Here is a 57,671-nt window from a genome sequence, read left to right as displayed (position 1 = left end):
CACGTTAGTGGAGCAAACATTAGAAAATCTTTTTATAGAAGAAAATCCAAAACGAATGATCGGTGACAAAGCATACGATAGCGACGGTTTAGACGAACACATTTTGCAACAGTATGAAACGAAAATCATTGCACCGCATAGAAAGAAAAGAAAACAACCGACACAAGATGGTCGAGGATTGAGGCGTTACAAACGACGATGGAAAATCGAGTGTCTTTTTGCCTGGCTTCAAAACTTTAGAAGACTCGTAGTCCGTTATGAATATTACGATTTTAATTTCGATGGGTTTATTGCTCTCGGATGTGCTATGATCCTTCTTAGGCATTTTTGAGATGGGTTCTAATAAAAACTTTAATTTTTGAATATCGGACGTTGGGCCATTCAATTTTTTTAAATGATTATAATCAGATACGGCTACAGAAATAATTGTTAATCGATTCATTTATTTTTGCAAAAGATTAATTTGTTCACCATCTTTATAGTAAACGATACGTGTTCGTGGTCTTTTCTTAAGAAAAATACTTATAGGAAATTTTTTTCTTAATATGGGATATTGTTCAGTTCGATTTAATTTATTAAGAACGATTTTGACTACTTGTCGTCCACAAGGGGCAACCATATAATTTTCAAATGAAACCGGTTTGATACTTAATCTGTTTTTTCGAAAAAGAATTAATACCGATCTTACTTTTAAAGGTAACGTCCGAAATAACCTAACCGAAATCAGAATAGGGTAAATACAAACAAAACAAGTAAGTAATCTGTAAAATAGATTATCCGTAAAAATGAATATAGTATAAAAAAATATTGCATTCAAAAGTAAAATGATTAGCGGAAAAATAGAAAGTCTTATTTTATCTATAGTAGTGATCATTATCTTTATTTATCAGTGAACGCATCTTGTTAGAATAATTCACTGATCTTGTTTCTACTCAATAACGTTATAAAACTTTGCCAATAGATCTAACATTTGTTCGTCAGATCCATTTTGAACGGCGATGGTAGTTGATTGCGTATGTGCCTCATAATATAAATAATAAGTTGGACAAAAAACTAAACAAACTTTATCCATTTCATACCCAATTTCTTTAATGCTATTTTTCGTTAAAAGTTTAACTTCTCTTTTTGTAGGAATGCAATACCATTGAATAGTCTCTTTGACCTCTAAAGCTCTTAAATTCGTAATAATAAGTTTTCCGTGTATTCTTGTTCCAAAAAACTTTGCGATAATTCTAAAAGTATTTCCAAGAGCCCTTTGTATTAGGTTATTCCCTCTATTCCAAAAATCAGCTTCGAGTTCAAAGACCTTTTTTTCATCTGTTAGTAACGTGATTTCTTTCATAATTTTTTCCTGATAAATGTGAATTCGATTCTAAAATGATTGAAGCAAAAAGCACAGGCGATTTGCTCCAATTTCTTTGATAATCGTTTTTCAAAATTAATTAAGTCGAGGCTGGTTCGGGATCTGGGAGATCCTTTTCAAGTTGAGACTCATTATTTGTTGATGCAACGTTTTCTTTTTTCGGTACTGGAGAAGAACTTCTAAGATAGGTGTTGGCGGCCTTCTGTATTTTTTTCTTAGCGTCCAAAGCCTTATCCCCTTCCAATACATCTCTTTTGATGATATCGGATCTTAAAACTTCTTCGATTTCTTCATTCTCAATCTTAACGCCCGGAGTGAGTCGTTTTAACTCTCTCTTTATAACGTCCAAGATCGTTTCAGTCAATATCATCTGACCTACATAATATTTACTTAAGGCTTGCTTTTGAGAATGATACTCGTCAAGAAGGGATTTTCCAAGCGCCTCTTTACAAAGATAATAAATAGGTTCGATATGATTTTCGTTCTTCGGGTTGATATTAGAAAAATTAATCTCATATACAAGTTCCTTATCTATTGGCTTGGAAAACGTTATTCTATAGATTTGCCAATTCATTCCATTGGTTAGGATAACCCACTCTATGCCAGCGTTTGCACCGTAATCAACAGCCTGCTTAATGTGATCGTCTTTTAAATCCAAGCCAATGGCCTTAATCTCCATCAAGAGTTTAATCTTGCCATCGATCTTGATAGCCAAATCACAGAATGTTTTTTTGATCACATGTTCTGTTGTTATTTCTGAGTACTTGTCATAACCAAAAACTTCCGAGAGCATATCTGTAATCACGACTACAGTATCCGATTCATTTACATCCCTTGTTTTCGCCGAATTTAAGATTGGTTGAAATTTCTTTAAACCAGCAGAGATCCTTTCAAAAACTTTTATAGGTATTGCCATACGTTTTTTACTGCTCTGAATCCGCCAAGGCAACTATGGATTGAGCCCATTTAACATATTTTAAATTTGCTAAATCTCGAACTGTTTTTATGTTAAACGCTTTTTGGAGATATTCCGCATCGCCTTCGCTCAATCCCTGTAATGCCGATACTGGAGAATCTGCGATCTCCAAAAGCTTCTTTGTTTCGAATGGCTTATCTAAGGCTTTATTGATATTCATTTCACACCCTCGTCATATTATTTTGATTTTGGCAAAATAAAACGAATGTGTCATAGGAGTCAAATTATTTTAAAACAATTGTGTCATTATATTAAAGAGACATAATATAAATTACAATTGACGGGGTTGAATTGCTACAAATGTATTTCTCTGATTCTCACTTTCGAAATTGTTAAAACCGCAAATTTTCCGATAAGATCAGAACCGTGTTGATTGATAAGTTTTAAAAGTGTTTTAGTAATTTCTAAAAAATCTTTTGGATGATAACGCAATAGTATAATACCAAGTGGATTTGCATTATGAGCAAATACCCATTCACCAAAATCTTTGTCTAAGGTTAAGACTATTGAATTAAATTCTTTAGCAACATTAAGAACTTCTGAATCACTATAACCACGATAGTCTTCGATTACAGATTTAACATGATACCCTGAATTTCTCAGTTCTTGAATTATTCGAAAATCAACGTTTTCATCCGCAAGAATGTTAACTTGCAAGCAAACTTTCTCGTGATATAACTTCGCTAGAGTAAGATAGACATGCCAAAATATCATCTCTAACGATTCCAGGAGTTGCGGTTAGAATTTCTTCAATTGACAATCCCTCTCCTAATCTTTCGAGGATAAGTTCTACAGTAATCCGGGTTCCTTTTATAACCGGCTTCCCTAACATAACATTTGGATTGGCACTTAATCTATTTTTATAATCCATATATCGAAAATAGATTAAATTTGGTTTTTGTCAAGGATTCACTGAAGGCTATTTAAACTTTGAAATGAAATTTTCTTCAACTAATTAAACGCCTTGAAGGGAAAGGCTGTGTATCTTAGGTCGGGCTTCAGCCCACTCTTGTTGCCCCTCTAATCCATTTTTCAAAGCGTTGTTGGATTTAGTTAATTCCTTGATTTTCTTTTCTCTCTCTTCTAAAATACTCAGAATCTTTTTGATTAACTCATCTTTACGTTTTAACTCTTTGTCTTTTTCACTCGAAATTTTATCATGCTCATCTTTCGAAATATACTCCCCAACCGAAAGAGGATCCTGGATTTTTTTTCCAAGTTCAACCAGTTCCTCCCGGCTTGCGTTCTCAAAAGACTTTTGGACAAAGTTCAGACTCTCGGAATATTTTTCAGCGAGGAAACGCCTTACCTTTCCCCAGAGTTCTTCATTTACAGGCTCTTCAACGCAATCAAAAAGAGATTCGTAGCCTAATTTCTTGATCGAAGTGAAAAAATATTCGAACATAAGATTGATGATTCCTGCGACCGCTTCTTGGGGCGCATCGCTTTCGTAACCCTGGGAATATTCCAAACACGTTGCGTAGTATTTTATTGCACTTTCCTCGTAATAAACTTCCTCGACCACAATGTGAATCAAAGGGAAATATACTTTTTGGGAAGTTGGGTTATGTCTTGCAGATAGGCCGATTCTTAAATAATCTTGTATTCGACTTTTCATGCATTCCTCGTTCAATTTCTCTCTGTCTTGTATTTAAGACTGTATCTTTTTTTATTTATCTGTGAAGGTTCAAAAATACTCGTATCGCCTCAGTATTTTGCGTTCTTATAATTTTCCGTAAGTTTTAAAAAACGCATCTTCAAAAGCTCTATCCTGTACGATCAGATTAAAGCGTTCGAGCGCTTTCTTTTCCGAAAAATCCAGAGAGGAATCATTTGATGCTGTCCTTTTTTTTAAAGTCCCATTTTGGATGCGCTCAATAAATTTTGCACTTGCCCGCCTTGTTTCCTCGCTAATCAGTGTATCAAATTCATTTCGATTGTCGTTCATGCTGTCCGTTTCCTTTTGTTTACGTACGCCAAGCTCTTTAGCTATCCTATAACAACTATACCCACGTTCAAGGAGTCGAATGCCTTTCAATCTACGCTTTTCTAATTGTTTTAAATCTTTTTTATTTGTTATCTTCATGGGTTACAATTTTAGGCCACCTCTTTATTTGGGTACTATTTTTTACAGGGTGAGTAATACCTTTATACACGAACCTCTATTAGCTTATCATATATTAATCATTTACTCTATTATCTGGATGTGTGAAAGTATATTCAAACTCGTAAAATACTAAGAACCGGTCTCAAAACTCCTTGTACTTTGAGAGTGTAATACTATAATTGTGAAATGGACAAATATTATTCAGAGATTCCCGAGGGACTTTGGAAACAAATAGTCCCTTTGATCCCAAAAGAGAAGTCAAAGCCGAAAGGTGGTCGCAATCGCGTTCCAACAAGAGTCGTAATGGCAGGTATCATCTATCGAATGAAAACAGGCTGTCAGTGGCGTGCAATTCCGAATGACTTTGGATCGGGTCAAACTTGTCACAGAAGATTTCAAGAATGGGAACGAGCGGGAGTATTCAAAAAGATTTATAAATCTATTTTAAAATATTATGATGTGAAGAATAAGATAGCTTGGGATTGGGCTTCGATGGATTCCACAATGGTCAAGGCTCCCAAAGGGGGAGTTTAACCGGGAAAAATCCTACAGACCGTGCCAAATTGGGAGTTAAACGGCATATTCTTACGGATGGAAACGGAATTCCATTGGCAATTACGTTGAGTGGAGCGAACGTTCATGATAAACGCAATGTAAAAGATACATTGAATTCCATCTTGGTTTTTTCCGGAAGAAAAAGAAAAAAACAAAACACCTTTGTTTAGATAAAGGTTATGACTTCAAAGATATAGAAGCATTGATCAAAAGAAGAAACATTCGACCTCATATTCGGAAAAAAGGTGAAAAACCTCTCATTGGTAAATACAAAGGAAAACCTAAACGTTGGGTCATTGAAAGAACAAATAGTTGGCATAATCGATTCAGAGCTATTTTGATTCTCTGGGAAAGAAAAGCAGAAAACTATCTGGCTTCTCTTTATCTTGCAAGCTCAATCATTGTTTTTAACTTTTTTAATAGGTAGTTTTGAGACCGGTTCTAAGTCTATATCTCCGGAACGATAGGCACCTCGTGAATAGATCGAGACGACGGCACCTCCTACTAAAACGGACTGAATACCTTTGTTAGCCAAATGCCATCCCACAAATTTCCAAAGCCCTTCTTCGTCTGCGTTAACCCAGTCAGGTTCATCCATAAACCGGTTTCCCCTTTTGTCTTGGCCTTCTTCTAGTAGAAAAGATTAATTCTTTCTCTTCAATGGATAATGAATTGTAAAAAATAGCCAGAATGCCTTTGATCGGTTTCACAAAGGGAGACTTTGGATTAAATGCAAAAACTCTTGATCGACCAATGTTTCTTGCGACAATAATTCCCGTTTTCTCAAAGCGCTCAAGCTGAAGTCTAATCGGGGTGACTGCCGTTCCATAATCAGCCGCGATTGCCGATGAGTGAATCTCGTTATAATGATACAGGTGTAATAAAACTCTTGAGGCTGTTCTATTTCCAAAGATTCCGTCGAGGATCATTTTTGAAGCGTAATGTATTCCCTTTTTATTATCAACTATAATATAGTCTATATAGACTAATTTTTAGTCAATGAAAAGTAGGGCTACTGCCCTCAATAATAGCCGATTTCAAATTGTGCAAGGGGAGGATTCAATTGAACAGTATACAAATTAAATATACTTTACAAATATTTGCTTAACTTCCCATAATGTGAATTTGGTCGCATTATGAACATTTGTTCATTTCTTCCAAATGAGGATTGTATATTTTAGCTACGTCAATTTTACTCCTAGTGATAATCTACAATTTCAACCTCTTCGATATAACAAATGCGAAAACGATTGTGGATTGATATGGGTAGTATCTCTGTGGCAGGAGAGGGTTACAGTGAGTAAACAAGAATCGGACTACTATATTTTTAGAAGTGCTCTTACAGAGAATTGTGCTCGTCTTACTACAAGACCTTGGTCGGAACTTCCACGCAGATATCGGACCTGGATGTCGGGTGAACGCATTCCCATCGAAATTCCTCAGCCATTGAAGCACGAGATCGAGCCCGAAGACGAAGGGGAGATGATTCCTTATTTCTCCGCAGGTATTCCCCTCATGTCTCATGTCCTTATCGAAACACTCCGCGGAACTGGCGTGGACAATCTGGATCTTTACCGAGCTGTGATCAGCGAAACGCAAACCGGACGGAAATATGAGAATTATTCGGCTGTAAACATTATAGGGTTGGTCTCCTCCGTATCCGTCAGCAAGCCGCTCCTTGGAGATATACCGATAAACGTTAGCTGGTTCGACAACGGATTAGTGATCGCGCCCGAACAAACCCATGGGTTATTGTTATTTCGACTTACCGAAAGTGTGGATCTCGTCATAATTCATCGTAGCGTTAAGGAGGCATTGGAGAAAACAGGACTCCCACGACTTAGTTTTGTAAACGCAACTGACCATCGCGGTTGAGAATTCAATGCCGTCAACTTAAGAAACACAACTGTAGCCAAGATCAATTTGCTGAGTTTTTAAAGTGTGTCGGAACTCATTTTAGTGGATGGTTGACCTTGTATGTTGTAACCCTTTTCTTGTCTGGAAATTTGGTTCAATATGTGATCTGGCGCTTTTTTGTAGAAGGGCTTTCTCTTTTTTTCCTCCTTACGCCGAACTCACGTTAAATAATACGCATAACTCCCTTTAGTACTATTAATAATATTCGAATTTTTGTATGCTTTCTCGGTAAGTTTTTCGAGTTCTTCCTCACTCTTTGTAGGGTATCCTATATTTGATAAATTGCTCATATTATTCCTGCAATCAAATTTGCCAAAATTGCACCTAACGCAATAGGTTCTCCGACGTTCGCCGGAGGCGAATGTATCCGAGTAGCGGCGCCGTGCTTGCGCTATTTCGTAGTGAAGAACTTTGGAAAGTTAGCCTCACTCGGGAGTTTCCAAGTGTTGCGAGCCTTAAGATAGAAAGGGAACGTGGCCTTCCAGTTCGTCCATTGCTCGTTCATTTCGCATCCGGTTCCCTTTGATACATCCTTACGCAGGCGGGCTTTGCTGGTAAGCAAGTTGATATCGATGTCCGTTGCATGGCATTCATCGACCGCAGAGAAGCCGCCGACTGTATAACCGATAAGTTCGTAGCGTCCCCGGCGAAACTGAATAGTGAAGGTTTCATACCAGCGATCGGCAGCGCCGCCGTAGTTGGAAACCGTTAGGACTCCACTCTTGATCTGCGGTGGATTGTAAGGATCACCTAACATCCCTCCGCATTGCGCGCAAAAGGCAATCTCCTCGACACTCAACGCCAAGCGATAATAATGGTCGTAAGTTTGTTCGAGAACGAGCAAGGTGCGGCGCTCACCATCTGGAGAATCTACGACGAGGACTAAGTCTGAAAAGGTATCCAAATTCATGTCGCCCGCAATCGCTTCCTTAAGCTTCCAATTGGGCGCGACAAAATCCTCAGCGCGCTGGCCAACAGCGGTCTTTGGTTGGGCCAGAAGCGCTAAAAGTTAGTATTGCGATGAAAACTTTAGCAAACATGCCGCATAAATACCTAATAACAACTAAATATACGAATGTCATAAAGACACATTATTCAATCAACCCAAACTTAACAAGAAAAACCCATCAGAATAAGAAACTCCCCATAATGTAGTTTTGGTTATGTTACTCATCTCTATATAACAGAGTGTCTAAAATTCTGACTCTAAACGTGGGATTTGTGCTCAAACTAAAGGCACTTTATTTTGGATCAGTAGTAAACATTTGTTCACTTTAAAAAAGGAAATAATTTATTTTTACTTTTTCATTTTGTGCAACTTAGAATTTTTTTTGTTTTTCTCAACAGAATGGGAAGAATTCGATTTTAGAGAAATCCATTTTCCTTGAGGGTCTTTTCGGTAAGTCCTGTAATTTCTAAAACGGTCTTTAAATCAATCCCTTTCTTTAGCATCTTACCGGCATCTTCCAGTTTCCCTTTTTCAATACCCTTCTCGATACCTTTTTCAATACCCTTCTCGATACCTTGGCGCATCCCTTCCGAAATGAGTCTTTCCGCGGTTGTCATCGTCAATTCCTCATATTGTTCCAATTTAGATCGTTGAAGGACTCCCTTCAATTCCGATGGCTTCAAATCTCGAACCCAGTAAATATACAATAACAGTTTCCGTAAGATTGCAACCCTTTTCGATTCTTCCTCGATTCCAAGTAATAGGGAAAATAACCCCGGTAAGTGAGAAATAAATTCCAAATCTCCTTCCCGGATTCTTTGAACCACTCCCAGAGTCACTTGAAAAGTGATACTTTCCAATTTCTCCTTCAATTCTATCCCTTTCAAATCGAACAAGTCGATCCTAAAATCCGGGATAAAGTCCTTGAGAATTTCCGTTTCTTGTTTCGTTAAAACGAATTGTTCCAAAAATCGATCTCCCAATTTCCACTCTTTTTCTCCGTGATAGAATACGAACGGGATTACGACCGATAACTTCTCTTCATTCCTTTGTTGGTTTCGATAGATTTCTGTGAGATATCCGAGTAGTTGGATGTAGATGCTGTTTTCTAAATAACTTTTGTGTTCGAAGAGTAAATACACATTGGTCCGATTTCCGGACTTGAGCGGGATTTGGAACAGTAGGTCGGTTTGTTCTTGTTTTAATTCTTCGCTTACAAAACTCGATTCGGACAATTCTAAGTTTTCCAAGTCGAGTAGTTCTACCACTTCCCGCGGGAGTGTGTTTTTGAAGAAAGTGGCTGCCTCTTTTTTGTCCTGAAATGTTTCTCGGATCAATCGATCGTGCGGATTGTTCACTTCGGTCATCCGATATCTTTGGGATATCGTTTGGGCAGGTCAATTGCATTTAGGAATGTGCTTCACGCTCAAGACTTAAGCTTTCCAGTATTATATATTTCGATTATATTCCCGCCTTCGATTCCTTTATATCATTTCGATTCCCCTATTCTTCCGTAAAAAGCGGATTTCGAAATTTTTTAAAAATCTATTTTAAAATTAGCCGAATCCAAAATGACACATTATTGAACGAAAAAAGATTAAATGATTGTAATTTTATTATAATGTGACATAATTATGATTATGTCACAAATAACTACAAAAACATACCCTCGTGCAAAAGAAAAAATTGAAGTTAAGACGATTGTAGGATTAGAGTCACCGGAAGAGCTAAAAAAAGTAAAAGAATTTGTATCCAAAGTATATGCTGAATCTGGATATTCACATTCTTCTTGGAAAAACATTAATTATGACCCTTGGTCAACTTGGTTTTATGCAGAGGACGAGAATACTGACAAAATCCTAGCCGCTATGCGGATAATTGAAAAAAGGCCGGATAATGTTATCCCTTTGGAAGTTGCTGTCGTTTGGGGACAACCGCTTCTCAAACAATATAAAGTTATAGAAGATAACGTAGCAGATTGGAATTCAGTCTCATTTCTACCAACGAGCAAAAGCGGAAGAGCTTGCGCCATTCTTTTCAAATCAGTCGCGAAACATTGCTTGGAGAAGAATTATTCCATAGTCTATGGAATGTACAACCCGGAATCAAAAGGAATTGAAAGAATCTATTTTAGAGCAGGAGTTACACACTCCCAAAAATATCCTGATTTAATGTATTTTCCTGGCTTTTATCTCAAAGGAGAATTTTGTCAATTTAGAATTATTGAAATCAAAAAAGAATCTTTACAAGAAATTGCTTCAAATTTAAGTTAAATATGAGCAATTTTTATGAATTCTATAATTTTTTATAATATAATAATTGGCTTTTTTCTTTTATTTCTTGGATGGTATGTAAATCGAATTCCCAGTCAAAAAATTGTACAAAAATACTTTTTTAGGTTATGTGTCTCTCTTGCTATTTGGAGACTTTGTTTTGGATTTCGTTACCTTATCCCTTTTGAATTCCGAGAAATTGTGTTGAATTGGATGTTGATTCCTATTTTATTCGTCCCTTATTTATTTTATTCACTTGTAAGATCCTTATTCGGAAACAATACCGTTTCTGGTCGTTGGACTTTTTTCATCAATTCAATGATACTTTGTTATCTAATTTTTACGGCTGCCACGGGTTTAGTTGCCAAAATCCAAGACCACTCAACATTTACTTATCAACCTACTTATAATTATCATCTAATCATCGCCTACTGTGTAATTTACATTTCCTTTTCTTTTACTATATTAGTAAAAACTGCTTTTCAAAGCCGTGGGGATCTCAGAGTCAGAGCCTTTCTTCTATCTTTAGGAACTTTTATAGCATTTACTGTTACTATTTTTTGTGTTTATATTCTTCCCTTTTATGGACATTTCTATTCATCAGAAGCAGTGCTGGGACTTTTCCCATCATCTATTTTCTGGGCAGTTGCAATCTTACACTACGATGCTTTTGAAATTAGAGAAAATATTTTAAAAGGCGAGCGTTTACCGTTACTCAATCGAATTTTTTCCTTTCCGGTTCTTGGATTATATAATCTTCTCGATTCGCCAGAATATGGATTTAAGCTTTTAAACAGTAAATCTATGCTGACCCTTGATATTTTAATAGAAGACCATAAGCTCCGAAAATCTACGAATTTAGATATAGTGGATATATCTGGAATCCTTGCAAATCGATATAAAAAACGAATTCGTTAGATTTTACGAATTTACTTAAACTTTATAAAGTCGGTTGAAAAGAAACGATAGTTTTGACGAACATGAATTAAAATTTATTCTTCTTTTTTCTTCAATCTTTTTACCATATCCTCAATGACAGCTCTATCTTCGGAGCTTAAAGTTAAAAAGTCCTCAATCAGCTTTTTAACTCCAGGTATTCGTTCTATTTTTCGTTGTAATTGTATATCGGAATTTAATGCCGTAATTTCCTGAGAATTTCTTTTTTGGTCCTTTTTAGATCCATTTCCAGTTAAAATCCATTCTTTTCGAAATCCAAATTTATATTCGATTACCATTGCAACAGGTTCTGAAACCTCCCTTTCTCCAGCAATAATATTGGAAACTTGCTGCTTGGAAATACCCGCCTCTTCTCCAAACCGACTCTGAGTCATTCCCGTTTCAGAAATGATATAAGCAAGTCTTCCGGATTGTGTCTTTAAATTAAAAGTATTCATTGGGTATTTTTATTATTGACAAAGTATTCATTGAGTACAATGTATTTTCCATCAAAACGTGGCTAAAATCCTAAATTGAAAGGAAATGTAAAATGATCGATCCAAAATTTCGAGAATTGATTGCCCAACTCTCCGTTGTATTATCGCCACATTTCTATAATAAAGACAGATCTTTTGAAGCCTTTTGGATATTTAACTGGTTGAAAAAGAATTTTTGGAAAAGACTCAAACTATTATATCGAATTTGCATCCCTATTCACAAAAGAAATGAACAAAATAATTATGAAAGTACCATTATTCCAATCCGATTTTTTCTATTATGGATTTCTACTATTCTTTGGGATATTCCGTTATACGAATTAGATATAAGTATTAGAGTAAGATTCATTTTCATAACCTACAGCATTCTTCTTATACCACTTCTACTAAAGTCAGCCCTTTTCACGACGCCAAGGATAGAAGAAATATTAAATTCAATTATAGCTAATGACTATTATAAAGTATTCCATTGGCGAATACAAAACCTTGTAGCCTACCATGGAGTTCCTTTTCACCAAGTATCCTATCATTTGAATCAACATAAAAGAATTATGGCCTTTATTTCTCAATTAAACATACAAATTATCGGAATCCAAAATAAAACGCAAACTAGGACTAAACCATGGTTTTCAATTATTTCCAAATAAATCCCTTAGAAATCTCCAATTCCGATTTAGACAAGTATGAGAAATACTTAGGCAAATCATTAAACGACGAAGACAGAGAAGCAATCTTGAAATTCACAAGTTTTCGTAGGATTTTAACGATCAGAAAAAAACTAAAATTAAACCTGTAGGATATTTTCTCTTCCATACCCTTATATGAATACTGTCGGAATTTTCAATTATACGAATTTTATAGAATTAGGTATCACCTACTTCCATTCCTTCAGTGTGGTTATCGGTATAATTTTAGGATTTGCGAAACTTTTTTCAAAGGATCATTTTAAAAAATCTTATGGAACGGTTCTTTGTTCGTTTGCGTTCTTTCTGATTTTAAACAATGGAATTCTGTTCGGCCAAGGAAACTTGCGAACTGAAAACAAAATTACATTCGGATCTTATTACGGCTTAGTTCTCTATTCCATTTCGGCCGTTTTCGTTTGTTTTAGCTATGTATTAGAGACTTTAGATCATCCGTGGAATTACTGCAAACGACTCTTAGGTATGATTCCCGTTGCCATTCTATTTTCGTATTTGATTCCGGAACTTTATTTTGTTTCCTTCATAGACATTCTAGGGTTCGGGATTTCCGTATTTACGACTGCCTGGTCTTTTAGAAATATTTTAATTTCTAAAAAACCTATCGTTTACTTCAACCTACCTTTGATTTCACTTCTGATTTCTATCTGTTTCGGATTGGATTTATTTGGTACGATACTGGATAGAAAAGTCTTCTTTTTTATTGCGGAATTGCTAGCCGGATCGGTGCTGTGCTACATCTTTATTTTAGAACGGGCCTGTCCCCTTTTGTTTGATAGATCTACGACTACAAACACAGTTTCAGAACCAAAAGAACCTCCTATTTCTGAAGAAATCCAAGAAGAAATAAAATTTCAAGGTCGCAACTTGTTAGAAGGTGTCGATTTAAAGACCGTTGAAATCAAACTGAATCATTTTTTAGAAGCGAAAAGATTTAAAGACGAAGAACTTAGACTTCCCGACTTTGCTGCGGACTTAGGCCTTTCCACTCATCAAGCTTCTTACTACTTAAACAATTATCTGAGTAAGAGATACACGGACTTTCTGAATTTTCACAGAATAAACGAAGTTATGATTATGATGAAAGAAAGATCTAATTTCAATCTTTTAAATATCGCTCTTGAATGCGGTTTTAATTCTCCATCTTCTTTTCACAGGGCTTGTATTAGGTTTACCGGGAAATCTCCTCGTGATCTTAAAAAGGAACTTCAGTTAAATTCTAACAAAGACGTAGATTCTTAATAATCAAAATACAAATTCTCATTCGAATTTCTCAATTTTTACACGTTATCCTTCTTATTTGAAAACTTACGAATTTATACAATATCAAAGCAGGTAAAATCAATGAAACGATCCATCTTTATTTTAATTTTTTTGTTCGCTACTGAAATTTATTCAGACAATGCTGATAATTTAAATTACGAAACCGAATCGAAAAATAATTCAAATAAGCACTCATTTGAATTGTTCCTTAGGTTGAATCGAGCTTCTTGGGTTCCCGAATCGATCCGAAGAACCTCAGATGCGAATTCCTCCCTGGGGAATTCTGCAAATAACGGCATTTTCACTAGTTATGATCCTCCGAGTAGAGACAAAAAGTTTGAAAACCCTGATTTTAAAAGTTTTGGTTTCGTGTATAAGAATTTTGTTCATAAGTTTTCGTTTGATTATAACCATCTGTCTCTTTCTCAACACTTTAAGGTCAATTTCAAATATGCAGGAGTTTATAGTTCGACAGGCGAAGAATATTCTTATATTGGTTCCGGATTTTTATATAACATCCACCCTTTTCGAACGGAAAATAAATTCGCACTTACTAAAGAAATTTTTAACAAGGATCGTTTTTTACTGAGTCTTGGCGGCGGCGTTAGATTCTTATCCATTACAAGTAAACGGAATTATCCGGATTTTATTCCGGAATACCTTCAACTTGCTTCGTTTGTTTCCAGTTATTCCGATATCACTAAAACGTACGGGCCTCAAGTTAGTCTGAGATCCGAATTACAATTGTTTAGAGGTCTTTCCTTGAGAACAAATCTGGATGTTTTCTTTTTGCAGGGTATTTCTAAATCTAATTTTGTAAGTTTGAATACGTATGATTTTTTTACTTCAAACGCTTCCAATAGGATTCAATTTCATGGTTTTGATCTTACTTCAGAATTGTCCTTTTACCTTTTTAGAAATCTCAGATTATTTTTCGGTTATGAATTGATCTTATCTAGGGCGAAATATTTACAATACAACGAATTGAATAATTCTTTCAATTTTCGGTCTATCATTTCTTCCGATTTAATCAAATACGAATATACTCAAGAAAAGCTAGATTCTTTGAGTCTATTTTACATTGGTGCGGGTTTTATCTTTTAAGATTGTTAGATTTTAATGAAGTTTCGATTTTGCTTCTCTCATCCTTATAATCCCCTTCTATCTTTTTTAGTTCGAAAGGTGTTTTTTGTTTTTAAGTTTTTTCTTCCGTGCGTAATTTAGGACATTCCTTTTCAGATTTCAGGGAGAAGGCGCATGGGAAGGTCTTTCTCCACCTCCCCTTCCATCTTTTTCCCCATCTCTGCTTTAATCTGATTTTGTTCTTTTTATTTCTCTAATTTCTTAAACAAAAAACCCGGCTATTATTACACCGGGCAAATTCTTTGATTTTTGGGTTGTACTCATAATCTCTAATACACTCTTAAGGACCAAATTTCAAAGGGCTTACATTGAGTCTAAGACTTTGCTTTGAAATTCGGATCATCCGCCTTTTCCAAGTCCTCATACAGAACTTCCACCTTTATTAATTCGTCCATCAATGTGTGTAATATACACATTTGATTTCAGGGCACCAAGTTGCGTCTACATACATTTTTTGGCCGCCATTGCTCTTAACGCTTCGCTTACTCATTTCTACATAATAGTGTGTCTAAAATTCTGCGTCCAAACGCGGGATTTATGCTCAAATGAACGGTATTCTATTTTATAAGGATCAGTAAGAGCAAGAAATAAAACGCGATAAGGCTTCGTAAGAAAAAGAAAGAATTCTTACGAAGAAAAAAGACCCGAAAGATCCTTTTAAACAATAGTCACATTAAGAACACTCTCACCGCTTTCGTGCAATTGAAAGCGGTGAGAACGAGAATTACGGATTACAATTTGCCGGTGCGAGGCTCATTCCTGTAGTGAAAATGGTTGAATTCATTTGATCCCAAATATCTCCAAACCCATCAGTTACAACGGAAGGCGGAATATGATCCCATTGATTGCTTTTCGCATACAAGTTAATCATATTTAACCCCGGCATGCTTATATCATATCGTGTATTACACGAAAGTATATTGTGTCCCTTGCTTCCAGTGCTACCTCCGCCTAAGTCCATGTTGTTATTGAAATTTGAATTTGCAGTGATGAAAACCCCGAAATTATTCCGAGTAATTGAGTTGTATTCTACTTTGCTTATCGTATTTGTAGTTCCATTATACAGCCCGATATAATTCAGAAAGATTGAATTCCCTGAAATTATATTCCCGCTTCCCGATTGATTCGAAGGCACGATAAAAATTCCTGTTCCGCCTGGGGTGCCGGTTAAAGTGTTATTCCGAACCGTGATCCCCGTAGTAAGGCCAGTGTTCGCTCCTTGAATGTAAACGGCTGTAGTTGTAGTAGTAAAATCCAAAGGTCTTGGGTTAGTAATCGTAAATCCGGCAACAGTGCTGTTGTTTGCCAAAACAAGAGTATCGAAATTGCTGACTCCCGGTGAAATTGGTCCCACTCCATAAATCAAAGTCGGTCCTTTGTTCGGGGTTACTCCCGCGCCTGTATATCCGGAATTTCCATCTTTACTATCCGTACCTTTCCCTAATTCATTTCCGATTAAAGATACTCCCGCGGGGATCTTTATCGGGAAAATTTCGCCCAAGGCTTCGTTATAAGTTCCGGGAGCTACGTAAATCGTTGTTCCTGGTTGCGATACTGCATACGTAATCGTTCTGTAAGGTGCCAAGGAGGTTCCTGGATTGGAATTATTTCCAGCAAGTGCGTCTACGTAATGGGGGCCTGTGGCTACCGATTGTGAGAAAGTTTTTTGAGGATTCGTCACAATTTCTAAAAGAGAACTGCTCGTGATCCCAGAAAGAATTTGGGATGATTTTTCGTTTCCGTCTTGTCCCCCTGCGCATCCTGCAAATAGCAGGATTGTCATATACCATATAGAAAAAATTTGTTTCATCATATTGTCCTTATGATTCTTATTCGTATCGAATATGAATCATTGAACCTTTGCAACAGGTGAATGAATTTTAATTTGAACGGAAAAAATTTATACAATACTATTTTGATATCAAATTAAATGGTTCGTTTGATTTGAGGGACTAAATAAAATATTATTTAATAAATTAATAGGACATGATTCAAAAAGTATGTGAATTTATTTCGATGAAAATTTTGAGGGTGTCATTCTTGTGTCAATGTCAGCAATCCCATGTAAATGACTTGAACTTTCCTCGAAAGAAGGGCACTCGGCTTTAGGCTATCTTACACCTGTCGAGTTTCGAGAAAGAATCACTACATAGCCATGTCCGTTTTTCGGGGGAAGTGCAGTATATGATTTGGCGCTTTTCTGTACAAAATCTTTCTCTTTTTTCCTCCTTACGCAGAACTCACATTATTTATGATCCACCGAGTAGAGACAAAAAGTTTGAAAAACCGGATTTTAAAAGTTTTGGTTTGGTTTTGTGTATAAGAACTCCATTTTCCTTTGTAAGGACTAATCATGATAATTAACTATTTTAAAATAGAACCGTCGAACATCAACAAATCGAAGTTATACGAATATGAAAAATACATAGGTTTACCTTTATACAATGAAGCAATTCTGAAATACAACGGTTTTCAAAAAGCTTTAGCCATCAGAAAAAAATTAAAACCCAATTCATTAGAAAACATTTCTTCAAACGATTGATTGAACAACGAATAAAATCTAATAAGAGAATACTTTTAAAATCAATATCATGGCCAAGTTCTTTTCAATACTTGATATAAATACAATCGGAATTTTAGATTATGAAAATTTTCTAAAATTGGGTATTATCTATTTTCATGCTTTTGGTGTAGTCATTGGATTTTTATTAGGATTTTCGAAACTTTTTTCAAGTGATGGTTTTAACAAATCATACGGAACGGTTCTTTATTCATCCGTGTTTTTCTTGATTTTGAATAATGGTTTACTTTTCGATCAAGGGGCATTAAAAAGCGAAAATAAAATCACACTTGGATTTTATTACGGTCTGGTTCTTTATTCTAGCCTGGCTGTTTTAATCTGTTTCAAGTATGTATTAGAATCTTTAGATAATCCTTGGATTTATTGCAAAAGACTTTTAGGGACAATTCCTATTACGATTTTACTTTCTTATTTTATTCCCGATCTTTACTTTATATCATTTGTAGATATTTTAGGATTTGTTATTTCAATTTTTACTTTTATTTGGTCTTTGAGTAGGGTTTTAAATACTAACAAATCTATTTTACATTATAATTTTCCCTTTCTATCTTTCCTGATCTCTATTTGTTTTGTTTTTGATTTCTTTGGTTCTGTTTTTTTTAAGAAAGAATGTTTATTCTTTGCGGAATTTATTCCGGGATCAGTCATTTGTTACGCATTTATTTTAGAACGTTTTTTTCCTTCTTTATTTGGCAAGGTTAAAGTCTCAGGCGCGAACATAGACAAAGAAATTGAATCCGAAACCATTCCAACTCCAGAAGTCAAAGAAACAAAAAAATATAAATACCCGCCTAGAGATTTGTTAGAGGGTACTGATTTAGAAAAAGTTAAAATTAAACTGAGTCAATTTATAACTTCCAAAGGTTTTATAGACGAGGAACTTAGACTTCCTGATTTTGCCAGTGACTTAGGTCTTTCCACTCATCAAGCTTCTTACTACTTAAACAAATATCTGAGTCAGAGTTATAACGACTTTCTGAATTTTCATAGAATCAATGAAGTTATGATTATGATGAAGAATAAATCTAATTTCAATCTTTTAACTATCGCTTTTGAATGCGGCTTCAATTCCGCTTCTTCGTTTCACAGGGCTTGTATTAAATTTACCGGGAAATCCCCGCGTGACCTTAGAAATGAACTTCTTTCAAACATTGAAACCCAGAGAAAAGTTGAATGAACAGAAAACAGAATCTATTGTTACTCATCTCTACATAATAAAGTGTCCAAAATTCTGCGTCTAAACCGGGATTTGTGTTAAAATTGGCGCTACTCCTTTATGTAAAGAATCAGTAACTGTAGGACACTAATATAAACTATAAATATTCTTCCAACCTAAGATTCTCAATACCCAATTCTTGTAACGATATCCCAAAAGAATCAGCCTGGGACTTTATTAGATCTAACGTTTCGTAAATTCCCATTCTAACACCTTTTTCGAATTGATCATTTCCTATTTGATTCGTTTTTGAGTGTTTTAATTTTTCTTTTAATAAAACAACCAAATCTTGAAGGAACAATTTATATGTATCCATTATCGCGACCTTATTATTCCCGTTAGAATATCTATTTGTTCATGTGCTCTTTGTATATCCCCCGGCCATTTAACATTTAAGAGATGTTGTTGCTGTCGTGGATCCAAAGTATTCCAGTCACCTTTCCCGTATTGCTGCATATATTTAACTGGATCATTGATTAAATTTTGATGCTCAACTATATTAGTGTTCATAGAAGCAATGCCCTTTTGCAATTCAGAAGTCGGGACCGTTGACATATTCTTTAAAAATCCTGAATGTTTCCCTCCATCCATCGTCTCCTTATATGCCATTCCTAAATCAACCTCACTGCCCCCTCTGACCCAATTCTTCGCACCGGTCGCCATTACTTGAATAGCTTCTTTAAATCTACCACTTCGAATCAGTTCCGAAGCTACCTTTAAACCGCTAACTCCCAACTTTATAGGAGCCATCGCAATATCCGGAGGACAACCGTTCTTACAAGCAGCCTCAAGATAAGCTGCTACATCAAAGACTGCATCCAATGTCCCATCAACAGGACGATTCCCGATCTCTATTAATTTTCTCGCTGCCTCTATCTCCGATTCGGAAGCTCCTGGCATATACTTCAAAAGCGCGTTAAACGCTTCTAAAGACATACTAGGACCGGTAATCACACAATCGTTGTGAACTAAAATACCAACTTTAGTTATATAATACGAATGAGAATCCTCCACTTCAAAGTTGTAAACCGTAGTTGCCCTTTCGGAGATTGAAATCGATGTAATTCCTAATGTCTTCTCGTTCGAAAGAACAGAAAGCTCTCCCGTTCTTAAATCCTTAGCAGCTACCCAGCCCTTGTTTTCAATGTAAAAAGGATGTTCTGACGTCGTCTCTACTTGCGTGCCATTGGAATAAACAATCGTATAAACTACGTTAACTTCTCTTTGAAACGTTTTGACTACTCGGTGATATTCTTGTTCCCCACTCTCCTCATCCCAAGACAACACCTGGTCACCAACTTGAATCTCCTCAATCTTCTTCGTGCCGGTAGCCGTGTGGACTAACGTCCCGGCGATAAAACAAGTCCTTGGAACAAACTCTCCTTGCGAGTTTAGATAACCTTCTCCGCTTGAGTTGAATAAACCCAACGAACCGCCAAACATATCTCCAAAAGAACCAAATACTTCAGAAGGCAAATCCAAACGACTTCCACCAACATCCGGATGATCCAATTTGTATTTGTCAAATATTGCCTGGTCGCTTAAGTCCTCGTAACCAGGTTTGGTTCGTTGTTCATCTAACCATTCCTGTCTCTTCTCGGCTAACTTCTCTGCGGAAGCTGCCGCATTGGCCGCTGCGTTTTCTTGAGTTACAGAATTGTTGTAATCATAAGCAAATCGATTCCAGGCTTGAGAATTGTATTCATCCGGAATTAAAGTATCCGCACTGGTAAATCTCGCAATTCCCGGGTCATAGAATCTTGCATTGTAAAAATAAAACCCAGACTCTCTGTCTAACTCCTGCGAGTTGTATTTGGGAGCAAAGTTTAAATCCCCACGTTGAACAAACGTCTCACCATACGGAAGATACTGCATCTTGGAAAGGGTCTGCCCTTCGTCGTCTAACACAAGAGAGACGGAATCCACTTGATCCGTCAAAAAGTAAGCAAGCGCACCGACTTCGTTTAACGCAGCAATCCGAACCCCGTTCAAATAAACGTTGTTCACACTTGAAAGAACATTTTCGGACTCGATAAACTCCAAACCAAAGAACTTGTTCGGATACAAGATTTCAACATTTGCAAAAAGATTGTTCTTGGGTTCGAGAGAAGACTTTCTAATTCTAAACCCGCCTTCGTCATACCAGTAATTTCCAAGAATCGCATTGTTTCCGTCTTGAATCTGAGTAATTCGATCTTGGGAATCGACTTGAATCCGTTTTGTTAAGTCTTTCGCGTTGTCTCTTTGTCTCGTGAGATTTCCACTCGCGTCGTACGTTTCAAGTGAATAGGAGTTAGGGATTAGTAGATAGGGCGGCTCCGCTTCGCGAACCGGGCTCTCAGCTCCAGTCAATAAATTGAAAGAAAAAAACATTATACAAAGTATTGCCTTCAGTCTCAATTTATTGACTACGCCTCCATCCCTTCCGCTTTGTGAAAGAAATGTTTTGCTGTTGTTTTGTCAGATCTCATTTTAGTCAGTGCGAGACTCAGGATTTTCCATAAGGCTACCAATTATAATAAATTTAGAATAACTTTTCAATCCTGATTCATTCAGATCTTTGTATTCTTTAGTTAGAAGTAGCCCTACATTTATCGTCCAATCCAATTCTTTAATATCTTTAACAAAATGATCATCCTTTTTGTATCGTGATGATAAAACTAAAACATCTCCTTCAACATCTTTAATTCTTAATTTATGATTTGTTTTAAAAAGAATACAATCATCATCAATAATCTTTAAAATTTTTCCCTTGATTATATTTTTTCCATCGGGCCCCACGAAATCCCAGGGTTCAGCGACTAAAATATAGTATTCTTTTTCCTTCATGATTTTACTTTAAAGGTTGAACATTTATTAATTTAACTCTCACAGGATCGGTTGTCATAAATTCAGATCCTTTGCCGGGTTGTCCATAATCAGGATCTACTTTTGTACTGTATTTCTTATACTTCGGATCATTTAGAATTTCAAATTCAACTCTGTGAGTAGGTTTATTTTCCAATGAAAGTCTTTCCTGGGCCTTTGCTCCCGATTTGTATAAATCTTTTGTGAAAAATGTTTTACCTGGATTTCCACCTCTTAGCATCCCAGTATCTTTGATAGCTTGCACTTCACCTTTCGTAACATAACGATAGCCTGATGTAGTGGAAGTGTTTTTCGCTTCAAAAGGAGAAACATTTGTTTGATTTTTTATCCCCGCATTTCCGCCATGAGTCGCTCCACTTTTATTGCCTTTGTCAATAAAATTCTTAACATCAGCTTTGTTCAAAGGATCAAGACCCGCTTTGCTCATGTCCTTGGCTTCGTTTGGAGTTGCTGATGTGCTTCGAGGTTTGTCAGGAAGGTTTGGTTTGTCTTCTTTTGAGCCTAATAAATTAGCGAGCAGACCACTAGCGGCAGCTCCTAATCCTCCCGAGTATCCGCCGCTTGAATTTGAAGAGTTCGACCTTGCAACGGAACCACCACCGCCGCCCATTAACGCTTCCGTTTTACACGGAGTTCTTGAGGTAGTGCAGGCATCATGCCCCGTCGGATCTTTCGCCCCAATCGGATTTCCCTTCACATACGAAAACCGATTCCAGCCTTGGGTATCAAACTCCCCGTCAATAATCGTATCCGCACTGGTAAACCTTGCAATCCCCGGGTCGTAATACCTCGCGTTGTAAAAGTAAAACCCAGACTCTCTATCTAACTCTTGTGAGTTGTATTTCGGGGCAAAGTTTGAATCCCCACGCTGGACAAACGTCTCACCATACGGAAGATACTGCATCTTGGAAAGGGTCTGCCCTTCGTCGTCTAACACAAGAGAGACGGAATCCACTTGATCGGTGAGAAAATACGCAAGCGCACCGACTTCGTTTAACGCGGCAATCCGAACCCCGTTCAAATAAACGTTGTTCACGCTTGAAATAACGTTCTCAGCTTCGATGAACTCCAACCCGTAAAACTTGCTTGGATACAAAATCTCTACGTTGGCAAATTGATTGTTCTTGGGTTCTAAGGAACTCTTTCGGATTCTAAATCCACCTTCGTCATACCAGTAACTTCCGAGAATCGCATTGTTGCCGTCTTGGATCTGAGTAATTCGATCTTGAGAATCGACTTGAATTCGTTTGGTTAAATCCTTTGCATTGTCTCTTTGTCTCGTGAGATTCCCATTGGCGTCGTACGTTTCAAGTGAATAGGAGTTAGGGATTAGTGGATAGGGCGGCTCCGCTTCGCGGACCGGGCTCTCTGCTCCAGTCAATAAATTGAATGCAAAAAACGTTATACAAAGTATTGTCTTCAGTCCCAATTTATTGACTACGCCTCCATCCCTTCCGCGGGGAATCTATGTTCCACTGTTGTTTTTGTCAGATCCCAATTTTAGTCTTTGCGAGGCTCGATCTCACTTATCACTAAATCTAATGCTACCTATAATCACATATTTTGAATTCTTTTCCAATTCTTTTCGATTCATATTTTCGTAATCTTTTGTTAATAATAAACCCCCGCCAAATGTCCAAAATCCATTAATTTCTAATGAATCAAAGTGATGCCCAGTGTGTCTTGATAATAACACTAAAATATCCCCTTGCATATTGTCAAAATGTAGAATGTGATTAGTCTTGAAAAGAACACAGTCATTATCAACGACCTTTAATATATTTCCTTTAATTATGTTCTCTCCATCTGGTCCTGTGAAATCCCAAGGCTCTCCGACTGATATATAGAATATTTTTTCTTTCATAACTTTACTTTAAAGGTTGAACATTTATTAATTTAACTTTTACAGGATCAATCGTCATAAATTCAGATCCTTTGCCGGGCTGTCCATATAAGGGATCGACTTTATTTCCATGCTTTTCGTAATTAGGACTACCCTTGACTTCAAACTCAACTCTGTGAGTAGGTGTATCTTTTAATGAAAGTCTTTCTTGTGCTTTGGAACCAGACTTGTATAAATCTTTAGTAAAATAAGTTTCACCGTCTCTACCCCCTCTTAGCATTCCAGTATCTTTGATAGCTTGCACTTCACCTTTCGTAACATAACGATAACCTGATGTAGTGGAAGTATTTTTCGCTTCAAAAGGAGAAGCATTTGTTTGATTTTTTGTCCCCGAATTACCGCCATGTGTTGCTCCACTTTTATTGCCTTTGTCAAGAAAATTCTTAACATCAGCTTTGTTCAAAGGATCAAGACCCGCTTTGCTCATGTCCTTGGCTTCGTTTGGAGTCGCTGATGTACTTCGAGGTTTGTCAGGAAGGTTTGGTTTGTCTTCTTTTGAGCCTAATAAATTAGCGAGCAGACCGGTGGCAGCAGCACCGAGTCCGCCGGAAGTACTGCCATTTGATGGTCTTGCAACGGACCCACCACCTCCGCCCATTAGCGGCTCTGTTTTGCACTGGGTTTTCCCCATAGTACAAGCATCATGCCCCGTCGGATCTTTTGCCCCGATCGGATTCCCCTTCACATACGAGAAACGGTTCCAACCTTGAGTATCAAACTCACCGTCAATAATCGTATCCGCACTGGTAAACCTTGCAATCCCCGGGTCATAAAATCTCGCGTTGTAAAAGTAAAACCCAGACTCCCGATCAAGTTCTTGAGAGTTGTATTTCGGAGCAAAATTTAAATCTCCGCGTTGAACGAACGTCTCCCCATACGGAAGATACTGCATCTTACTCAGGGTCTTTCCATCATCGTCTAACACAAGAGAGACGGAATCCACTTGATCGGTAAGAAAATACGCAAGCGCCCCCACTTCGTTTAACGCAGCAATCCGAACCCCGTTCAGATAAACGTTGTTCACAGAAGTGATAACGTTCTCAGATTCAATAAACTCAAAACCAAAGAACTTGCTCGGATACAAAATCTCAACATTTGCAAAAAGATTGTTCTTGGATTCGAGAGAAGACTTTCTAATTCTAAAACCACTTTCGTCATACCAGTAACTTCCGAGTGTGGCTCCGTTCCCGTCTTGGATCTGAGTAATTCGATCTTGAGAATCGACTTGAATTCGTTTGGTTAAATCCTTTGCATTGTCTCTTTGTCTCGTGAGATTCCCATTGGCGTCGTATTGCATGACGAACGCATCATTCCCGGATTTACTGGAATCAATGTTCGTCACCTGGTGATTTGTATATTGGTAACTCCATTCATCCGTGATATTTCCACTCACAGGATCATGAACTCGTTTGGAAGTTAAGTTTCCATTCTTTGCATAGCTAAAACTTTGCTGAAATTCTCTCGAAAGGTTTCCTTCTGCAATTCCTAGATAACTACCGGTCGCATTTGTTAAACGACCCAGCCCGTCATAGCCATAGTCGTATTGCGCGCTCCAGTCCGTAGAATTGTTTGCAATTCCCGTAATGTTGTTGTTTGGATTAAACGAATAGACTGCGTCTTGTAAAACTTTTGTGCTTCCATCCACATCCCCGGAAGAATTCAGTCGGACCATTCTCCCTTTCACATATTCTAGTGGATAGGGTTTAGGAATCAGTGGATAGGGCGGCTTTCGGAGAAAGGATCTTTTGTATTTTAATGTTCTATTGTATTCAACATGATTGATTCTTTTTTGTTTCTCCGAAACCGGGCTCTTCGCTTCAATCTGCAAAGCAACATGAAGTAGTATCGTTAATAGAAGTATTCTATTCATCACATGTTGCATTGCAGTATTTCCGCTTCGATCCCATGCCGCTTCGTGGGTCTATGCTTCACTGTTGTTCAAGTGAGATTCCAGAGTGCGACCCATGGAATCTTTCTGTTGAATTCAGAGCCGGGCACTGAATTACTTTCGTTTGTAGAGAAAAATGGTTCCTTTATTCCAGTGAACACGCGCCACACTAAATTGTCCCACTTCGTAAGTCTATGTTATTTCTTTTCTTCTTTTAGATCTCTCTTACTCAAAGAAAATCGTTTTCAAAGAACATGCTTTTGATCTCTTCGCACCGTCGGTGCAGTCGAACTTAGTTTTGTAAAAAACTCCGAGATTTCAGCACTCTTAAGTAAAATATAATATAATTACTATATATCGCAAACATTTTTAATCCTTTTCGATTCAATAAAAATTCCAACACCTTTAACCGATTTCAGCTAATTCCTGATTTAAATACATTCCTTCCCTAAAAATATCTACAGGATCCTGGATTTTCTTTTTTGAATACAAAACCTCTCCAACGTATCTTCCATAGACATCTTTGGAGCGGCTTCTGACGATCACCTTAGTCTTTAAAGGCAATCTCTTCTTTAAAGACTCAAAATTATCTTCCCCTTCGGGCGAACCCAATTCTGCAGCCCAAACATTATGCAAACGGATTCTTTGTCTGGTTATCACGTTAAAACCTAATTCAAACTTGATTAAGAGCGTATCCCCGTCAATAATCCGTTCTATTTCACCAAAGTAAAAGTAAAGCTCCGAGGTTTTGTCCGATTTTGATTTTGACAATGTCCAACTTCTATTTTGTTTCTCGATTTGTACAATGTCGCCAATCTTGTACTTATCGCTAAGACGCGAACTTGGCAATTCGTAATAGCAGTAAAAACCCAAATCGACTAACAACGTACCTTTGTCTTTCGATGTATCCTTAATTTTATAATTCCAAAGAACTCCCTCCGGACGTCTCCATCTCAAAGTGGGAGCTTTTCTTAAGTCTCCGATGTCCCGAACTCGAAACGCCAGATCATCACGATTCCAATTTCTTTCGATCGCCTCTTTCATTAGCTTCCCTCGAATATTTACATCCGCAATAGAAGACAAAATACGATAATGACTCCAGCTTAACCTAACATCGATTTTACTATTTCCGTAAATTTCATAAAACTTACGCGCATAAAAAAGATTGCGTTCCGAAAAACCTCTCTTGAGATGTTTTTGTAACTCCTTTGAAATTGATTTCATCCAACTACCTGTTGACCTTTCTTGTTCTGTGGCTTTTCGTTCCACAGTTTGCAAAATCCTTCCAATCTCTCGATTGGCTTCTAATACTTCCGAATTGCCGTTCAATGAGCTTTGAAGACGCATCTCTTCGTATGCTTTCAATATCTTAGATATGACTTTATTTAATTCGGTGCGCTTCAAGGGTTTACTCTGTATTCAGTAATACTAAATTAGAATTCTACTTCTTTTTTCGTCTTGTTTGTTTTAGATAAATAACGTTATTGTTTTTTGTCAGTAGTTATCTCTAACACAAATTCCGAATATTCTTCCGAAGGGATAAAAAATCGGCTTTGAATCGGTCTATTCTAATACTCTGTTTTTAAATCCTTGTTTGGGACGTACGTCGTTAGAATTTCCTATTTATTGCAAACGAACTTTTTTCAAATGTCCCAACCACATTTCAAATTTAAATGATTGATCTTTTTATTATAATATGACATAATTTTAAATATGTCACATTTAACTCTAAACCCACCTTCACTCAATGAAAATAGGATTCAAGGGCTGGAAAACCCTATAGAACTCATACGTGTAAAGAATTTTATCCAAAGTATATTTTCTAAGAACGGGTACAATAAATCACCCTATGCCTCTGTCGATCTTGATCCTTGGTCGACTTGGTTCTACGTTACCGACTCGGAAAAGAAAATTCTATCTGCAATGAGAATTGTAGAAAAAAAACCTAATAACTTTCTCCCAATTGAAATGGGAGTCATTTATGGTTCCAATCCACAAAAAAGATATGTTGTGCTGGAAGAGAACGTTGCTGATTGGAACAAACAACGTTGCATTTTTACGCACTTTAATGGGCGGAAAAGCTGCAACAATCAACTTTAAGATGGTTGTCAAACATTGCTTGCAAAAGAATTATTCGAAAGTTTACGGTATGTATCATCAAAAATTAGCATCTATCGAAAGAATTTATCTGTCGGCAGGGGCAGAATTATCAAAACGTTTTTCCAAACCGGTTTTTTTTCCGGAAGATTATATCGATCAAGAATTGGTTCTCCTAAACATCATCGAAATCGATAAAACAAGTTTACAAAAAATTCATGTTAATTTAATGTAATTCTTGAGGAAATTTCGATGAATGTCCCGATAGCTATTAATTTACTTTGCCCCTTCACTGTTTTACTTTTAGGAATTTATGTGATTCGGTTAGAACATCGAAAAAACCCAAAAGCACCAAAGTATTTCTTTGCACTTTCCTTATCTATCAGCCTTTGGTCGCTTCTTTCTGGAATCCGTTATTTAATTCCGGCAGAAACATACACGATTGCGCCAAGTATAACTTTGCTTCCCGCAATTTTCCTGCCATTTCTTCTAAATCATCAGTTCATCATGAATCTAATTCAACCTGATTTTAGACAAAGAAAAGTTATAGTTTTGTTCAATTCGATAGCCCTGATTTATTTCTTTTTTTCCTGTGTTTCCTTGAATATGATTGAGATAATAGACTACCAGACATCCTCCTATAAACCCCTATTAGCATATCATATTTTAATTCTCTATTCGTTTGGATCTGTGGGATTTTCCATTTTTTTAATTTTAAAAAAAACGATTACTTCTTCCGGTTCCGAGAGAGTACAATTTACCTTGCTTGGACTTGGAGTCTTAATCAGTTTATTTACTACGATTCTACTTGTATATATTTTACCCATATTCGCCGGAATTTTCAAAGGGTATTTGACCCCTATCGGATTGATTCCCTCTTGCTTTTTATGGGCCGTTGCAATTCTTCAATATAACGCATTTGAAATCAAATATGCTATTCTTGATGGCGATAAAGTACCGGCGTTAACTCGAATATCTTTAAACTTCTTTATGTTACTTTTTAAAATTTTAGACCCTGTAGGGTTTAGAAATAGCAACTTACAATACAAAAAATCTTTTTCCTCAGATTTCCTGGTTACCGACTTAAAGCTTAGATTAAAAACGGAATTGAACCATTATCAAAGGTCAGAAGCGCTGGCTCGACGATTTGATCAATATATTAAATAATTTTAAATTCATAGAACGCTATTCGCCTAAAAGACAATTGATAATCAAATCAACGGCCTCTCGATTTTTATCCGACAGTTTAAAATACGAATCAAAACTCTTTTTAGATTTTGGATAATATTCCATTTTTCTAAAAAATCGGTCCAAAACCTCGAATTTGTTTACAAGATCTTCTTTCATTTCGTCTTCAAGTGGATGTTTAGGTCCTTTGCCTTTCAAAATCCAATCCATTTTATATCCGTGAACAACCTCAATCACAAATGCGGTTTGTTCCGATACTTCAGTTTCATCGTTTTCCAATTTGCTCAATTGGGATTGAGATAAAAAAATCGAAGTTGAAAATTCCTCCTGATTCAATTTCCGGCCAAGCCCTTCCGTACGAATAAATTTAATTCTTTGTCCTGGTGTTTGTGCTTTCATTTTTTATTATAATAGAATATTTTTTTATTGATTTTTAGTCATATTTCATATTTATCATCTTACAAAATATACCGCAGTTTATTACGATCAGTTTATAGATTATCAAAGGAGGAATTACGCAACTGAAAAGTAAAAAAGAAATCGGGCAGAAGGATTCTATTTTCAACAATCAAAAGGCTCCCTTTTCTCTCTCAACTAAACATACAAATTATCGGACCTAAAATAAGAAACTAAACTAGGAACAAACCATGATTTTCAATTATTTCCAAATAAATCCCTTAGAAATCTCTAATTCCGATTTAGACAAGTATGAGAAATACTTAGGTAAATCATAATAAACGACGAGGACAGAGAGGCAATCTTGAAATTCACAAGCTTTCGTAGGGTTTTCGCTACCAGAACAAGACACACCTTGAAAGGATCCCGGCTAACCGACAAAGCGTAAAAGATAATTAGATAAAACTTTATGAACACAGCCGAAATTTTCAATTATAAAAGTTTTCTACAATTGGGTATCCTTTATTTCCATGCCTTTGGTGTTGGTATCGGTTTAATTTTAGGATTTTCGAAACTTTTTTCGGATGATAATTTTAACAAATCTTACGGTACGGTTTTATATTCAACGGTAATCTTTCTGATTTTAAATAACGGTATCCTTATCGATCAAGGAACTTTACGAAACGAAAGTAGAATTTTATTCGGTTTTTATTACAGTCTAGTTTTATATTCCAGTTTGGCCGCATTCGTCTGTTTCAAGTATGTATTAGAATCTTTAGATAATCCTTGGATTTATTGCAAAAGACTTTTAGGGACAATTCCTATTACGATTTTACTTTCTTATTTTATTCCCGATCTTTACTTTATATCATTTGTAGATATTTTAGGATTTGCGATTTCAATTTTTACTTTTATTTGGTCTTTGAGTAGGGTTTTAAATACTAACAAATCTATTTTATTTTTCAATCTTCCCTTTCTATCTTTCTTAATCTCTATTTGTTTTGTTTTTGATTTCTTTGGTTCTGTTTTTTTTAAGAAAGAATGTTTATTCTTTGCGGAATTTATTCCGGGATCAGTCATTTGTTACGCATTTATTTTAGAACGTTTTTTTCCTTCTTTATTTGGCAAGGTTAAAGTCTCAGGCGCGAACATAGACAAAGAAATTGAATCCGAAACCATTCCAACTCCAGAAGTCAAAGAAACAAAAAAATATAAATACCCGCCTAGAGATTTGTTAGAGGGTACTGATTTAGAAAAAGTTAAAATTAAACTGAGTCAATTTATAACTTCCAAAGGTTTTATAGACGAGGAACTTAGACTTCCTGATTTTGCCAGTGACTTAGGTCTTTCCACTCATCAAGCTTCTTACTACTTAAACAAATATCTGAGTCAGAGTTATAACGACTTTCTGAATTTTCATAGAATCAATGAAGTTATGATTATGATGAAGAATAAATCTAATTTCAATCTTTTAAATATCGCTCTCGAATGCGGTTTCAATTCCGCTTCTTCGTTTCACAGGGCTTGTATTAAGTTTACCGGGAAATCCCCTCGGGATCTTAGAAATGAACTTCTTTCAAACATTGAAACCAGTAATAAAGCAGAAAAACAATCGGATTTATAATTATTATTTTGGTTATAATTGCAGTAAAAATTGAGACGTTTTCTTTTCTTCGCACCGGCGTGGCGTTCTGAAACTCAATCATTTCTTACAAAAACGCTATATTAATGATTTCGTAAGTTATTTCATTTCTTCTTTCAGATTTTTCTTACTCAAAGAAAGTTTTTCTTAATCTCCCTGTTTTCTTGTGTAATTCCTATGCTGTTTTAGTTTGTACAAAACTCAGACACTCTCAAAAAAATTATTCAATTATTGAAAAGTTAATTTGAGAGCCTTCTGGTAAGTCTTTTATTTGGTTGAATATTTCTCCACGCCAGTTCATAGCCTTCACCAATTCGATTGCATGTAGATTATCAAGAGAATATTCTCCACCTAAGCAAAAAGGAATTTTTGGTATTAATCTATATCCGAATGGGATAGCACCATTTTCTTGTTGCCAATTATGAATTAGAGAATACCCAGTAAAAAATTCATAATCGGAAAGTATTTGCTCCGCCCAGTTTTCAATTGAATCTGCTATAAATTCAAATTCTCCGGTTTCAGCATCTAAGGAGTAGATTACGTCATCTTCAAAGCAAAATTGATTACCGAAAGCATCTTCTGCAAAGCAAAAACAACTATTAATCTTATCATTTTGATATGCGCTTTTCCAAACTTCTGGATTATTCCACCATATAATGTTATAATCTTGTTTTTGTTCTTCGCTAAAATGAAAGAAATGAAGTGCTGATTCAAATGCCATAAAACCGTTTCGATAATTTAAAATTTCTATAATTTCCTTTAAAGCTTTTTGAGACTTGCTAAGTGAAATAAAACTTTCTTGAATTTTATTTTTATCGAAAGCTATTCCAATATCTTTACTTGAGATTTGAATCAGATTGGATAATTCACTCATATTTAATCTCCAATGGTGATTTTGACTTTTGACCCATTCGGTAAGCCTTTGCAGGCATTACCAAGACACGCTCCCGAACCACGATTATCACTTGATGGAATATTACGCACGCTTGAGCCTTTTCCACCTTCTTTGAATAGAGCAGGCGGATATTCATCACGATCTTTTCCAGGTTGTCTTTCGACACCCTTAAGGGATTCTCTTCTTCTATCTTTCGCACCTCCTCGGTCAATTGTTAAAGTGCTTGGTTTCCCTGATTTTTGAGCATCTTCAACATGTTTTGCAGATTCTGGATATTTACTTTTACTAATTTTAATTTCTTTAACATTTTCAGTTTTGCTTGCTGATATGTTATTCTTTCGAGCTTGACTTGAATTAGTAATTGAAGTTGATCCTTTTGAACTTCCTTGTCCACCTCTGCCTGATAGACTTGAATTTCCCATCCCACTTCTAATAGGTCCACCACCACCGCCCGTCATGAGTTCGGTCTGAACTTGATGCTTTAATAAAGCATCAGATATATGCCCTGTCGGATCTTTCGCCCCAATCGGATTCCCCTTCACATACGAGAATCGGTTCCAACCTTGTGTATCCCACTCGCCGTCAATGATCGCATCCGCACTTGTGAAACGGGCAATCCCCGGATCGTAAAATCTTGCGTTGTAAAAATAAAACCCAGACTCTCGATCGAGTTCCTGCGAGTTGTATTTGGGAGCAAAGTTTGTATCCCCACGTTGAACGAACGTCTCCCCGTAAGGCAAGTATTGCATCTTAGAAAGAGTCTTCCCTTCGTCATCTAACACAAGAGAAACGGAATCCACTTGATCGGTGAGAAAATACGCAAGCGCACCCACTTCGTTTAACGCGGCAATCCGAACCCCATTCAAATAAACGTTGTTCACAGAAGTGATAACGTTCTCAGCTTCGATGAACTCCAACCCGTAAAACTTGCTTGGATACAAAATCTCTACGTTTGCAAATTGATTGTTCTTTGGTTCTAAAGAAGACTTTCGGATCCGAAACCCGCCTTCGTCATACCAGTAACTACCAAGAATCGCATTGTTTCCGTCTTGGATCTGCGTAATGCGATCTTGAGAATCAACTTGAATCCGTTTGGTCAAGTCTTTAGCGTTGTCTCTTTGACGAATCAAGTTTCCACTCGCGTCGTATTGCATGACAAAAGCATCATTCCCGGATTTAGAAGAATCAATATTTGTCACTTGGTGGTTTGTGTATTGGTAACTCCACTCGTCAGAAATTGCACCACTCGCAGGATCGTGAATTCTCTTCGCAGTTAGATTTCCATTCTTTGCATACGAATAGCTCTGCTGAAATTCTCTCGAAAGATTTCCTTCTGCAATTCCTAGATAACTACCGGTCGCGTTTGTTAAACGACCCAGCCCGTCATAGCCATAATCATACTGCGCGCTCCAGTCTGTGGAATTGTTTGCAATTCCCGTAATGTTGTTGTTTGGATTGAACGAATAAACCGCGTCTTGTAAGACTTTGTTGCTTCCGTCCACATCCCCGGAAGAATTCAGTCTCACCATTCTCCCTTTGACGTCATAGCCGTAGGTAGTTTGAATCCCGTTTCCAAGAGTCAGGCTCGCAGTCTGGCCGAACTCGTTGTAGGTAATGTTTTCTACAATATCCTTGTTGCAATATCCCGGTAAGATCCCGTTTGTATTGACTTGAACTGAAATTTCCGAGATATACCCAGCGCTTCCGTATTCGTAACAAGCCCGCATTCTACCGTGAGAAATCGGATGTTCCGGGTAATCGATACGAGTCACACGACCGAGTAAGTCATATTTCGTTTCTGTAATGTATGGTCCTTGGGTTTCTGTAGGAAGAGGATTCCCTGCCGACGTTGCAAGGATCATTCGGGTTTCTTTTTTGACTCTTCCCAGTTTGTCATAGCTAAAGGTTTTACTTTGGTTTCCGTCTTCTACTCGGACCAGTTTTCCGAGTGCGTTTTCTGCTCCCGGAAAAGAATCATACGAATACTGAATATTCCCTTCCGGGATATTTTTAGTAAGGATACGGCCAATCCCGTCATACGACAAGTTTGTCGTAACCCCTTTTGCGTTCGTGCTACTTGTTAAATCTCCAAATGCGTTGTAATTGTAGGAACTCACACCTAAGTCCGGATCACTTTCGGCACGTAACTTCCCAAATGCGTCGTAACTCCAATAGGTCTGGTTTCTTCCGGAAATGTCTTTTGTGGGAACTCCCGCAGTCGCATTGGGACAACTCATCAAACTTGAATCGTTTAAGTCACTTTTCCGAGTACGATTCCCGGCAATGTCGTAACAAAAACCGATCTTGGCCCCTGTCCCGTCGGAAGAAAAGTCTTCCACATATTTTAGTGGACAGGGTTCAGGAATTAGTGGATAGGGCGGCTTTCGGAGAAAGGATCTTTTGCATTTTAATGTTCTATTGTATTCAACATTATTGATTCTTTTTTGTTTCTCCGAAACCGGGCTCTCGGCTCCAGTCAATAAATTGAAACAAAGTAACATTATACAAAGTATTGTCTTTAGTCCCAATTTATTGACTCCGCTTCGATCCCTGCCGCTTCGTGGGTCTATGCTTCACTGTTGTTCAAGTGAGATTCCAGAGTGCGACCCATGGAATCTTTCTGTTGAATTCAGAGCCGGGCACTGAATTACTTTCGTTTGTAGAGAAAAATGGTTCCTTTATTCCAGTGAACACGCGCCACACTAAATTGTCCCACTTCGTAAGTCTATGTTATTTCTTTTCTTCTTTTAGATCCCTCTTAATCAAAGAAAATCGTTTTCAAAGAACATGCTTTTGATCTCTTCGCACCGTCGGTGCAGTCGAACTTAGTTTTGTAAAAAACTCCGAGATTTCAGCGCTCTTAAGTAGAATATAATACAATTACTATATATCGCAAACATTTTTAATCCTTTTCGATTCAATAAAAATTCCAACACCTTTAACCGATTTCAGCTAATTCCTGATTTAAATACATTCCTTCCCTAAAAATATCTACAGGATCCTGGATTTTCTTTTTTGAATACAAAACCTCTCCAACGTATCTTCCATAGACATCTTTGGATCTGCTTCTAACGATCACCTTAGTCTTTAAAGGCAATCTCTTCTTTAAAGACTCAAAATTATCTTCCCCTTCAGGCGAACCCAATTCTGCAGCCCAAACATTATGCAAACGGATTCTTTGTCTGGTTATCACGTTAAAACCTAATTCAAATTTGACTAAGATCGTATCCCCATCAATAACGCGCTCTATTTCACCAAAGTAAAAATAGAGTTCCGAAACATGAACCGATTTTGATTTTGACAATGTCCAATATCCCTTTCGCTTTTCGATTTGTACAATGTCGCCAATCTTGTATTTACCGCTAAGACGCGAACTTGGCAATTCGTAATAGCAGTAAAAACCCAAATCAACTAACAACGTATCTTTGTCTTTTGATATATCTTTAATTTTATAATTCCAAAGAACTCCCTCCGGACGTCTCCATCTCAAAGTGGGAGCTTTTCTTAAGTCTCCGATGTCCCGAACTCGAAACGCCAGATCATCACGATTCCAATTCCTTTCAATCGCCTCTTTCATTAGCTTCTCTCGAATATTTGCATCCGCAATAGAAGACAAAATACGATAATGACTCCAGCTTAACCTAACATCGATTTTACTATTGCCGTAAACTTCATAGAACTTGCGTGCGTAAAAAAGATTGCGTTCCGAAAAACCTCTCTTGAGATGTTTTTGTAACTCCTTTGAAATTGATTTCATCCAACTACCTGTTGACCTTTCTTGTTCTGTGGCTTTTCGTTCCACAGTATGCAAAATCTTTCCGATCTCTCGATTGGCTTCTAATACTTCCGAATTGCCGTTCAATGAGCTTTGAAGGCGCATCTCTTCGTATGTTTTCAATATCTTAGATATGACTTTATTTAATTCGCTGCGCTTCAAAGGCATACTCTGTATTCAGTAATACTAAATTAGAATTCTAATTCTTTTCGTCTTGTTTGTTTTAGATAAAAAGCGTTATTGTTTTTTGTCAGTAGTTATCTATAACACAAATTCCAAATATTCTTCCGAAGGAATGAAAAATCGGGTTGGGTCGGCCTGCTCTAATACTCTGTTTTTAAATCTTTGTTTGGGACGCACTTCGTTAAAGTTTCCTATTTACTGCAAACGAACTTTTTTCAAATGCCCCAACCACATTCCAAATTTAAATGATTGTAATTTTATTATAATATGACATAATTATGATTATGTCACTTACAACCCAAAAAACAAAACCAGTTAATAAATTTCACGTAATCCGGTTATCTGGATTAGAAAACCAAGAGGAATTATATCACGTTAAAAAATTTGCCGGCGATGTTTTTAATAACTTCGGATATACAAAATCTTTATATACCGCCGTAGACATGGATCTTTGGTCTACGTGGTTTTATGTCCGTGAGGGATCAGAAATTTTAGCCGCTATGCGGATTGTAGAAAAAAAACCAAATAATCTAATTCCTTTAGAATTAGGAATTGTTAAAGGTAGCGATCCTATTCAAAGGTATGCAGTAATTGGCGATAATATAGCAGATTGGAATTCTGTAAGTTTTCTTTTAAGTAAAAAAGCAATGTTTGCAGCCGTCAATGTATTTCATGCAGCAGCTCAGTATTGTATTGATAAAAACTTTGATATGGTCTACGGGTTTTATCACAAAAAAGTAAATTCCATCGTTAAACTTTATACTTCAATAGGTGCAATCCCATCTAAAAAATACGAAAAAGAAGTCTATTTTCCGGAATGTTATTATAACGATGAACTTGTTTATCTTACACCAATCGAAATTTCTAAAGGCGCTTTACAAAAAATTAAGACAAGATTATGGTGACTTGAAATTGATCGTGTCACAAATATGTCAGTATTTTTTATTCTTCTTACTTCATCATTGATCTTAGGTCTTGGATATTACATTAAAAAAATAAGTAATCCTTTCATTGAAGTCAGGCGGAATTTTTTCTATTTAACCGTTTCCGTTGGGTTATGGACTTTATTTTCGGGATGCAGACAATTTATTCCTTACAGTATTCGTCTCTACGCTCCCAATTGGATTTTGATTTCAGTTATTTTCGCCCCTTATTTTTTGTCTAAAATAGTTAATAAGCTTATCAATGAAAATTACAATACTTCTTATTTTCGAAAAGCTATAGAAATTTGTCTGATTTCATATTTAGTTTTTTCAGCTTTTTGTTTTAATTTGATTAAAATCATTGATATTAATACTTTAGCTCACGAACCTAAACTAGCTTACCATATATTGATCCTTTATTCTATTCTTTGGATTTTTGAAAGTATTTTTAAACTTGCAAAACATTTAATAGACTCCGATGGAATGATTCGTGTTCGATTATCTCTAATGTCATTCGGAATTACTTCAGCGTTCTTAATTATCATTACTTTAGTTTGGATTTTACCATTCTATGAAATATATCTTGGATCATATATTCATATTGCTACTTTAATCTGGATCGCATTCTGGGGAATTGCAATCCTACACTATGATGCCTTTCAAACTAGACTAGAAGTTTTTTCCGGAATGAACGTCCCTTTACTAAATAGAATCACTTTAAATCCAATATTAAAATTATATTCTATTTTAGACCCCGAGGAATTTGAAACAAAAAGATTAAATGCGAATTCGATCCTTGCCGAAGAAGTTATAGACACGGCTTACAATTGGTTTTTTAAAGCAAACATACCATTACAAGCAACTGCAAGAAAAATTGCTATCAAGTATGATAAATATTTAAAGTAATTTATCTATTTTTTAAATTTGGATTCGGATAATTTATAGATTCGATTGATTAATCCTATAATCATTTTCTGATCTTCTTGGTGTATCTTTATAAACTTATCCATCACTTCCGCTAAACCGGGAATTTTTAATATATTTCGAATTATTAACTTCTCTTTGTCATTTCCAGGTTCTTCTTCAAACCAAAACTCACCTTTACCTTCCATAATCCAAACGGCAGATACTTTTGTTTTCATTTGAAAAAGTTCAGCATACGTCCAAGTAAATTCTGTTTCTCCATTCAATAATCTGGAGGCGTTTGACGGATGAATCCTTAAAATATCGGCTAAACCTTTTCTGTTAATTTTTAAGGTGTTGCATGTTTCTTGTAATCTTTCGAATTTTTCCATATTTTTATCGTGCAATTTGCATTTTTTAATTGACTTATGTGTATATTGCTTTAGTGATTATACTCGCATTCCAATTAGAGATAACTACTCAACTCAGAAGGATTCGATCAAGCAAAATCTCACAGTCTTTTGAATACAAGAATAGATGCAATTCTTTAGATACTGTCTTAGTGGACGTATGCCAAAAAACGCTGGGTTTTTTATCGCTCCGATGGTTTGCCATATCAAAAACCAAAATAAGGACTAATCATGATAATTAACTATTTTAAAATAGAACCGTCGAACATCAACAAATCGAAGTTATACGAATATGAAAAATACATAGGTTTACCTTTATACAATGAAGCAATTCTGAAATACAACGGTTTTCAAAAAGCTTTAGCCATCAGAAAAAAATTAAAACTCAATTCATTAGAAAACATTTCTTCAAACGATTGATTGAACAACGAATAAAATCTAATAAGAGAATACTTTTAAAATCAATATCATGGCCAAGTTCTTTTCAATACTTGATATAAATACAATCGGAATTTTAGATTATGAAAATTTTCTAAAATTGGGTATTATCTATTTTCATGCTTTTGGTGTAGTCATTGGATTTTTATTAGGATTTTCGAAACTTTTTTCAAGTGATGGTTTTAACAAATCATACGGAACGGTTCTTTATTCATCCGTGTTTTTCTTGATTTTGAATAATGGTTTACTTTTCGATCAAGGGGCATTAAAAAGCGAAAATAAAATCACACTTGGATTTTATTACGGTCTGGTTCTTTATTCTAGCCTGGCTGTTTTAATCTGTTTCAAGTATGTATTAGAATCTTTAGATAATCCTTGGATTTATTGCAAAAGACTTTTAGGGACAATTCCTATTACGATTTTACTTTCTTATTTTATTCCCGATCTTTACTTTATATCATTTGTAGATATTTTAGGATTTGTTATTTCAATTTTTACTTTTATTTGGTCTTTGAGTAGGGTTTTAAATACTAACAAATCTATTTTACATTATAATCTTCCCTTTCTATCTTTCTTAATCTCTATTTGTTTTGTTTTTGATTTTCTTGGTTCTGTTTTTTTTAAGAAAGAATGTTTATTCTTTGCGGAATTTATTCCGGGATCAGTCATTTGTTACGCATTTATTTTAGAACGTCTTTTTCCTTCTTTATTTGGCAAAGTTAAAGTCTCCGGCGCGAACATAGACAAAGAAATTGAATCCGAAACAATTTCAATTCCAGAAGTCAAAGAAACAAAAAAATATAAATACCCGCCTAGAGATTTGTTAGATGGTACTGATTTAGAAAAAGTTAAAATCAAACTGAGTCAATTTATAACTTCCAAAGGTTTTATAGACGAGGAACTTAGGCTTCCGGATTTTGCCGCTGATTTAGGTCTTTCCACTCATCAGGCTTCTTACTATTTAAATCAATATTTGAATCAGAGTTATAACGACTTTCTGAATTTTCATAGAATAAACGAAGTTATGATTATGATGAAAAATAAATCTAATTTCAATCTTTTAACTATCGCTTTTGAATGCGGCTTCAATTCCGCTTCTTCGTTTCACAGGGCTTGTATTAAATTTACCGGGAAATCTCCGCGTGACCTTAGAAATTATATTCAGTTCAATATCGGAACCGGCAATAAAGTAGAAAAGCAATTGGATTTATAATTATTATTTTGGTTATAATTGCAGTAAAAATTGAGACGTTTTCTTTTCTTCGCACCGGTGTGGCGTTCTGAAACTCAATCATTTCTTACAAAAACGCTATATTAATGATTTCGTAAGCGATTCCATTTCTTTGTTTTTTATTCTCAAAACTGCTCTGTTTTTGCGTTTCCTCCGTTATATTAGTTCGGCTCTCTGCTATTTTAGTTTTTGCGAGGCTCAGGTGGTTCCGGTTTAATTTGAAAATCAATCGCGTAAATTAAAAGTAAACTTCCTGTCGTATTAGTTTCAATTTCATAGCATTTTAAGTTATCGAGACTTACTCCCATACTCTTCCAATTTTCTTTAATTATATATAATTTTTCTTGTTCATTGTTTACTGAAGCCCTTAAAATCGATTCCTCAGCAATGAAGCCAAAGTTCATTCTCGCTTCGAAACCATAACAATTGGTAAAAGTAATTCGAGATTTAAGTTCCTCTGGCCACTTAACCAATATGGAAATACTATCGTCGTGTCCTGGCAAAGTTCGATCGATTTCAATTAGTAATAATTCAGCATCATGCCAAGGTAGATTATTAAATTCAAATTTCATTTGGAAAATCCTGAATCTTTGTCATTAGGTCGGGGGCTATAATGCGTCCCTTTTCCATCTAAATGGTAATGTGAATAATTTGGGCCCTTATCACCTGGCTTGGTTGCAGGGTCTATTCTTAATTTCTCTTTGAATTTACCGTTTTCTATTTCTCCATAACTACCTGTCCTATGCTTGTTTTCTAAATATTTGTCAGGTATTTTATATTTAGAATTCGCAGGTAAGGCAATTCCGTCCTTCGTAACATGTATTACTTTCTGGAAATTTCCTCCCACACTACCCGACGAACCCGGCACATCGACTTTCGGTTTAGGTAGCTTCGACCCAAGGGCTTTCCCAGCCATCCCGCCAAGAACCGCGCTCATAGTATAAGCTTTAGCTTGTCCAACGGCGTAATCACGAACTTTGTCGTCTTTGCTCGTTAATTTACCAGCAAAATCTTTTACACTCGCGTAAACTTCCTTTCGGTTTTCATAAAGTTCTTTGGCGCCTTTAGCCGTAGCAACAGCGGAGTTCACAGCAGCATCAACAGGTGTAGGAGCAGAAAGAGCGGACTTTACACCTTCAACGAAACCTTTAGCAATATTTTTAGAAGCGTCTTTAAAACCAGCATTCTCGTCTTGAGGAGCATGCCCCGTCGGATCCTTATATTGTATCGGATTTCCATTTACATAAGAAAAACGATTCCAGCTTTGAGAATTGTATTCATCCGGGATTAAAGTATCCGCACTGGTAAATCTCGCAATTCCCGGGTCATAGAATCTCGCATTGTAAAAGTAAAACCCAGACTCTCTGTCCAACTCCTGCGAATTGTATTTCGGAGCAAAGTTCAAATCCCCACGTTGGACAAACGTCTCACCATACGGAAGGTATTGCATCTTGGAAAGAGTTTTTCCTTCGTCGTCTAACACAAGAGAGACGGAATCCACTTGATCGGTAAGAAAATACGCAAGCGCACCCACTTCGTTTAATGCGGCGATACGAACCCCGTTCAGATAAACGTTGTTCACAGAAGTGATAACGTTCTCAGCTTCGATGAACTCCAACCCGTAAAACTTGCTTGGATACAAAATCTCTACGTTGGCAAATTGATTGTTCTTGGGTTCGAGAGAAGACTTTCTAATTCTAAAACCACTTTCGTCATACCAATAACTTCCAAGGATCGCATTGTTGCCGTCTTGGATCTGAGTAATTCGATCTTGAGAATCGACTTGAATTCGTTTGGTTAAATCCTTTGCATTGTCTCTTTGTCTCGTGAGATTCCCATTGGCGTCGTATTGCATGACGAACGCATCATTCCCGGATTTACTGGAATCAATGTTCGTCACCTGGTGATTTGTATATTGGTAACTCCATTCATCCGTGATATTTCCACTCACAGGATCATGAACTCGTTTGGAAGTTAAGTTTCCATTCTTTGCATAGCTAAAACTTTGCTGAAATTCTCTCGAAAGGTTTCCTTCTGCAATTCCTAGATAACTACCGGTCGCATTTGTTAAACGACCCAGCCCGTCATAGCCATAGTCATACTGCGCGCTCCAGTCCGTAGAATTATTTGCAATTCTTGTAATGTTGTTGTTTGGATTAAACGAATAAACCGCGTCTTGCAAAACCTTGTTGCTTCCGTCTACATCCCCGGAAGAATTCAGTCTCACCATTCTCCCTTTCACGTCATAGCCGTAGGTAGTTTGAATCCCGTTTCCAAGAGTCAAACTTGCAGTTTGGCCAAACTCGTTGTAGGTAATGTTTTCTACAATATCCTTGTTGCAATATCCCGGTAAGATCCCGTTTGTATTGACTTGAACTGAAATTTCCGAGATATACCCAGCGCTTCCGTATTCGTAACAAGCCCTCATTCTACCGTGACTGATCGGATGTTCGGGATAATCGATACGAGTCACACGACCGAGTAAGTCATATTTAGTTTCTGTAATGTATGGTCCTTGGGTTTCTGTTGGTAACGGGTTTCCTGCCGACGTTGCAAGGATCACTCGGGTTTCTTTCTTTACACGACCCAGTTTGTCATAGCTAAAAGTTTTACTTTGGTTGGAATCTTCGATTCGTACGAGTTTGCCGAGCGAGTTTTCTGCTCCCGGAAAAGAATCATACGAATATTGAATATTCCCTTCCGGGATATTCTTAGTAAGGATACGGCCAATCCCGTCATACGACAAGTTTGTCGTAACTCCTTTTGCGTTCGTGCTACTTGTTAAATCTCCAAATCCGTTGTAATTGTAGGAACTCACACCCAAGTCAGGATCACTTTGGGCACGTAACTTCCCAAATGCGTCGTAACTCCAATAGGTCTGGTTTCTTCCGGAAATGTCTTTTGTGGGAACTCCCGCAGTCGCATTGGGACAACTCATCAAACTTGAATCATTGAGATCGCTTTTCTTGGTACGGTTCCCGGCAATGTCGTAACAAAAACCGATCTTGGCCCCTGTCCCGTCGGAAGAAAAATCTTCCACATACAGGATTTCTCCTTTCGCGTTCTTCACGATTCGTTTGCTTGTGCCGGAACTGTGAGTCTCTGTCGTTTCAAACGCAGAGTTGTAAGTGGTTGTGATCGTTGTAGGAGAAGTTTCTCCTGCTGCCGTCGGTAGAATTGTTTTTTTAACCCGGCCGATCGGATCGTATTCAAAAGATGTCGGATTTCTTTCTTCTAAGTGCAGAACAAACCGGTCGATTTCTCCGGATGTCGCCCAGTTCGATTGACCTTTTCGAACTATCTTTCCGGTTCCGTCGTAGACAAGTCTTCCTGTAATCGCATAATTACCGTTAGACGCACTTTTGACTGAGTAGATGTTCCGGCCCATTCCATCCGTGTAGGTCCTACTTGCAAAGTCTGGGTCTCCTGTGCCGGATGGTAGAATCGTCTTTGCGGAAAGCGGAAAACTTGCGTCATACGAGTGAGTTGCAACAGTACGAGTTCCATCATCTGTGTCCGCGCTTGAGCGGATCAGTCTTCCGTATCCATCATATTCAAAAAACCTTTTGTTTCCGTTTGGATCTGTGCTTGTGGTCGGAAGTCCGAATGCGCTTTCGTAGTTGATCTGATGTGTGGTCGTTAGTGTAATACTTCCGCCGAATTTTGTTTCTTGGGTTACAAACTGTTGGAGTTCGTTGTCATACGCGTAGGAACTCCCACGCGCAGGGCTCGAACTCGTATCTTTTTCAACCGTTTGATTTCCGTGAGTATCATATTCATACTCAGTTGTATGAACTCCCACAGGACTAAGCCCACTTCCGGTATAGGAACTGGTGCGTTTGATTAAATTCCCTCTTGTGTCGTAGCTCAAGAGCGACGTTATCTCGTGGGAACTCCCACTGAATGCCACACTCCGAATTGCACGCCTTTGATTCGTCGTATCGTCGGTTTCAAAATCGGTGATGGAAGTTGTGGTCGTAACTCCGTGCACGCTATCGGTAAAGTGATCCGTGATTGTGTCGGTCTTCCGACTGAGTTTCGTTCCATTCAAAATGATGTCGAAAACTTCTGTCGTAGTTCTTTGGCCGCTCAAAAACTTTTCGATCTTAGTCGTAACGGGGAGATAACTGGTTACACCCGGCGCAATCGCAATTGGTTTTACATCGTACGTTGTCTGAATGGTTCCGTAATCATTATTGTCACTACCGATGATACGAGTTTCTTTTTCCGCTCCGCCAAGAGCGCGGTTCATTAGAAAGTCTGAATACGGAGTCGTATGGTATTTGTGAGTCGTTCTTTCTCCGTAGGCTTCGTGTATGGTAAATTCACTAAACCCAAAGAAATCCGTTTCTTTTTTTCCGTTGATAAACGAAGAGAATGCAAATCCATTCTTGTATTCGTAGTTCTTTGTGATGGTGTTTGAAAATCCGTCTTCGATCGCGACCTTGGTGCAGACTCGATAGCTTGTGGGAAGATCCGGAATATCGTCTTCCCCTGTGTTGTCAAACTTCGTGGAATTGGTATATTCAAATTCGTAAATTCCCCCAATCCCGTTTTTCACTCTTTCGATGATGTCGGGTAATGTTCCCGTAGAAAGTGCAAAATACCAGTTGGGTTCTTTCAAATGAAAGATTCCGATGTCTGTTAAGCCATCCCCGTTATAGTCTCCTTGGATCCACTGGAAAACATAGACTTGCGCGATTAAATCGGGACGATCCAAAGATTTTGTGACAACGTTACCCGGAAGAGAAACAATTTTACTCTGTGTAAGATCATACAGCTTCTCTTCCCCACCCGAGATTACAATCGGATTTCCGTAATTGTCAAACCGGTCGCTAAACCCTACGGTCCCCGCGTTGTATGTATTTTTTGTAATATTCGTGGAATTGATTTTAACTTTGGTGAAGGCTGTCCCGTTGTCCTCTGTTTTCCCAAACACGATGGAACCGTCGGAAGTGAGAGCATACACAATTCCCGCGGGACTTTTCGAATCGTAATCGGATGTTGTGATCGGAAGAGAAAACTCTCCCGTCAAACGTTTGAATTGAATGGCGTTGGATGAAATCGTTCCTAAATACCATTTGTGCGCGGTGGTTCTTCGGTCTACGATCACAAGTTGTGCTTGTGTGGTTGTAAACTTTCCCGAAAAAAAACTGAATTCTTTTCTTCTTTGTCTGTTCTCGTTTGTTCCCGCTTGGAAGAGATCATTTAGATCGGTAGAAGTTAAGTCCCCACTCGGAGTTAAGACTTTGGTTCCACTAAGTCCAGAGAGTACAAACCTTGCGTTTCCGCTTACAGTCTGATCGTCTAAAACAAGAACTGACTGAGAAGTATTGTTCTCAAAATGATCCGCCACAATTCCGCTATTTTGTGGATCAAACTTAGTGATGTCCGTATCCGTAAACGTGGCTACATTCAAAACATCGAATGCGGTTCCGTTTGTATTCTTCAAACTAAAAAACTGATTCGTAGTTCCTTGTTTTTTGTAAAACAACACCTCGTCTTTTGTGTTGTTTGAATACCTGTCCGGTTTTCCGCCAAAGAGTGTTGTAATTCCTGTCCCTTCCGGGTTAAAGTTTGTATTGACCCTTTCTGTAAAAGTATTCCCCCGTTTGAGGTCCCATACGTTTGCTTTTCTGTCAAAGATCAAAAGTTCTGGAGAAGTAGAACAATCGTCCTGAGTAAAACATCCCGGAAACACGAGTTCCCCTTTTCCGGAGTTTAGATTTCCGTCATATTTGTAATTCAGTAGAATCGTCTTTGTGTTGTTAGATGCTGCAAAACTTGTTTTACCCGATTCTATTTTCACCTCATCCCTGGGTAGAGGAGTTTTTAGGATTCTGTCCTGGTCGGGGCCGTAGCTCATGTCGCTGTAGATTTTGTATCGAAATCCGTTGAATGTCGATTCTCCGATCCAGAACTTTCCGTCGTTTGAAGAGTAAAATCCGATATCCGTTCTTCCGTCTCCGTTAAAATCTCCTTGGATCCAACGAGTTACAGTTTTAAACTGAGGAGTTCTCGACCAAATTCTAAAATTGATTGTCCCGTCTCCCGTTTCGCCTAATGTCCATTCTCCGCTACTACGATCGAATAGTAGAAAATCCGAAAGACCATCCCCGTTAAAGTCACCGCTAAATCGGTCATGTCCGAATAACGCCTGTTCGGGTGCGGTGAACACTTTGTAAAGTTTCCACTGAAGTTTAAAATAGACCGGATCGGTTTTGTTTGGATTGCGGTGATTTTCGCCTACAAACCACTTACCCGATCTGGAATCATACAAGGAGATATCCGTTCTTCCGTCACCGTTGTAGTCTCCTACGAGTAAGTTTACTTTGTCGTGATCTTTGCCCGGTTTTGTAGTGTCGTTTGTGTTCGAACTATCTAGATTAGAATCTGGAGCATAATCATTTCTGAATACGTTTTGAAACTTCTTGCTAAACCGAAGAAATTCAAAACTTCCTCCTTTATTCAGCATTAAAGTCCACTGCCCCGTCGGCTCGTCAAAAAGAACAGAATCGGAAAGTCCGTTTCCGTCGTAGTCTCCAGGAAACCATTCCATCCGAAAGATATCCGGGATGCCGTACATGAGCCTTCCATACGACTTAAATTGAAACACACGACCGTCGTGTTCCGCTACGATAAAGTCTCTCGTAGAAGGTAAGTAAAAGGCGATATCACTCCTTCCGTCTCCGTTAAAATCCCCGCTCGTATTCCCTTTAAAAAATCGGATCTTTTCCAACGTATCGTATCCTTGATACCGGTTCGCATACAGTTTGAAATTGTATCCTCCTTCTTTTCTGCCTTCCGCGGCCTTCCAGTTTCCCGATTTCGGATTAAAAAATAAAAGATCGCTGATCCCGTCCCCGTTATAGTCTCCTTCAAAATACTGTGTGGAATTCGGATCTTCTTCCATTTCGGATGACGTTTGATTGACTATCGTTTGCCAAGTCAAAAGTCTGCTCGAAGATTGATAGTTAAACTCAGGGCTTGTGGTATGTCTACTGGACGTTATACTTTTCAGCCTGGGTCTTGCGGAATCGGAAGAGGTTTCATAGACGGGAGTATATTCATACAGTTTACCACCGTTGTCCCAACCCACTTCGATTCTTTCCAAGATCTTGTCCATTTTCATAAAGAATCCAGGAGCGCTTGAGACGTAAAAGTCCTCTCTTTGTTTGGTAAAAAACTTTACGTATTGGCGCGCGGACAAACCACTTTTGGAATTTCCGGTGTATCTGATTTCTTTTAAATAGAGATTTCTGTTTTTTGAATATTCCGAATTGTCGTATTGTGCTTGGAGATAATTTCCGTTTTTGTCTTCCGTTCTTGAAAGATACCAGCTATACGTTTGGTTCGAAACCTGCGGATTAAAGATCCTACTTGCGTTTGTTTCTCCGTAGGTTGTCTTGGTTCCGGACGAATCGAATACTTCCCAAACTCCCCCACTCTCTATATTACTGAGTCTTAATACAACCAAACCCTCACTTGCAATCTCCGGTCTGTAAGTTCCGTTTTCATTTGTGGTTCCACCCGCTACTTTTACGAGTTTTTGCCCGTTCCAAGTAAATGTGTCTCTTGCGTCATACCAGAGGGCTCCGTATTCGGGCGTTCTTGTAATCGACCCAAGACCCAAACTCCATCCCACTCCCAACCAACCGTCTCCTTGCGTGGAAGAATACGTGATTGTTAGCTTTGGTTCCACACCGGATCTTCCCGCAGGTGTTTGAATGGGATATGAAAGACTAACGTTTCCGTAGTGACTCATTTCAGGCGGTGCTATGAATGCGGCTCCCGCGAGCGGATCCGCTTTTGTTTCCGGATCGTCAATCGCCTGGCTGTAGTTAGTCGATATGGAAAAAAGGTCGCTTCCTTCGGGTGCGGGCGCACTTCCGGGTGATCCGTTTCCGGAACCAGGGCCGCTTCCCACTCCGCTTCCGGAGGATGGAAAACTTGTTCCCGGCACAAGTCCCGCAAGCGCAATCCACCAATTGTTTTTGTTTCCGTGTTTGCCCGGCAAAAGGCCGCAGCTTGCGGAAAAAAACAAAATACAGGAGACAAGTAGTATATTCTGATAAAACCTATTCACTAAAACGCAAGTGTTCCGACAGAAACCCCACTTTTTACTTGCAAAAAGATTGGTTTTCTGATACTGAAAAGTCTCCCGAGTTTTCCCGCCGCCTCTCCACCTCCACCCAAACGCGGGTGGGGCCGATCGTTTCACAGAGGATTGTCGTACTTCCGACGATTTTGTATACAAATCCGAGCAGCTTTCAAAAACCTTTCGGTCTCTCGAAAAAACACTTTTGAATATCATATATATTCCATTTTAATCATTTCTATGTTGCCTCAATCGACAACTCTATGTCTGAAGAACTTCCTTCCACAAAGCCTTCCGAAGGAAGGCCCCTATTTAGTGGATAGTGCTTAGGGGTCAGTGGATAGAAGTTATGGAGTATAAAAATCATACTTTATTAAAACCTAATTCTTTTCGTACTAAAATGTAACTAACCACTGATTCCTAAACCCTATCCACTGATTCCTGACATCTGACCCCTAGAACTTGATCTTAGCTCGGATCGTAAAGTCCCTGTCGATGAGAGGTGACACAAAGAAATTGTTCAAACCGTATTTCAAAGCGCCCGGGTTTGCCAAATCCACTTTGTAACCTCTAATCCTTTGTTGAGTTTTGTCTTGGGCAAGCCAAGTCACAAAACCAAATCCGGAATCCGCAACAGCAGTTCCCCTGTATTGAACTCCTTCGTTGGTAGTACTGATCTGAAATTCTTTCGGACCGTCTACTGTAAATGTGGAGATATCGCTGACTCTTCCCCAGATAGTACGTTTGGTTCCGTTGATTTGATCCCAAGTAGTTAAAATTTTATTACCCGATACAATGGAGCCGGTTAAGAAGAGATTTCTAGAATCCACGTTCATCTGGGCTAAAGACAAAGCGTTCGGATACAAAAATTGCCCCGCTTGCAGATCCAAAATCCTTAAAAGAGCGTCTTTACCGTTCTTTCTATACGTCAAAATTCCCCGATCCCCAAAAGAAGTCAGCTTGAGAGAATCCACATTTCCCGACTCCGCTTCAATATTAGAAGTTCCTAATAAATTGGAATTCGAAGTGTCGATTCCTCTTCCTAAAATCACACCGTCGTTTCTTCTCCAAAGAACCATTCCCCTTCCCGTAGCGGCTCCCACTTGCAAAGAATCCACGGGTCTTGTAGCTTCGCTGATAAGGGTCTGGGTGGAACCGATCTTTGTTCCGGTCGTTAGATCGTAAACGGAACCGTAGGCGGTATGAGAATCACCGCCGGATGATAGTCGAACATTCCAAGCATACACAAGTCGATTGTTATCGTTTGCACCTGCCGCTACGTCGATTTGGTAAACAGGAGTATTGCTAGGAATTTCCACCACGTAGTATATGGTTTTAGTTTCTGCATAACTCCAAATGGAAATGCTTCCGCCTTGAAAGGCTCCCGTGTCCAACCGTAAAACCCGAGCATTAGCTTGGTAAGTTTTGGTTTCTATGAACCCGCAATAGCTCATTTGGCAATACGTATAAACGTCATACATCGGATTCGGGGAAGTCGTTATGGAAGGTACGAATGATGTAGCAAAGTCGTTCCAAACAATCGCGGCTCGATCATTTCCAAACGTAACGTCATATGAATACGAAAAGGGAGGATTACCAGGATACATGAACACTGTTCCCCACATAGACATTCCACCAACTGGTTGTAATCGGCTTACCACCAATGTTTCACTTCCTACTGAAGCCAGTGTAGTCAAATCTTTCACAATTGCATAGATATTGTATCCGTTATCCCAAACAATCACCGCCTTTCCGTTCTTCGCTTTGACGATATAACTTCCGGTGGAAGCCGCCGAATTGATATTAAACGGATTTCCCAAAGCCTGCCCGGTGCTGATTTGATTGTATCTTCCGATCAGAGTCGTGCCCTGTCTCCAGACAGTCAAAGCAACGTCCCCGTGATTGGCAACGGCGGCATATGCTAAATCCTGAGCGTTCACATCCGCGCTGACCGTAAAGTCCGTGTTCGTACTTTCCAGACGATAGGATTTGCCCGTAGCCGCGGTCAAACGAACAAGCCCGGAATACAAGAAATTGCTAAAGTCCCCGCCGTCCGCCCAGGAATTCCAAAGGGCCACGCCTTCGTTGTAAATCCCCATCCAGTTGAGAGAATTCAACTCGGGAGTAAAACCCAAACAAGAACCTGGATGGAACGGACTCGAGGAACAACTCACATTTCCGTTTAACAAAAACGGTTTGTATTGAACCTGATCAAACGCCGTAGAGTTAAAGGAAGAATTCACAAAAGTGTTCCAATCGGCGGTAAACCCGGTATCGACCGAAAGCCTGACATCCGGAGAAGTTAAGGTTCCCGGAACATATACGGAAGTCGTTTTTGAAGCGTCTATTTGAATCAGACGATCTAGTTGAACGTCAAAAGAACCGTCCTCTGCCGCGGGTAAAACCTGGACCACTTTGTAGTTTGTGGAATCCCCTTGGATAAAAAAGTTGTCCCCCACGTTCACGGAACCGTAAGAGTTCGCAACTTTAATAAGGCTCGTGCCTTTAACGATCGGAACTCCCGCTTCCCCTTTCAATTTGCGAACCTGAGAGAAATGCAAAGGCCAAATGGTCTTGCGATACGCGGTATTTAAAGCGGGTCGAATATACAATTTTACTAAACTAATCGCTGGATCGACCGTAGTACTGAGCGTCGGCAACTGGACGCAGAGCGTGTAGACTTGGCTGATAAAGTCCAGGGTCGTGCCGCAGTTTTTCAATTTGTAAGGATCGTTGGAACTTAAGTCTTTAACGACATGAAACCAATCCGTCCTATTCCCGCCAAAACCCAAACTGATTTCAAAATCCGCCGCTTGGTTGATATTGTAACGATCCGAAGACACTTGAGGGTTGTAGGAAAAGTTTGTAAAATACTGATACGGACCCGTATCCACCGCAGAACCGAAGTTAGGCGAAAGATATTTCGTCTTGTCCAATTTGATCTTTAGTTCCACCCTTTCGCCAAAACCAACCTCACCCAAATAAAGAGAATTCGTATCCGGATAATAAGGATGATTTCCCAAAGTTTTTAGATCCCATTTTGTATTTAAGGGATAACCGTTTCCGGTTTCCAAAGGATTGGTTCCGAACTTCTGTTCTACTTTGATAAAGTCCTTAAAAGAAATGTAAACTAAATCGTAGTTATCACCGGCCCAGATGATGGAATCCGCACCCTTTAAAATCGGAGCGGCAACCGCACCTCTCCAAGGATCAAATTTACGAATACTTCCGGAATCTGTCCAGTACTCGGTCGGAGAATAAAACTTCCCCTTGGAATAGATCGCCCAAACACCCGAGTTCGTTTTTTCGGATTCCGTCCATTGGCTATACGGTTTTTGAACGCAAGCGGTTCTACTCACACCGTCCGAACCGGTGCTTGTTTCATCCGTACAAGGAATGTTAGTGCTGACTCCTCCGAAGGACTGAATACCTTTTAAATACACTCTGGATTCCCCAAGCCTAGGAGCCGATTCGGACAAATCGATGACATAGTCCTTAAACGTAATATTGTCCCCCGAGCAGGAAATTCTTTCCAAAGCTTTTTTCAAACTGATCCCCGGAGAAAAAACGTCCGTAGACTTAGTGTTACACGGATTGGATACGTTAGGCGTATCAAATGCCGTTACACGATACATTTCTCTGACTCCCGGTCCGTACACTTTTACCAGTGCGGTTCTACCTTTTGCGTTCTCTTCGATGATCTTTAGATTGTTACCCGTAAAACTAAGCAAACTCGATTTGTAATTCGAATCCGCTACGTGAGTCATGGTATAGTCCACGATCATGATCTTCGGAGTATATCCGGCTGCGATCGCTTTTTCCACTTCCGCAGTATTCAAATTTGTTAATTCAACCACATACGGACCAAAGTCCGAACCGCCGTAGACTTCCACTTCAAAAAGACTGTAGTCGTCGTTTCTCAAACGAAAGGAGGACATGGGAACCAATTCCCCTCCGGGAGTTTCAAACATCAAAGAACAAAGAATGTTTGAAATTTTAACCGGCATATTGACTGATAAATTTTTGATATACAAAGCGGCTCTGACTACGCCCGCGTTCGGTTCCACTGTGGAAGTTTCGTTGATCTTAGAAGATTTATCCGAACGATACTTTCTCGCTTTGTTTGTGGAAGAATCCGATTTTAAATTCCAAGCGTCCCGATCGATATTGTTTTTAAAAGGACGATCCGCCCATTTTGTAGTTGTGGAAGAAGTTGCGTTTTTTGCGTTCCAACTGTCTCTCGTACTATTGCTGTAGTTCATCCCGGTGGATACAAGTCCCATTCCAAAACCGGCGGTCATACCTGCGGACATAGATCTTTCGTGAGACTGTCCAAGGTCCGTTTCCGTACTGAATGAATCCTGAAATTGAACCGTTCTTTCGTTCAACTCGTTTTGATGAATTTTTTCGGAACCTTCGTTTTTGGAAGCTTCAAAGTCGTTCGAGTTAATCTCGCTTACGATCTGATCGCTTTGGTTCGAAGAATTTTTTAGGATCTGTATCTTTAACGTCACGGGAGGTGCGATTGTAGTTTCGATTTGCGGATAGTCCGCCACCCATACGTTTGTCAGAGTTTCATTCTGATTTAAAATCCCGTCTCCGTCAAAGTCATTCACGATATTCGTACCCGTAGGATCGATCGTGCCCATCAAAGCATTCGAATTCACTAATCTTCCAGGAGGTAGGTTAAAAATTGCGTCCACGGGTGTTACCGGACTTGAACCGGATCCTCCATTGCCCGGTCTTACCGGAACACCTTCGTTGTTCACTTGGGTTTTTACTGGCTCCGCGGCTAACCAAATCGCGCCCGCAAGATCCACGTTATCCATCGTGTTATGATCTTTCTCAAGAAAGCTACAGGTCGCAAAAAGCGTTATGAATAATAACGATATGAAACGGAAATAGATATACGACATCCAACGAATTTTCAACATTTTTCACCTCTTTGTTTTACGCTTTTGAACTTTAACGTTCCTCATCCGAAATACAATTGTTCGCTAAAACACATTGCGATTGTTATACGATTGCTTCCGATGGAAAAGGAGAGAGACGTTCAAATTACAAAAGTTTCATATTAGCTATGAAAAAAATGATGTCTGTCGTGGCTACAGTATTTCGAAAAAGTCTGCTTTTTTGTGATTCTATTACTAAAAATGTATCAATTTTTTGACTCAGTTCGAGTAAGAATTATCCGTATCGCCAAACGTTCGTTATTGATACGGAGTTCGTTTTGATTCGGTTTTGTTGAAACCAAATTATGATTTTTACGTTTTTGATTCTTATTTAAACTCATTTTATAACAAAGAATGCTACAAAATCGAACCTCTGTAGTTTCAGGTCATTTGGAACAAATACTAGAACCCATCTCAAAAATGCCTAAGAAGGATCATAGCACATCCGAGAGCAATAAACCCATCGAAATTAAAATCGTAATATTCATAACGGACTACGAGTCTTCTAAAGTTTTGAAGCCAGGCAAAAAGACGCTCGATTTTCCATCGTCGTTTGTAACGCCTCAATCCTCGACCATCTTGTGTCGGTTGTTTTCTTTTCTTTCTATGCGGTGCAATGATTTTCGTTTCATACTGTTGCAAAATGTGTTCGTCTAAACCGTCGCTATCGTATGCTTTGTCACCGATCATTCGTTTTGGATTTTCTTCTATAAAAAGATTTTCTAATGTTTGCTCCACTAACGTGACTTCATGGGGCGAAGCATTTTCCGTGCAAAAGGCGATAGGAAGACCTTGGCTGTCTCCGATTGCCATGATCTTTGTACCCTTCCCACGTTTGGTTTTCCCCACTTTTGGACCCCTTTTTTTGCAGGAACAAATGTGCCGTCTATAAAGGATTCTTCTATATCTATTCCTCCGCGTTCTTTCAAATCGGAGGCTAAACTACGAATCATATTCCGCATCGTTCCATTTCGGTTCCATTCTTGAAAGCGACGATGGCATGTTTGATATGGAGGATAACGATCCGGCAATTCCTTCCACTGAGCTCCTGTGCGCAATATCCAAAGAATTCCATTTAAGATTGAACGAGCATCCATACGAGGACGACCTTTTCCATCTTCACGAACGTTAGGCTCAATTATCAGAGGCTCCAATATTTTCCATTGATCGTTGCTTAAATCCATTCTTTCAGTGATTTTTATTTTACGATTGTGTACAGCTTTAAAAATAAATTGTACTTATCATTTGTTGGTTTTTGAGATGGGTTCTACTATTCCTATATCATAGGATACCGTTCATTTGAGCGCAAATCCCGCGTTTAGACGAAGAATTTTAGGCATTCTATTATGCGGGAAATACTTCGAACCCCGGTTGAGTAACAAGTAGCAGCGGTCAAATTCAAACGTGGGAAATTGCAAGAAAATACTGATCAAAGTAACCAAAGACAAAATGGTAAGATCGAAACGTAAAAAGTAGTGCTGCTTGAACTCACAAAATTAGAGGAACTCTTACAAGAACTTAAGGTCTTTAAAAATTCCTTGTCCCCTACCCTACTACTGATCCCAGGGGCTACAAAATACACTCAAACCCATTATATTCACAAACAAAACGAACTTCTATCAAAACGTACGACTGCTTTCGCACTAAACATTTCTACGGATTCTGTTTACGCAATCAATCTTCAAAAAATCGCAAGCCCTCAACAGTTATACTTTCGGATTCCGAAATTTATCGCTCCATCAATGATTTAAAGCTTAAATTGGATTTAACCCTTTCCAATTTCAAAGAAATCAATTCTTACAAATCGCAAGAAAGTATCTAATTTACATAGGGATCATTTTAGGCTTTGCTCTCGTTTCAGTTTTGAATTTGTTTTTTACATTCTTGCTTTGGAGGAAAGCATAGCCACTTGTTATTTGATGGCCTACTCTTTTCTGATTTTGTAGAGGTGCCGATGCTAACTGCGTATTCCAAGGTTTTCCTTTTCCTAGTTTTGTAAGGGCTTGCATAAACTCTTCGTGTGAAAACGTTTCTTCACCTTGATTCACATTAGCGTTTGAATTTATGCTATCAAGTTTTTCACCCAACCTGGTCCCGTTCAAAAATTCAACTGGTACGAGTATTTGAACCTCTTCCGAAAAATACTTTTTAATGATTATCTCTAACGATTCCGGAACTGTGTTTAAAATCAAAAGCGTTCCATTATCTCTAAATTGAGCTTGAACTCGTTTCAGAATTTCAATACTGGATCTGGTTAATCGTTCCGAAGACCAGTTTAAGAAGGCTTCCCAGGAGGGGTCTTGGTATTTCCGATCTACGTTTAAGTTTTGTTTTAGGGAAACGTTTTCTTGTTTTGCGGCTTGTTTCGCTGTTGTGTTTGAACTCACTTGCAAAAGCGCATTGTACGTGCTTTTAATTCTATCTTTGTACGAATAGGATGATGCTATATTTACCGGTATGGAACTCCAAAAGGAATTCGTTTTATACTTCTCTTTGATATAGATTAGTTTTCGGATCGTTTCCAATACTGTCCCCGGTGAAATTTCAGGATTGTCATTACAAAGTTTGCGCCAGAGTTTAATTTTTTCTTTTTCTTTCTCCGGAACAGAGTCATATTCACCGAACTCTTTCAATATAAAAGTTCTTGTATGTTGGACGATATTTGACCAATTAATTTCAGAAGAAGATTCTTCATTATTTTTATTACTCATTATATTTGTACTTTGGTTACTAATACAAAGCTCCGTACTCTCGTACGGGGCAGCCCCGTACTCTTGGAGGTAACTGCCTAGGATGTTAGCGCTAGACTGCCTAGGATTTTTTTCTTGGAATTTTGATAGGTTGTATTGATGCCTCTCCATTTCAACGGCATTACTCAGATTCGAATTGAGTATTCGATAATGTCCGTGAAATGTTCCAGCGACCAAATATCCTTCCGCTTTCATTTCCCGGATATATTTAGAAACAGTAGTTTCAGCGAGTCCTACTTTTCTACCGAGTGATTTGTTCTTTGCAATACAACCACCAAGCCCTCGTTTTTTTCCTGCGATATCTAAATCAGTGATTCTAGATAATAATTGTCGTTTGGCCCTTGTTAATGGTAGTGACTCGATTACGTTTGATATAGTAAACGCACAACTGGACAAAGCTTCGCCCATAATTCTTTATTCCCTTTTTACGGTGCCGGACATAACGCGGGCGCAGCACGGTAAAAGTTTGAATTACCCTACTCTATTAAAAACGGGGAACTATTATTTAGGCGTGGAGCCTTTTTGAGATAGGTCCTCGATTCACTGTTAGTGGCCTAAGTGGTAGTGGCCAATCTTAGTTATGTCTCCTAAGATATTTTGGACTAGAATCAGGTACGAAACGGATGTCAAGCAAAAAAGAGACATAATTTATTATTTTGGGGTTTAAATTTGAGAAATCGACCTGCTTCGACTACCACATCTCAGCAGGTCTATTAACAGTGAATCGTGATGAATTTCGATTCAATACGACATTAATAGTTTGCCAATCAAGTACCAGCACTTTTTAAATAAAAATAAAAAAACTTAGGTTTTCTTTTTTTTATTTTGAAGTTCATCAAGGAGCTTTTGATTTTGAGTTATTCTTTTTTTAATAACGCTTAGCAAATCTTTGTCTTTTTGGATTTTTTGTATTAATAACGTTATCTTATATTTTTTATCTAATTGCTTTTTAGTCTCATCGATTGCTGTTGGCTTTGTAATCGTTTTTTTAAGATTGTTTGCAAAATCCTGAAATTCAATCCTTGTAGGCAATTCGGTAGACTGTAATTTCGGAATAAGCCAATTGGAAATTTCTTTTGGGTTCGATTCAATGTGTGGTTTTAATTGCATAATCAGTGAAGTGGGGACTTTATTTAGTAATGTTATAGACGGAATAATATTCTTGGATACAAGGTCATCGGCCAACTTGGCATGAGCTAATTTTTGTTTAACCCACGACTCTGATTTCCCAAATCGATTCATAAGCTCGGTTACTGTATAGTTTTTTCTCTCTTTGATTTCGGATAATGAAAATGCAGATTCTAGATCTGATAAGTCCTCTCTTTGTAGATTTTCTGTTAGTTTGTATTCCGGTATGAATTCGTCTTCTATATAATCAACATCATGAACAAGGGCTAAAATAAACTCTTCTCCATTTAGAGTCATTGCGAGTTTTCGTCTCTCACCTGCTATTAAATTGAATCTTTTTCCTGCTTTTTTTACAACTATAGGTTGAATTAATCCTTGTGCTTTTATACTTTTTGCGAGTCCTTCGATCGATTCTTGTATAAATGTTTTGCGTGGATTATTTTTTGAATCTATTAAAGATATTTTTATCTTTCTTAATTCCCCATTTTGACCGTTTGAATTGGCTAAGTCTTGTAAAAATACATTTGCTCTTGAAGGAAGACGTTCTTCGGCTTCTTCGGGCTCCATTTTTTTACTACCCGTAGCTGTTGACAAAAGGCTGAAGATTTCTCGTTTTTGCGCCATAAGGTTTACTTGTCGTATGTTAAGGACAACTGGGTGTCCTTTTTAGATGATTTATTTAGGTGAAAATTCAAAATTGTATCAACTAATCGGTCATAATGTTCTGAACCTATAGTATTTGGTTTAAAGGGCTCACCATTTTCAGTTCGGTCGTCCATTTCTTGAATATATGGTATTGGGTCGGTAACCATTGGACATTTTACTAAATCAAAACCAACTTCCTTTTTTTTGAGAAGAGAAAGAATTTCATTATAATTTTGGAGTTGATCTAGGATTTGAATCGCTCGCGCGGAGGGTTGTTTGGCCTTCCCCCATTGTACTGGAACTATAAATGATTCAATGGTTCTGCCAGATTGAATAGTGTTAAGAAATTGTTGTGCTTCGTTTATTTTTTTTAATACTCTTTTTATAGTCCTTGTTGCCCACTTGGAAGGTTTAACGGGAATTAAAACATAATCAGCTGCCATAATAGAGGATATTGTTTCCGAAGATCCGGAACCAGGAGTATCAATAATCACATAGTCATAATTTGAATTTCGAAGAATGGAACCAAGCTTTGGAATGAGTGATTGATTTTTTGTCGCATGATATGCGAAGTCTTCCATTTCTAAAGACGACACCAAAACATCGATTCCATGTTTGCTTCTAACAGAATTTTTAAGCGTAGTTTCCCCTCTTATCACTGTAAAAGTATTCGCTTCGTCGAAATCTTCAATGGGTGTATCTGGAAAAAAAGCATCGGAAAAATCAGCCTGCATATCAACATCGGCTGCCAAGGTCTTCCCGTTTTTGGAGATAGAGATCGTCAAATGAAATGCGGTAGTCGATTTGCCAGTTCCGCCTTTTGGGTTTGTGATTGTAATAACAAATTGTGGTGGCATATTGCAATTTTGGATATAAGACAT

50 protein-coding genes and 6 pseudogenes (1 of these 56 running past the window's edge) are annotated in these 57,671 nt (G+C 37.9%); 24 read left to right on the top strand and 32 right to left on the bottom strand.

Going from position 1 to position 57,671, the window contains the following annotated elements:
• Positions 1-331 (top strand): IS5 family transposase gene (locus FHG67_RS21330; RefSeq protein ID WP_085988630.1); it begins 439 nt to the left of the window's first position. Within the gene, positions 1-331 belong to an annotated coding region that runs on past the window's edge; the region does not span the whole gene.
• Between the two features lie 597 nt (positions 332-928).
• Here the strand turns inward: FHG67_RS21330 and FHG67_RS21320 are convergent.
• From FHG67_RS21320 to FHG67_RS22570, 7 genes are all read right to left on the bottom strand, one after another.
• The gene (locus FHG67_RS21320; protein ID WP_004499720.1) at positions 929-1,342 is read right to left on the bottom strand and encodes a hypothetical protein; all 414 of its coding nucleotides are present in this window, start codon (positions 1,340-1,342) and stop codon (positions 929-931) included.
• Positions 1,343-1,442: 100 nt separating this feature from the next.
• A complete protein-coding gene (locus FHG67_RS21315; protein ID WP_004501641.1) occupies positions 1,443-2,279 on the bottom strand; it encodes a type I restriction enzyme HsdR N-terminal domain-containing protein in 837 nt (278 codons plus the stop codon).
• 7 nt (positions 2,280-2,286) lie between these two features.
• Positions 2,287-2,499 (bottom strand): hypothetical protein, encoded by a 213-nt coding sequence (locus tag FHG67_RS21310; RefSeq protein WP_002634517.1) that lies wholly within the window; start codon positions 2,497-2,499, stop codon positions 2,287-2,289.
• Positions 2,500-2,633: 134 nt separating this feature from the next.
• Positions 2,634-2,996, bottom strand: a complete 363-nt coding sequence (locus FHG67_RS21305) for a DUF5615 family PIN-like protein (protein WP_004502900.1) — start codon at positions 2,994-2,996, stop codon at positions 2,634-2,636.
• Positions 2,986-3,210, bottom strand: a complete 225-nt coding sequence (locus FHG67_RS21300) for a DUF433 domain-containing protein (protein WP_000384931.1) — start codon at positions 3,208-3,210, stop codon at positions 2,986-2,988. Before FHG67_RS21300 ends, FHG67_RS21305 begins: the two co-directional genes overlap by 11 nt.
• 84 nt (positions 3,211-3,294) lie before the next feature.
• The gene (locus FHG67_RS21295; protein ID WP_004499724.1) at positions 3,295-3,957 is read right to left on the bottom strand and encodes a hypothetical protein; all 663 of its coding nucleotides are present in this window, start codon (positions 3,955-3,957) and stop codon (positions 3,295-3,297) included.
• A gap of 105 nt (positions 3,958-4,062) precedes the next feature.
• Positions 4,063-4,425: a hypothetical protein gene (locus FHG67_RS22570; protein ID WP_232423630.1), complete on the bottom strand. Its 363-nt coding sequence runs from the start codon at positions 4,423-4,425 to the stop codon at positions 4,063-4,065.
• A gap of 55 nt (positions 4,426-4,480) precedes the next feature.
• On the opposite strand from FHG67_RS22570, the pseudogene FHG67_RS22985 reads away from it, so the two are divergent.
• The 5 genes and pseudogenes from FHG67_RS22985 to FHG67_RS22555 form a co-directional block, all read left to right on the top strand.
• A pseudogene (locus FHG67_RS22985) lies at positions 4,481-4,573 on the top strand (LIC10906 family membrane protein); the annotation flags it as partial.
• Between the two features lie 6 nt (positions 4,574-4,579).
• Positions 4,580-4,681, top strand: a pseudogene (locus FHG67_RS22945) (DUF2905 domain-containing protein); the annotation flags it as partial.
• A 5-nt stretch (positions 4,682-4,686) separates the two neighbouring features.
• A complete protein-coding gene (locus tag FHG67_RS22565; protein WP_239246844.1) occupies positions 4,687-4,980 on the top strand; it encodes a transposase in 294 nt (97 codons plus the stop codon).
• Positions 4,929-5,171, top strand: a complete 243-nt coding sequence (locus FHG67_RS22560; RefSeq protein ID WP_244947498.1) for a transposase — start codon at positions 4,929-4,931, stop codon at positions 5,169-5,171. The genes FHG67_RS22565 and FHG67_RS22560 overlap by 52 nt, the downstream gene beginning before the upstream one ends.
• 32 nt (positions 5,172-5,203) lie before the next feature.
• Complete coding sequence (locus FHG67_RS22555) at positions 5,204-5,428, top strand: transposase (protein ID WP_244947497.1); 225 nt, start codon at positions 5,204-5,206, stop codon at positions 5,426-5,428.
• Here the strand turns inward: FHG67_RS22555 and FHG67_RS21280 are convergent.
• Positions 5,396-5,599 carry a hypothetical protein gene (locus tag FHG67_RS21280; protein ID WP_004497718.1) on the bottom strand — a complete coding sequence of 68 codons (204 nt, stop codon included), beginning with the start codon at positions 5,597-5,599 and terminating at the stop codon, positions 5,396-5,398. The two genes, FHG67_RS22555 and FHG67_RS21280, sit on opposite strands and share 33 nt — an antisense overlap.
• Entirely contained in the window at positions 5,592-5,930 is a 339-nt protein-coding gene (locus FHG67_RS21275) for a hypothetical protein (RefSeq protein ID WP_036075336.1), read from the bottom strand. Before FHG67_RS21275 ends, FHG67_RS21280 begins: the two co-directional genes overlap by 8 nt.
• Before the next feature lie 328 nt (positions 5,931-6,258).
• On the opposite strand from FHG67_RS21275, the gene FHG67_RS21270 reads away from it, so the two are divergent.
• Positions 6,259-6,876, top strand: coding sequence for a hypothetical protein (locus FHG67_RS21270; protein ID WP_232423619.1), 618 nt, complete (start codon positions 6,259-6,261; stop codon positions 6,874-6,876).
• 433 nt (positions 6,877-7,309) lie between these two features.
• Here FHG67_RS21270 and FHG67_RS21960 read toward each other — a convergent pair whose 3' ends face one another.
• Both FHG67_RS21960 and FHG67_RS21265 read right to left on the bottom strand, forming a co-directional pair.
• The gene (locus FHG67_RS21960) at positions 7,310-7,828 is read right to left on the bottom strand and encodes a hypothetical protein (RefSeq protein WP_172616544.1); all 519 of its coding nucleotides are present in this window, start codon (positions 7,826-7,828) and stop codon (positions 7,310-7,312) included.
• A 455-nt stretch (positions 7,829-8,283) separates the two neighbouring features.
• Positions 8,284-9,234 carry an Rpn family recombination-promoting nuclease/putative transposase gene (locus FHG67_RS21265; protein WP_004499342.1) on the bottom strand — a complete coding sequence of 317 codons (951 nt, stop codon included), beginning with the start codon at positions 9,232-9,234 and terminating at the stop codon, positions 8,284-8,286.
• 273 nt (positions 9,235-9,507) lie between these two features.
• Between FHG67_RS21265 and FHG67_RS21260 the strand changes: the two genes are divergently transcribed.
• Both FHG67_RS21260 and FHG67_RS21255 read left to right on the top strand, forming a co-directional pair.
• Complete coding sequence (locus tag FHG67_RS21260) at positions 9,508-10,140, top strand: LBL_2463 family protein (protein WP_004497719.1); 633 nt, start codon at positions 9,508-9,510, stop codon at positions 10,138-10,140.
• A 15-nt stretch (positions 10,141-10,155) separates the two neighbouring features.
• Positions 10,156-11,058: an LIC10906 family membrane protein gene (locus FHG67_RS21255; RefSeq protein ID WP_004497724.1), complete on the top strand. Its 903-nt coding sequence runs from the start codon at positions 10,156-10,158 to the stop codon at positions 11,056-11,058.
• A 74-nt stretch (positions 11,059-11,132) separates the two neighbouring features.
• Here FHG67_RS21255 and FHG67_RS21250 read toward each other — a convergent pair whose 3' ends face one another.
• Entirely contained in the window at positions 11,133-11,534 is a 402-nt protein-coding gene (locus tag FHG67_RS21250) for a helix-turn-helix domain-containing protein (protein ID WP_004501402.1), read from the bottom strand.
• A gap of 92 nt (positions 11,535-11,626) precedes the next feature.
• Here FHG67_RS21250 and FHG67_RS22080 point away from each other — a divergent pair, with 92 nt between their 5' ends.
• From FHG67_RS22080 to FHG67_RS21235, 4 genes are all read left to right on the top strand, one after another.
• Positions 11,627-12,220: a hypothetical protein gene (locus FHG67_RS22080; RefSeq protein WP_142499958.1), complete on the top strand. Its 594-nt coding sequence runs from the start codon at positions 11,627-11,629 to the stop codon at positions 12,218-12,220.
• The gene (locus FHG67_RS22940; protein WP_002556526.1) at positions 12,196-12,369 is read left to right on the top strand and encodes an LIMLP_19325 family protein; all 174 of its coding nucleotides are present in this window, start codon (positions 12,196-12,198) and stop codon (positions 12,367-12,369) included. Before FHG67_RS22080 ends, FHG67_RS22940 begins: the two co-directional genes overlap by 25 nt.
• Before the next feature lie 25 nt (positions 12,370-12,394).
• Positions 12,395-13,516, top strand: coding sequence for a helix-turn-helix domain-containing protein (locus FHG67_RS21240; RefSeq protein WP_004497720.1), 1,122 nt, complete (start codon positions 12,395-12,397; stop codon positions 13,514-13,516).
• A 102-nt stretch (positions 13,517-13,618) separates the two neighbouring features.
• The gene (locus FHG67_RS21235; RefSeq protein WP_004497745.1) at positions 13,619-14,641 is read left to right on the top strand and encodes an LA_2444/LA_4059 family outer membrane protein; all 1,023 of its coding nucleotides are present in this window, start codon (positions 13,619-13,621) and stop codon (positions 14,639-14,641) included.
• Between the two features lie 763 nt (positions 14,642-15,404).
• Here the strand turns inward: FHG67_RS21235 and FHG67_RS21230 are convergent.
• Complete coding sequence (locus FHG67_RS21230; protein ID WP_004497722.1) at positions 15,405-16,490, bottom strand: LIC10774 family surface protein; 1,086 nt, start codon at positions 16,488-16,490, stop codon at positions 15,405-15,407.
• Between the two features lie 543 nt (positions 16,491-17,033).
• Between FHG67_RS21230 and FHG67_RS22550 the strand changes: the two genes are divergently transcribed.
• Together FHG67_RS22550 and FHG67_RS21220 are read left to right on the top strand one after the other, a co-directional pair.
• On the top strand, positions 17,034-17,222 hold the full coding sequence (locus tag FHG67_RS22550; protein WP_142499957.1) for an LIMLP_19325 family protein: 189 nt from the start codon (positions 17,034-17,036) through the stop codon (positions 17,220-17,222).
• A gap of 49 nt (positions 17,223-17,271) precedes the next feature.
• Positions 17,272-18,438, top strand: coding sequence for a helix-turn-helix domain-containing protein (locus FHG67_RS21220; RefSeq protein WP_142499956.1), 1,167 nt, complete (start codon positions 17,272-17,274; stop codon positions 18,436-18,438).
• A 136-nt stretch (positions 18,439-18,574) separates the two neighbouring features.
• On the opposite strand, the gene FHG67_RS21215 is transcribed toward FHG67_RS21220, so the two are convergent.
• From FHG67_RS21215 to FHG67_RS21185, 7 genes are all read right to left on the bottom strand, one after another.
• Entirely contained in the window at positions 18,575-18,793 is a 219-nt protein-coding gene (locus FHG67_RS21215; protein WP_232423598.1) for a hypothetical protein, read from the bottom strand.
• Positions 18,793-20,850 (bottom strand): polymorphic toxin-type HINT domain-containing protein, encoded by a 2,058-nt coding sequence (locus FHG67_RS21210; RefSeq protein WP_004499339.1) that lies wholly within the window; start codon positions 20,848-20,850, stop codon positions 18,793-18,795. Before FHG67_RS21210 ends, FHG67_RS21215 begins: the two co-directional genes overlap by 1 nt.
• 99 nt (positions 20,851-20,949) lie before the next feature.
• A complete protein-coding gene (locus FHG67_RS21205) occupies positions 20,950-21,306 on the bottom strand; it encodes a hypothetical protein (RefSeq protein ID WP_004497902.1) in 357 nt (118 codons plus the stop codon).
• Positions 21,307-21,310: 4 nt separating this feature from the next.
• The gene (locus tag FHG67_RS21200) at positions 21,311-22,774 is read right to left on the bottom strand and encodes an RHS repeat domain-containing protein (protein ID WP_004500952.1); all 1,464 of its coding nucleotides are present in this window, start codon (positions 22,772-22,774) and stop codon (positions 21,311-21,313) included.
• Between the two features lie 93 nt (positions 22,775-22,867).
• The gene (locus FHG67_RS21195; RefSeq protein ID WP_036074789.1) at positions 22,868-23,209 is read right to left on the bottom strand and encodes a hypothetical protein; all 342 of its coding nucleotides are present in this window, start codon (positions 23,207-23,209) and stop codon (positions 22,868-22,870) included.
• 4 nt (positions 23,210-23,213) lie between these two features.
• Positions 23,214-25,130, bottom strand: a complete 1,917-nt coding sequence (locus FHG67_RS21190) for an RHS repeat domain-containing protein (RefSeq protein ID WP_244947499.1) — start codon at positions 25,128-25,130, stop codon at positions 23,214-23,216.
• A gap of 411 nt (positions 25,131-25,541) precedes the next feature.
• Positions 25,542-26,540, bottom strand: a complete 999-nt coding sequence (locus FHG67_RS21185; RefSeq protein ID WP_142499955.1) for a DUF1016 N-terminal domain-containing protein — start codon at positions 26,538-26,540, stop codon at positions 25,542-25,544.
• A gap of 309 nt (positions 26,541-26,849) precedes the next feature.
• On the opposite strand from FHG67_RS21185, the pseudogene FHG67_RS21180 reads away from it, so the two are divergent.
• Both FHG67_RS21180 and FHG67_RS21175 read left to right on the top strand, forming a co-directional pair.
• Positions 26,850-27,468: pseudogene (locus tag FHG67_RS21180) on the top strand (LBL_2463 family protein).
• 17 nt (positions 27,469-27,485) lie between these two features.
• Entirely contained in the window at positions 27,486-28,400 is a 915-nt protein-coding gene (locus FHG67_RS21175) for an LIC10906 family membrane protein (RefSeq protein ID WP_004501739.1), read from the top strand.
• Between the two features lie 18 nt (positions 28,401-28,418).
• On the opposite strand, the gene FHG67_RS21170 is transcribed toward FHG67_RS21175, so the two are convergent.
• On the bottom strand, positions 28,419-28,820 hold the full coding sequence (locus FHG67_RS21170; protein WP_004499441.1) for a helix-turn-helix domain-containing protein: 402 nt from the start codon (positions 28,818-28,820) through the stop codon (positions 28,419-28,421).
• Between the two features lie 248 nt (positions 28,821-29,068).
• Between FHG67_RS21170 and FHG67_RS22545 the strand changes: the two are divergent.
• A pseudogene (locus tag FHG67_RS22545) lies at positions 29,069-29,265 on the top strand (LIMLP_19325 family protein).
• A 21-nt stretch (positions 29,266-29,286) separates the two neighbouring features.
• The gene (locus FHG67_RS21160; RefSeq protein WP_142499954.1) at positions 29,287-30,441 is read left to right on the top strand and encodes a helix-turn-helix domain-containing protein; all 1,155 of its coding nucleotides are present in this window, start codon (positions 29,287-29,289) and stop codon (positions 30,439-30,441) included.
• A gap of 238 nt (positions 30,442-30,679) precedes the next feature.
• Here FHG67_RS21160 and FHG67_RS21155 read toward each other — a convergent pair whose 3' ends face one another.
• From FHG67_RS21155 to FHG67_RS21145, 3 genes are all read right to left on the bottom strand, one after another.
• A complete protein-coding gene (locus FHG67_RS21155) occupies positions 30,680-31,333 on the bottom strand; it encodes a hypothetical protein (protein ID WP_004500564.1) in 654 nt (217 codons plus the stop codon).
• A 2-nt stretch (positions 31,334-31,335) separates the two neighbouring features.
• Positions 31,336-33,855 (bottom strand): RHS repeat-associated core domain-containing protein, encoded by a 2,520-nt coding sequence (locus tag FHG67_RS21150; protein WP_244947500.1) that lies wholly within the window; start codon positions 33,853-33,855, stop codon positions 31,336-31,338.
• Positions 33,856-34,292: 437 nt separating this feature from the next.
• Complete coding sequence (locus tag FHG67_RS21145) at positions 34,293-35,291, bottom strand: DUF1016 N-terminal domain-containing protein (protein WP_142499952.1); 999 nt, start codon at positions 35,289-35,291, stop codon at positions 34,293-34,295.
• 305 nt (positions 35,292-35,596) lie between these two features.
• Between FHG67_RS21145 and FHG67_RS21140 the strand changes: the two genes are divergently transcribed.
• Together FHG67_RS21140 and FHG67_RS21135 are read left to right on the top strand one after the other, a co-directional pair.
• Positions 35,597-36,217 carry an LBL_2463 family protein gene (locus tag FHG67_RS21140; RefSeq protein WP_036086947.1) on the top strand — a complete coding sequence of 207 codons (621 nt, stop codon included), beginning with the start codon at positions 35,597-35,599 and terminating at the stop codon, positions 36,215-36,217.
• Positions 36,218-36,241: 24 nt separating this feature from the next.
• Positions 36,242-37,141, top strand: a complete 900-nt coding sequence (locus FHG67_RS21135; protein WP_004500351.1) for an LIC10906 family membrane protein — start codon at positions 36,242-36,244, stop codon at positions 37,139-37,141.
• A 5-nt stretch (positions 37,142-37,146) separates the two neighbouring features.
• Here the strand turns inward: FHG67_RS21135 and FHG67_RS21130 are convergent, their stop codons facing one another.
• Complete coding sequence (locus FHG67_RS21130) at positions 37,147-37,530, bottom strand: hypothetical protein (RefSeq protein WP_004500355.1); 384 nt, start codon at positions 37,528-37,530, stop codon at positions 37,147-37,149.
• A 249-nt stretch (positions 37,531-37,779) separates the two neighbouring features.
• Between FHG67_RS21130 and FHG67_RS21125 the strand changes: the two genes are divergently transcribed.
• Positions 37,780-37,968 carry an LIMLP_19325 family protein gene (locus tag FHG67_RS21125; RefSeq protein WP_004500361.1) on the top strand — a complete coding sequence of 63 codons (189 nt, stop codon included), beginning with the start codon at positions 37,780-37,782 and terminating at the stop codon, positions 37,966-37,968.
• Between the two features lie 49 nt (positions 37,969-38,017).
• Entirely contained in the window at positions 38,018-39,199 is a 1,182-nt protein-coding gene (locus FHG67_RS21120) for a helix-turn-helix domain-containing protein (RefSeq protein ID WP_142499951.1), read from the top strand.
• Between the two features lie 200 nt (positions 39,200-39,399).
• Here the strand turns inward: FHG67_RS21120 and FHG67_RS21110 are convergent, their stop codons facing one another.
• The 4 genes and pseudogenes from FHG67_RS21110 to FHG67_RS21085 form a co-directional block, all read right to left on the bottom strand.
• Positions 39,400-39,789, bottom strand: coding sequence for a hypothetical protein (locus tag FHG67_RS21110; RefSeq protein ID WP_016760586.1), 390 nt, complete (start codon positions 39,787-39,789; stop codon positions 39,400-39,402).
• Positions 39,786-47,303, bottom strand: coding sequence for a SpvB/TcaC N-terminal domain-containing protein (locus tag FHG67_RS21105; protein WP_142499950.1), 7,518 nt, complete (start codon positions 47,301-47,303; stop codon positions 39,786-39,788). Before FHG67_RS21105 ends, FHG67_RS21110 begins: the two co-directional genes overlap by 4 nt.
• Positions 47,304-47,770: 467 nt before the next feature.
• Positions 47,771-52,249 (bottom strand): LIC12048 family lipoprotein, encoded by a 4,479-nt coding sequence (locus tag FHG67_RS21095; protein ID WP_216368162.1) that lies wholly within the window; start codon positions 52,247-52,249, stop codon positions 47,771-47,773.
• A gap of 432 nt (positions 52,250-52,681) precedes the next feature.
• Positions 52,682-53,451, bottom strand: a pseudogene (locus FHG67_RS21085) (IS5 family transposase).
• A gap of 164 nt (positions 53,452-53,615) precedes the next feature.
• On the opposite strand from FHG67_RS21085, the pseudogene FHG67_RS22980 reads away from it, so the two are divergent.
• A pseudogene (locus FHG67_RS22980) lies at positions 53,616-53,743 on the top strand (LA_1841 family salt-regulated protein); the annotation flags it as partial.
• A gap of 347 nt (positions 53,744-54,090) precedes the next feature.
• Here FHG67_RS22980 and FHG67_RS21075 read toward each other — a convergent pair.
• The 3 genes from FHG67_RS21075 to FHG67_RS21065 form a co-directional block, all read right to left on the bottom strand.
• Positions 54,091-55,425, bottom strand: coding sequence for a DNA-binding protein (locus tag FHG67_RS21075; protein WP_142499949.1), 1,335 nt, complete (start codon positions 55,423-55,425; stop codon positions 54,091-54,093).
• Between the two features lie 396 nt (positions 55,426-55,821).
• Positions 55,822-56,769 (bottom strand): ParB/RepB/Spo0J family partition protein, encoded by a 948-nt coding sequence (locus tag FHG67_RS21070; protein ID WP_004500364.1) that lies wholly within the window; start codon positions 56,767-56,769, stop codon positions 55,822-55,824.
• 5 nt (positions 56,770-56,774) lie between these two features.
• Positions 56,775-57,671, bottom strand: coding sequence for a ParA family protein (locus FHG67_RS21065; RefSeq protein WP_232423618.1), 897 nt, complete (start codon positions 57,669-57,671; stop codon positions 56,775-56,777).

The sequence above is a fragment of the Leptospira weilii genome (assembly GCF_006874765.1).
GTDB lineage: Bacteria > Spirochaetota > Leptospiria > Leptospirales > Leptospiraceae > Leptospira > Leptospira weilii.
The sequence above is the reverse complement of the archived record's forward strand: the minus strand, read 5'-3'. Positions and strand labels throughout refer to the sequence as shown.

What these genes read in the sequence shown, in the direction of transcription:
- FHG67_RS21215 (WP_232423598.1), bottom strand. Translation starts at nt 18,793, where the DNA reads ATGGATACATATAAATTGTTCCTTCAAGATTTGGTTGTTTTATTAAAA.
- FHG67_RS21960 (WP_172616544.1), bottom strand. Translation starts at nt 7,828, where the DNA reads ATGAATTTGGATACCTTTTCAGACTTAGTCCTCGTCGTAGATTCTCCA.
- FHG67_RS21230 (WP_004497722.1), bottom strand. Translation starts at nt 16,490, where the DNA reads ATGAAACAAATTTTTTCTATATGGTATATGACAATCCTGCTATTTGCA.
- FHG67_RS21310 (WP_002634517.1), bottom strand. Translation starts at nt 2,499, where the DNA reads ATGAATATCAATAAAGCCTTAGATAAGCCATTCGAAACAAAGAAGCTT.
- FHG67_RS21210 (WP_004499339.1), bottom strand. Translation starts at nt 20,850, where the DNA reads ATGTTTTTTTCTTTCAATTTATTGACTGGAGCTGAGAGCCCGGTTCGC.
- FHG67_RS21190 (WP_244947499.1), bottom strand. Translation starts at nt 25,130, where the DNA reads ATGCAACATGTGATGAATAGAATACTTCTATTAACGATACTACTTCAT.
- FHG67_RS21110 (WP_016760586.1), bottom strand. Translation starts at nt 39,789, where the DNA reads ATGAAATTTGAATTTAATAATCTACCTTGGCATGATGCTGAATTATTA.
- FHG67_RS21170 (WP_004499441.1), bottom strand. Translation starts at nt 28,820, where the DNA reads ATGAAAGCACAAACACCAGGACAAAGAATTAAATTTATTCGTACGGAA.
- FHG67_RS22940 (WP_002556526.1), top strand. Translation starts at nt 12,196, where the DNA reads ATGGTTTTCAATTATTTCCAAATAAATCCCTTAGAAATCTCCAATTCC.
- FHG67_RS21255 (WP_004497724.1), top strand. Translation starts at nt 10,156, where the DNA reads ATGAATTCTATAATTTTTTATAATATAATAATTGGCTTTTTTCTTTTA.
- FHG67_RS21150 (WP_244947500.1), bottom strand. Translation starts at nt 33,855, where the DNA reads ATGTTACTTTGTTTCAATTTATTGACTGGAGCCGAGAGCCCGGTTTCG.
- FHG67_RS21070 (WP_004500364.1), bottom strand. Translation starts at nt 56,769, where the DNA reads ATGGCGCAAAAACGAGAAATCTTCAGCCTTTTGTCAACAGCTACGGGT.
- FHG67_RS21140 (WP_036086947.1), top strand. Translation starts at nt 35,597, where the DNA reads ATGTCACTTACAACCCAAAAAACAAAACCAGTTAATAAATTTCACGTA.
- FHG67_RS21315 (WP_004501641.1), bottom strand. Translation starts at nt 2,279, where the DNA reads ATGGCAATACCTATAAAAGTTTTTGAAAGGATCTCTGCTGGTTTAAAG.
- FHG67_RS21235 (WP_004497745.1), top strand. Translation starts at nt 13,619, where the DNA reads ATGAAACGATCCATCTTTATTTTAATTTTTTTGTTCGCTACTGAAATT.
- FHG67_RS22080 (WP_142499958.1), top strand. Translation starts at nt 11,627, where the DNA reads ATGATCGATCCAAAATTTCGAGAATTGATTGCCCAACTCTCCGTTGTA.
- FHG67_RS21120 (WP_142499951.1), top strand. Translation starts at nt 38,018, where the DNA reads ATGGCCAAGTTCTTTTCAATACTTGATATAAATACAATCGGAATTTTA.
- FHG67_RS22570 (WP_232423630.1), bottom strand. Translation starts at nt 4,425, where the DNA reads ATGAAGATAACAAATAAAAAAGATTTAAAACAATTAGAAAAGCGTAGA.
- FHG67_RS21135 (WP_004500351.1), top strand. Translation starts at nt 36,242, where the DNA reads ATGTCAGTATTTTTTATTCTTCTTACTTCATCATTGATCTTAGGTCTT.
- FHG67_RS21095 (WP_216368162.1), bottom strand. Translation starts at nt 52,249, where the DNA reads ATGTTGAAAATTCGTTGGATGTCGTATATCTATTTCCGTTTCATATCG.
- FHG67_RS21300 (WP_000384931.1), bottom strand. Translation starts at nt 3,210, where the DNA reads ATGGATTATAAAAATAGATTAAGTGCCAATCCAAATGTTATGTTAGGG.
- FHG67_RS21160 (WP_142499954.1), top strand. Translation starts at nt 29,287, where the DNA reads ATGAACACAGCCGAAATTTTCAATTATAAAAGTTTTCTACAATTGGGT.
- FHG67_RS21125 (WP_004500361.1), top strand. Translation starts at nt 37,780, where the DNA reads ATGATAATTAACTATTTTAAAATAGAACCGTCGAACATCAACAAATCG.
- FHG67_RS21320 (WP_004499720.1), bottom strand. Translation starts at nt 1,342, where the DNA reads ATGAAAGAAATCACGTTACTAACAGATGAAAAAAAGGTCTTTGAACTC.
- FHG67_RS21275 (WP_036075336.1), bottom strand. Translation starts at nt 5,930, where the DNA reads ATGATCCTCGACGGAATCTTTGGAAATAGAACAGCCTCAAGAGTTTTA.
- FHG67_RS22550 (WP_142499957.1), top strand. Translation starts at nt 17,034, where the DNA reads ATGATAATTAACTATTTTAAAATAGAACCGTCGAACATCAACAAATCG.
- FHG67_RS21130 (WP_004500355.1), bottom strand. Translation starts at nt 37,530, where the DNA reads ATGGAAAAATTCGAAAGATTACAAGAAACATGCAACACCTTAAAAATT.
- FHG67_RS21280 (WP_004497718.1), bottom strand. Translation starts at nt 5,599, where the DNA reads ATGGATGAACCTGACTGGGTTAACGCAGACGAAGAAGGGCTTTGGAAA.
- FHG67_RS21250 (WP_004501402.1), bottom strand. Translation starts at nt 11,534, where the DNA reads ATGAATACTTTTAATTTAAAGACACAATCCGGAAGACTTGCTTATATC.
- FHG67_RS21205 (WP_004497902.1), bottom strand. Translation starts at nt 21,306, where the DNA reads ATGAAGGAAAAAGAATACTATATTTTAGTCGCTGAACCCTGGGATTTC.
- FHG67_RS21260 (WP_004497719.1), top strand. Translation starts at nt 9,508, where the DNA reads ATGTCACAAATAACTACAAAAACATACCCTCGTGCAAAAGAAAAAATT.
- FHG67_RS21195 (WP_036074789.1), bottom strand. Translation starts at nt 23,209, where the DNA reads ATGAAAGAAAAAATATTCTATATATCAGTCGGAGAGCCTTGGGATTTC.
- FHG67_RS21220 (WP_142499956.1), top strand. Translation starts at nt 17,272, where the DNA reads ATGGCCAAGTTCTTTTCAATACTTGATATAAATACAATCGGAATTTTA.
- FHG67_RS21240 (WP_004497720.1), top strand. Translation starts at nt 12,395, where the DNA reads ATGAATACTGTCGGAATTTTCAATTATACGAATTTTATAGAATTAGGT.
- FHG67_RS21065 (WP_232423618.1), bottom strand. Translation starts at nt 57,671, where the DNA reads ATGTCTTATATCCAAAATTGCAATATGCCACCACAATTTGTTATTACA.
- FHG67_RS21265 (WP_004499342.1), bottom strand. Translation starts at nt 9,234, where the DNA reads ATGACCGAAGTGAACAATCCGCACGATCGATTGATCCGAGAAACATTT.
- FHG67_RS21295 (WP_004499724.1), bottom strand. Translation starts at nt 3,957, where the DNA reads ATGAAAAGTCGAATACAAGATTATTTAAGAATCGGCCTATCTGCAAGA.
- FHG67_RS21075 (WP_142499949.1), bottom strand. Translation starts at nt 55,425, where the DNA reads ATGGGCGAAGCTTTGTCCAGTTGTGCGTTTACTATATCAAACGTAATC.
- FHG67_RS21175 (WP_004501739.1), top strand. Translation starts at nt 27,486, where the DNA reads ATGAATGTCCCGATAGCTATTAATTTACTTTGCCCCTTCACTGTTTTA.
- FHG67_RS21155 (WP_004500564.1), bottom strand. Translation starts at nt 31,333, where the DNA reads ATGAGTGAATTATCCAATCTGATTCAAATCTCAAGTAAAGATATTGGA.